The sequence below is a fragment of the Acidobacteriota bacterium genome, assembly GCA_035471785.1.
Classification (GTDB): domain Bacteria; phylum Acidobacteriota; class UBA6911; order RPQK01; family DATIPO01; genus JANQFM01.
In genome coordinates this window covers 1-57,671 of the sequence record DATIPQ010000131.1, presented here as the reverse complement: position 1 = coordinate 57,671, position 57,671 = coordinate 1, and the positions used below count along the sequence as shown (strand labels likewise).

The 57,671-nt window shown below is 62.2% G+C and carries 31 protein-coding genes, 1 tRNA gene and 1 riboswitch (1 of these 33 running past the window's edge); of the genes, 17 read left to right on the top strand and 15 right to left on the bottom strand.

From position 1 onward, the window contains the following. From cmdF to VLU25_18430, 8 genes are all read left to right on the top strand, one after another. A protein-coding gene (cmdF, locus tag VLU25_18465) for a tyrosine 2,3-aminomutase (protein HSR69918.1) crosses the window boundary here: on the top strand, positions 1-1,077 show its 3' portion. The gene continues 531 nt to the left of window position 1, outside the view; the window shows 1,077 of its 1,608 coding nt (coding positions 532-1,608); the start codon falls outside the window, past its left edge; its stop codon occupies positions 1,075-1,077. Between the two features lie 4 nt (positions 1,078-1,081). Next, positions 1,082-12,391, top strand: a complete 11,310-nt coding sequence (locus VLU25_18460; GenBank protein HSR69917.1) for an amino acid adenylation domain-containing protein — start codon at positions 1,082-1,084, stop codon at positions 12,389-12,391. 13 nt (positions 12,392-12,404) lie between these two features. Then, on the top strand, positions 12,405-15,653 hold the full coding sequence (locus tag VLU25_18455) for an amino acid adenylation domain-containing protein (protein HSR69916.1): 3,249 nt from the start codon (positions 12,405-12,407) through the stop codon (positions 15,651-15,653). Positions 15,654-15,662: 9 nt separating this feature from the next. Further along, positions 15,663-23,204, top strand: a complete 7,542-nt coding sequence (locus VLU25_18450; GenBank protein ID HSR69915.1) for an amino acid adenylation domain-containing protein — start codon at positions 15,663-15,665, stop codon at positions 23,202-23,204. Further along, on the top strand, positions 23,204-24,541 hold the full coding sequence (locus tag VLU25_18445; GenBank protein HSR69914.1) for an MFS transporter: 1,338 nt from the start codon (positions 23,204-23,206) through the stop codon (positions 24,539-24,541). Before VLU25_18450 ends, VLU25_18445 begins: the two co-directional genes overlap by 1 nt. Positions 24,542-24,611: 70 nt before the next feature. Further along, entirely contained in the window at positions 24,612-24,914 is a 303-nt protein-coding gene (locus tag VLU25_18440; GenBank protein HSR69913.1) for a hypothetical protein, read from the top strand. Between the two features lie 4 nt (positions 24,915-24,918). Continuing rightward, the gene (locus VLU25_18435) at positions 24,919-25,236 is read left to right on the top strand and encodes an MbtH domain protein (GenBank protein ID HSR69912.1); all 318 of its coding nucleotides are present in this window, start codon (positions 24,919-24,921) and stop codon (positions 25,234-25,236) included. A gap of 305 nt (positions 25,237-25,541) precedes the next feature. Then, positions 25,542-28,037 (top strand): ABC transporter permease, encoded by a 2,496-nt coding sequence (locus VLU25_18430; protein ID HSR69911.1) that lies wholly within the window; start codon positions 25,542-25,544, stop codon positions 28,035-28,037. A 44-nt stretch (positions 28,038-28,081) separates the two neighbouring features. Here the strand turns inward: VLU25_18430 and VLU25_18425 are convergent, their stop codons facing one another. The 4 genes from VLU25_18425 to ccsA are packed head-to-tail and all read right to left on the bottom strand — an operon-like array spanning position 28,082 to position 31,924. Next, entirely contained in the window at positions 28,082-28,864 is a 783-nt protein-coding gene (locus VLU25_18425; protein HSR69910.1) for a uroporphyrinogen-III synthase, read from the bottom strand. Then, positions 28,861-29,799 carry a hydroxymethylbilane synthase gene (hemC, locus tag VLU25_18420; GenBank protein ID HSR69909.1) on the bottom strand — a complete coding sequence of 313 codons (939 nt, stop codon included), beginning with the start codon at positions 29,797-29,799 and terminating at the stop codon, positions 28,861-28,863. Before hemC ends, VLU25_18425 begins: the two co-directional genes overlap by 4 nt. Further along, complete coding sequence (gene hemA, locus VLU25_18415; protein ID HSR69908.1) at positions 29,796-31,082, bottom strand: glutamyl-tRNA reductase; 1,287 nt, start codon at positions 31,080-31,082, stop codon at positions 29,796-29,798. Before hemA ends, hemC begins: the two co-directional genes overlap by 4 nt. A gap of 29 nt (positions 31,083-31,111) precedes the next feature. Next, complete coding sequence (gene ccsA / locus VLU25_18410) at positions 31,112-31,924, bottom strand: cytochrome c biogenesis protein CcsA (protein ID HSR69907.1); 813 nt, start codon at positions 31,922-31,924, stop codon at positions 31,112-31,114. A gap of 98 nt (positions 31,925-32,022) precedes the next feature. Between ccsA and VLU25_18405 the strand changes: the two genes are divergently transcribed. Continuing rightward, positions 32,023-32,868: a segregation/condensation protein A gene (locus VLU25_18405; GenBank protein ID HSR69906.1), complete on the top strand. Its 846-nt coding sequence runs from the start codon at positions 32,023-32,025 to the stop codon at positions 32,866-32,868. Beyond that, the gene (gene scpB, locus VLU25_18400; GenBank protein ID HSR69905.1) at positions 32,862-33,428 is read left to right on the top strand and encodes an SMC-Scp complex subunit ScpB; all 567 of its coding nucleotides are present in this window, start codon (positions 32,862-32,864) and stop codon (positions 33,426-33,428) included. The genes VLU25_18405 and scpB overlap by 7 nt, the downstream gene beginning before the upstream one ends. A gap of 37 nt (positions 33,429-33,465) precedes the next feature. On the opposite strand, the gene VLU25_18395 is transcribed toward scpB, so the two are convergent. The 4 genes from VLU25_18395 to VLU25_18380 are packed head-to-tail and all read right to left on the bottom strand — an operon-like array spanning position 33,466 to position 37,258. After that, on the bottom strand, positions 33,466-33,864 hold the full coding sequence (locus VLU25_18395) for a DUF4345 domain-containing protein (protein HSR69904.1): 399 nt from the start codon (positions 33,862-33,864) through the stop codon (positions 33,466-33,468). Between the two features lie 40 nt (positions 33,865-33,904). Next, positions 33,905-35,095, bottom strand: a complete 1,191-nt coding sequence (locus VLU25_18390; protein ID HSR69903.1) for a PLP-dependent aspartate aminotransferase family protein — start codon at positions 35,093-35,095, stop codon at positions 33,905-33,907. Positions 35,096-35,139: 44 nt separating this feature from the next. Then, positions 35,140-35,919: a hypothetical protein gene (locus VLU25_18385; protein HSR69902.1), complete on the bottom strand. Its 780-nt coding sequence runs from the start codon at positions 35,917-35,919 to the stop codon at positions 35,140-35,142. After that, a complete protein-coding gene (locus VLU25_18380; protein ID HSR69901.1) occupies positions 35,912-37,258 on the bottom strand; it encodes a homoserine dehydrogenase in 1,347 nt (448 codons plus the stop codon). Before VLU25_18380 ends, VLU25_18385 begins: the two co-directional genes overlap by 8 nt. 207 nt (positions 37,259-37,465) lie before the next feature. After that, positions 37,466-37,565: riboswitch (SAM riboswitch) on the bottom strand. A 179-nt stretch (positions 37,566-37,744) separates the two neighbouring features. On the opposite strand from VLU25_18380, the gene VLU25_18375 reads away from it, so the two are divergent. From VLU25_18375 to VLU25_18360, 4 genes are all read left to right on the top strand, one after another. Continuing rightward, on the top strand, positions 37,745-40,645 hold the full coding sequence (locus tag VLU25_18375) for a carboxypeptidase-like regulatory domain-containing protein (protein ID HSR69900.1): 2,901 nt from the start codon (positions 37,745-37,747) through the stop codon (positions 40,643-40,645). A gap of 275 nt (positions 40,646-40,920) precedes the next feature. Beyond that, positions 40,921-42,684, top strand: a complete 1,764-nt coding sequence (locus VLU25_18370; GenBank protein ID HSR69899.1) for a hypothetical protein — start codon at positions 40,921-40,923, stop codon at positions 42,682-42,684. After that, entirely contained in the window at positions 42,647-44,116 is a 1,470-nt protein-coding gene (locus VLU25_18365) for a carotenoid oxygenase family protein (protein HSR69898.1), read from the top strand. Before VLU25_18370 ends, VLU25_18365 begins: the two co-directional genes overlap by 38 nt. A 6-nt stretch (positions 44,117-44,122) precedes the next feature. After that, positions 44,123-45,283 carry a DUF819 family protein gene (locus VLU25_18360; GenBank protein ID HSR69897.1) on the top strand — a complete coding sequence of 387 codons (1,161 nt, stop codon included), beginning with the start codon at positions 44,123-44,125 and terminating at the stop codon, positions 45,281-45,283. Positions 45,284-45,793: 510 nt separating this feature from the next. On the opposite strand, the gene VLU25_18355 is transcribed toward VLU25_18360, so the two are convergent. The 3 genes from VLU25_18355 to VLU25_18345 all read right to left on the bottom strand — a co-directional run bounded on the left by VLU25_18355 (position 45,794) and on the right by VLU25_18345 (position 51,058). Next, complete coding sequence (locus tag VLU25_18355; GenBank protein ID HSR69896.1) at positions 45,794-48,238, bottom strand: ADOP family duplicated permease; 2,445 nt, start codon at positions 48,236-48,238, stop codon at positions 45,794-45,796. A 181-nt stretch (positions 48,239-48,419) separates the two neighbouring features. Then, positions 48,420-49,808, bottom strand: a complete 1,389-nt coding sequence (hemG, locus tag VLU25_18350; protein ID HSR69895.1) for a protoporphyrinogen oxidase — start codon at positions 49,806-49,808, stop codon at positions 48,420-48,422. Positions 49,809-49,828: 20 nt separating this feature from the next. After that, the gene (locus VLU25_18345) at positions 49,829-51,058 is read right to left on the bottom strand and encodes a TIGR04053 family radical SAM/SPASM domain-containing protein (protein ID HSR69894.1); all 1,230 of its coding nucleotides are present in this window, start codon (positions 51,056-51,058) and stop codon (positions 49,829-49,831) included. A gap of 185 nt (positions 51,059-51,243) precedes the next feature. On the opposite strand from VLU25_18345, the gene treS reads away from it, so the two are divergent. Both treS and VLU25_18335 read left to right on the top strand, forming a co-directional pair. Next, positions 51,244-52,893: a maltose alpha-D-glucosyltransferase gene (gene treS / locus VLU25_18340; GenBank protein ID HSR69893.1), complete on the top strand. Its 1,650-nt coding sequence runs from the start codon at positions 51,244-51,246 to the stop codon at positions 52,891-52,893. Positions 52,894-52,911: 18 nt separating this feature from the next. Next, positions 52,912-53,265 (top strand): VOC family protein, encoded by a 354-nt coding sequence (locus VLU25_18335; protein HSR69892.1) that lies wholly within the window; start codon positions 52,912-52,914, stop codon positions 53,263-53,265. A 165-nt stretch (positions 53,266-53,430) separates the two neighbouring features. Here the strand turns inward: VLU25_18335 and VLU25_18330 are convergent, their stop codons facing one another. The 3 genes from VLU25_18330 to VLU25_18320 form a co-directional block, all read right to left on the bottom strand. Next, a complete protein-coding gene (locus VLU25_18330) occupies positions 53,431-53,859 on the bottom strand; it encodes a nuclear transport factor 2 family protein (GenBank protein ID HSR69891.1) in 429 nt (142 codons plus the stop codon). Between the two features lie 29 nt (positions 53,860-53,888). Then, the gene (amrB, locus tag VLU25_18325; GenBank protein HSR69890.1) at positions 53,889-55,118 is read right to left on the bottom strand and encodes an AmmeMemoRadiSam system protein B; all 1,230 of its coding nucleotides are present in this window, start codon (positions 55,116-55,118) and stop codon (positions 53,889-53,891) included. A gap of 221 nt (positions 55,119-55,339) precedes the next feature. Continuing rightward, the gene (locus VLU25_18320) at positions 55,340-56,299 is read right to left on the bottom strand and encodes an NAD(P)-dependent oxidoreductase (protein ID HSR69889.1); all 960 of its coding nucleotides are present in this window, start codon (positions 56,297-56,299) and stop codon (positions 55,340-55,342) included. Positions 56,300-56,385: 86 nt separating this feature from the next. On the opposite strand from VLU25_18320, the gene VLU25_18315 reads away from it, so the two are divergent. Next, positions 56,386-56,463 (top strand) — tRNA-Glu (locus VLU25_18315). A gap of 234 nt (positions 56,464-56,697) precedes the next feature. Here VLU25_18315 and VLU25_18310 read toward each other — a convergent pair. Beyond that, positions 56,698-57,555, bottom strand: a complete 858-nt coding sequence (locus VLU25_18310) for a hypothetical protein (GenBank protein ID HSR69888.1) — start codon at positions 57,553-57,555, stop codon at positions 56,698-56,700. Positions 57,556-57,671 lie beyond the last annotated feature (116 nt).

The following is a 57,671-nucleotide window of genomic DNA, read 5'->3' as shown; positions in this document are numbered from 1 at the left end:
CTTCGCCCCCTCGATCCGGGATTTAAAGAAGGCTTGGCCCTCATCAACGGAACGTCGGCCATGACCGGCGTGGCCTCTCTGGCGCTGGTGAAGGCCTACAGCCTGCTTAAGCAGGCGCTCCTGGCCTCTGCCCATTTCGTCCAGTGTTTGCGAGGGTCCACGCGGCCTTTCGAGTCCCGCGGGCATGAGTTGAAGAATCACTACGGTCAAATAGCCGTGGCGGAACACTTGCGCCAGCTTTTGACGGGGAGCGCTCTGACCCAGGAGCACGGCCAACTCATGGAGTCGATTTCGCGCGAGACGGCTGGCCGCGATGACGTAGTCGATACCGAGATTTACCTTCAGAACGCCTATACTCTTCGCTGCATTCCGCAGGTTTACGGCTGCGTGCTGGATACTTTCGACTACTGCCGACGCCTCATCGAAGAAGAAATCAACTCCTGCAACGACAACCCCCTCTTCTTCGAAGTGCCTGAAGACACCTTCCACGGGGGCAATTTTCACGGACAGTACATCGCAATGTGTTGCGACCAGCTCAACATCGCCGTCAGCGAAATCGGGGTCATGGCCGAGAGGCAACTGAACCGCCTCTTGGACCCCCACATCAACGGCAGCTTGCCGGCTTTCCTGGCTCATGATGATTCGGGTCTTTACTGCGGCTTCGAAGGGGGGCAGTACCTGGCTACCAGCGTAGCTTCCGAAAACCTCGACTTGGCCGCGCCGGCTTCCATCAAGACGATTCCCTCCAACGGCCAGAACCAGGACGTGGTCAGCATGGGCCTCAACAGTGCCCGCAAGACGCTGCAGATCTGCGCCAATGTACAGACCATCCTGGCCGTACTTATGGCGGCCTGCAATCAAGCCTCCTACTTCGTCGAGGCGGAGAAGTTCAGCCGTCCCGTCAAGCAGCTCAACGATGCCCTCTCGCAGGTAGTAGATCAATACCGCGATTCCGAGCCCCTGGCTGAGCACTTCGCCCGAATCAGAGAGTTCCTGGAAAGCGAGAGCGCCGACCGGATTTTGGGTTCGGCGGTCGACTTCGAGCAGAGCCGCGCCAACAACAGAGCATGGGTATGAAGCAATGAAACCGGAGGACGCCAATCTCAACCGCGCTTTGGGGGAACTGACCCCCACACAACGGGAATACCTGGAGCTGCTGCTCCGCCGCAAAGGCGAACCCCAAGAGGACCTCGAAGAGGATCTCGTCGAGCTTTCCCGCCAGAGCGGGGAGTCGGACCGTTCGCCGCTCTCCTTCGCCCAGCAGCGGCTGTGGTTCATGGACCGCGTTGAACCCGGCAATGCCTCCTACAACATCCCCACCGGACTGAGACTGCAAGGCCAACTCGAGGCTGGGGCTCTCAGGCGGAGCCTGCGAGAGATCGCCCGCCGCCACAGCGTCATGAAAAGCGTCTTCCAGGAAGACGACGGACGAGTCAGCCAGGTGGTCCAAACGGAGTTCCTGCCCAGGCTCCCCATCGTCGACCTGTCGTCCCTGGATAACACATCCCGAGAGAGCGAAACTCTTCGTGCCAGTCGCGACTGGTTCAAGATTCCTTTCGACTTGGAGCGGGGCCCCCTCTGGCGTCCCCTCTTGTTGCGCCTGGCCGATGATGAACACATTCTGATGCTGACCATCCATCACATCGTCTTCGACGCCTGGTCGGTGGGCATCTTCTATCGCGAGCTGGCCTCACTCTATTCGGCCTTCAGGACTGGAAAACAAGCCGATCTTCCCGAGCCCGCCATCCAGTACTCCGATTTTGCCCGTTGGCAACGCAAGCGTCTCAGGGGACGGTTCCTGGAATCGCAGCTCGACTACTGGAAAAGATGCCTGCAAGATCTGCCCGCAAGCTTGAATCTGCCCTTCGATTTTCCCCGGCCTCCCCAACAGACCTTCGCGGGCGCCGAGGTTTCTTTCCGGCTCGACGAGGCCACCACGGCAAAGCTAAAGGAACTGAGCCGTCATCGCGGCTGCAGTTTGTTCATGACCCTCCTGGCCGCCTTCAAGGCCCTTCTTTTTCGTTATACCCAACAAAGCGACATCGTGGTCGGGTCCCCGATAGCCAATCGCAACCGCCAAGAACTGGAAGGTCTCATCGGCTTTTTCGTCAACAACTTGGTGCTGAGGACCGATCTATCGGGCGATCCTGGCTTCAACGAACTCCTGGGCCGCGTGCGGGACACCACGCTGGAGGCCTACGATCATCAAGACCTGCCTTTCGAGAAGCTCGTTGAAGAGCTTCAGCCTAAGCGGGACCTCAGCCGCCCGCCCCTCTTCCAGGTTATGTTCCAGTTGCAGAATGCGTCCCCCAAGGCGTACCCGCTGGCGGACCTGAAGAGCCGCTTCTTGCGCATCGATACCGGCAGGGTCACTTTCGACCTGGTGGTCAACCTCGTGGAAAGCGCCGGCAGCCTGTCCGGCTCGTTTGATTACTGCAGCGATCTCTTCGAGAAAGCCACCGTCGAGCGCTTGGCCCAACACTACGGAAACCTGCTCAAAGACGCGGCCAAGTTTCCCCACCGGAGGATATCCCGCCTGTGCCTGCTTTCCCACGAGGAACGCAAGCTTCTGCTCGAAGACTGGAATGACACCGAGTCTGAATGGTCGACGACGCCCTCATTCCTGGCCGCTCTGGAGAAGGGCGTCGAGCGCTTCCCCGACCGCATTGCGGTTTACGCGGGAGGCAAGCAGGTCAGTTACCGCGAGTTGTATCGTCGCGTCCGCCTACTGGCCGCCCATTTGACCGAGCTGGGTCTCGGGCCTGGCAAGCTGGCGGCCGTCTGCCTGCAACGCTCCCTCGAGATGTTGATCGCACTGTTGTCGATACTCAAGGCAGGCGCCGCCTACGTGCCCCTGGATCCCACCTACCCCAAGAGAAGACTGGCCTACATGCTGGAAGACTCGCAACCCTTGGTGCTGGTCAGTTCTTCAGGCCTCTCCAACCAGCTCTTTGACTTCTCGGGCATTCTGGTCGAACTCGACGAAGGCTGGGAATCACGGCTCAGACCCGCCTCTGATCAGCGCGGGAGAGAAGCCGGGGGCGAGGAGATCGCATATGTCATTTACACTTCCGGGTCGACCGGAAATCCAAAGGGAGTCGAGATCACTCACCGTTCCTTGGTCAATCTCCTGAACTCGGCCCTCGATCCCCCGCTATTGAGTTCGTCTGACGTATTCCTGGCGGTTTCGACACCGTCTTTCGACATCTCGGCCTTGGAGCTTTTCGCTCCCTTGCTGGCCGGAAGCCGGCTCCTGATCGCCGACAACGACGAGGTGACCGATCCAGCCCTGTTGGCGCGACGAATCGTCCTGGGCGAAGTTACGGTCTTGCAGGCCACCCCTTCCCGCTGGCGGATGCTATGCCGCGAGTCTGGCTGGGAAGGGCGACTCAGAGCTCTGGCTGGAGGGGAGACTCTGCCCCGGGAACTGGCCGAGAAAGTCCTTCACCGATGCCCGACGTTGTGGAACCTTTACGGACCCACCGAAACCACCATCTGGTCGATCATCGGCGAGGTTGTCCGCGGCCAGGAGGGCCCCGTCCCCTTGGGGCGTCCCATCGCCAACACGCGGGTCTATATTTTGGATGCAGGCTTGCAGCCCGTTCCCACGGGTGTAGCAGGGGAGCTCTTTCTCGGGGGCGCCGGAGTCTCGCCCTGCTACCATAACAGTCCCGCTTTGACCGCCGAACGGTTCATTCCCGATCCCTTCAGCCCCGAGAGGGGCGCCCGCTTTTACCGCACCGGGGACTTGGTGCGCTATCGCAAGAATGGCGACATCGTCTTTCTGGGACGGGTCGACGACCAAGTCAAAGTGCGAGGCTACCGCATCGAGCTAGGGGAGATCGAGGCCAACTTGAATCGACATCCCGAGGTGAGCGAAGCTGCCGTCGTCGCCAGGCGGGACCAGGCGGGCGGTACCTTCTTGGCGGGCTACGTCGTCGCCAGCGCGTCCAAGCCCCCGGCCGGCGAAGACTTGAGGGCCTTTCTCCTGCAACGCCTTCCTGAATACATGGTGCCGACCCTCTTCCGCAACCTGGAGAGCATGCCCCGCACCTCCAACGGCAAGATCGACCGGCGCGCCCTGCCCGAGCCTGAGGGCCACCGCCCCGACCTGAACGCTTCTTTTCTGGAGCCCCGGGACGAGATCGAAAAGCAGATTGCCGCCATCTGGCAGAACGTGCTGCAAATCGAAAAGGCGGGTGTCAACGACAACTTCTTCGACCTCGGAGGCCATTCCATGCGCCTGGTCGAAGTTCGCAGCAGGCTGAGCAAGGCTTTGGGCACTGACCTCTCCCTGATCGAGCTGTTTCAATACCCCACCATTTCCTCTCTGGCCAGGCACATCGGGAAAGAGGTTGCCGCCCGCCCAGCCCCACGGCCAGCGGCGAGCGCCCAAGCCGACGGTCGATTAGAGGACACTTCTCACATTGCCGTCATCGGCATGGCTGGCCGCTTTCCGGGTGCTCCGACACTGGAACAGTTCTGGTGCAACCTGCACGATGGAATCGAATCGCTGACCCGCTTCAGCGAGCGGGAACTTCAAGCCTCCGGCGTGGACCCCTCCCATTTCCGGCACCCGGACTACGTCCAGTGGGGCGGAATCCTGGATCAAATCGAGGCTTTCGACGCTCCTTTCTTCGGCATTTCTCCAGGTGAGGCCCGGATCATCGATCCCCAGCACCGCATCTTCCTGGAATGTTGCTGGGAGGCTTTCGAGAACGCCGGCCGCGTGCCCGGCGATGACAATGGGGCAGTGGGCGTCTTCGCCGGATGCAGCCAAAGCGCCTACTGGAGCAACAACCTCAATACCCGCCCGGAAGTTCTCGAGAAAGTGGGAGATTTCTCGGCTTACGTGGGGAACGAGAAAGACTTCCTGCCCACGCGCATTTCTTACCTGCTCAATCTGCGGGGACCCAGCGTCAACGTGCAAACCGCTTGCTCGACCTCGCTAGTCGCCATCCACTTGGCTTGTCGGAGTCTTCGCGACGGTGAATGCGACCTGGCTCTGGCCGGGGGCGTCACCGTCAACGTCCCCCAGAAGGTCGGATACCTCTACCAGGAGGGAGGCATCCGCTCTCCCGACGGGCATTGCCGCGCCTTTGACGCCCAAGCCCGGGGAACCGTCTTCGGAAGCGGGGCCGGTGTCGTGCTGCTCAAGCCGCTTGACAAGGCGCTGTCGGACGGAGATCCCATACAGGCCGTCATCCGGGGCTCGGCCATCAACAACGACGGCTCACTCAAGGTCGGGTTCACGGCTCCCGGCGTAGAGGGGCAGGCCGAGGTCCTTCGGGAAGCCTTTCGGCGATCCGGCGTCGACCCCCGCTCCCTCTCCCTGATCGAAGCTCACGGGACGGGGACCGAGTTGGGCGATCCCATCGAGTTGACGGCGCTGGAAAAAGCCTTCGGCGACGTCGAAGGCCAAAGAAACTTCTGCGCCATCGGATCGGTCAAGAGCAATATTGGGCATCTGGACTGCGCTGCCGGGGTGGCCGGCTTTCTCAAGGCCGTGTTGGCCCTGCAGAACCGCATGCTTCCGCCCAGCCTTCATTTCCGGCAGCCCAATCCCCAGTTCGACCTCGAAAAGAGCCCCTTCTTCGTCAATTCACGCCTTAAGCCCTGGGATAGCGAAGCCGGTCCGCGCCGCGCCGGTGTCAGCGCTTTTGGCATCGGCGGAACCAATGCTCACGTCATCCTTGAGGAGGCCCCCCAAGCCAAAGAGCCGGGCCCTTCACGACCCCTGCAACTTCTGCTGCTCTCAGCACGCAGCCTCCAAGGGCTCGACGCCGCGACGGCTCGCCTTAAAACCCATCTGCAGTCTAGTCCCGATCTCGACTTGGCCGACCTTTGCTACACCCTCAAGGTGGGACGCAAGGCTTTGGGCCACCGGCGCTTTTTCGTCTGCCGGGACAAAAGCGACGCTCTGCAAGCTTTGGCTGATCCGGCCCGCGGCCGCAGCTACGAGGTCGATCGGGAAAGCGCTCCCGTCCCGGTCGTCTTTCTTTTTCCGGGACAAGGGGCGGCTTGGCACGGTCTGGGTAAGGAACTCTACCGAGTCGAGAAGGTCTTCCGCGAGCAGGTCGAGGAGTGCTGCAGCCTGCTCGAACCGCAGCTTGAGAGAGATCTGCGGGAAGTACTCTTTCCTGCTCGCGAAGAGAGAGAAGAAGCCGCCAGGCTGCTGCGAAGGACGGCCTGGAACCAACCGGCCCTCTTCACCTTGGAGTACTCCCTCGCCCGTCTGCTGATGGCCTGGGGAATTCACCCCCAGGCCATGATCGGCCATAGCCTGGGTGAATATGTAGCCGCCTGCCTGAGCGGCGTCTTTCCGTTGCCGGACGTCTTAGAGCTGGTGGTCCACCGGGGCCGATTAATGGAGAGCGTTTCCGGTGGCGCCATGCTGGCGGTGCCGCTTGAGGAGGAAGAGTTGGCCGCCTTCCTGAAACCGCCTCTCTCGCTGGCTGCCGTCAACGAACCGGGCCGCGCCGTGGTGTCGGGACCCAAGGAATCGATCGAGGCCTTGAGGCGGCAGCTCAAGGACAAAGGCGTCGCATCTCAGCCCCTGGAGACGACCTGCGCCTTCCACTCCTCGATGATGGAGCCCATTCTGGACGATTTCCGCAAACGCGTTTCCCAGGTTCAACGCCATGCTCCGCAGATTCCCTTTATCTCCAATCTGAGCGGCGACTGGATCAGCCGCCGGGAAGCCCGCGATCCCGACTATTGGACCCGCCATCTGCGCCGGACGGTCCGCTTTTCGCAAGGTGTAGCGAAACTGCTGGAAGGACCGGGACGAATCTTGCTGGAGGTTGGACCCGGGTCGGCGCTGACCGGCGTTTTGCGGCGAAGACAACACAAGCCGACCGGAGTGCATTGCTTCCCCTCCATGAGCCGCCGCGCCGCAGACCCGTCGGACCTGGAAGCTCTCCTGACGCTGATGGGGTCGCTCTGGTCCTGCGGCGCGGTCGTCGATTGGAGCGGTTTTTACGCTGATCAGCAGCGACGCCGGGTTTGCTTGCCCACTTATCCCTTCCAGCGGGAGGTCCACTGGGTGGAAGCCAAGTCCAGGCACAGCGGCCCCGTCCCCCGCGCGGATGGGGAAGCCGAGCCGCCGGTGGCCGCTTCCCAAGTTCCGGGGCAGGCCTCCCCCGAGCCCCGGCCGGAAGGATCTCAGGCCGTTTCTCAAGACCTGGCCGAAATCCTCTCGGGGCTGCTGGGCGTCGAGGCCGGCTCCTTGCCGCAGGACGCGACTTTCCTGGAAATGGGTGCCGATTCGCTGCTGCTTCTTCAGTTCAGCCAGGGAATCGAGAAGCACTTCGGCGTCAAGCTGCCCTTCCGGCGCATCATGGAGGAATTCACGACCCTTGAGACCCTCTCCCAACACCTTCAGGAAGAGCTCCCCGAATGGAAAGTGCCCGACCCGCCCTCAAAGGAAGCTAGAGCCGGCCAAGGCCAATCGATGGCCGCCAGGCAGCAGACCGCCGCCATCCAGGCCGAAGGCGACCTGGAAGAGATCGTGCGCCAGCAGCTCAGCATCATGTCGCGGCAAATCGAACTGCTGCGCGAAGGCGCAGCGGCGGCAACGGCCTCCTCCCTCTCATCTCAGCACAGCGTGCGCTCCACTGCGGAAAGCGGCTCCTCGCGATCGGCACGCCCGTCATCGGCGAGAGAAACCCCAAAGCGTCCCGCTCCTTTCGTTCCCTACCAGCCCATTCAACCCGGCCAAAAGGATCTGACTCCTGAGCAGCAAAAGCACCTCTCCTCGCTCTTCTCCCGCCTGGAAGGGCGCAGCAAACGTTCCAAGGCCCTGGCCCGCGACTACCGCCGCTCCATGGCCGACAGCCGAGGCTCGGCAGACTTCCGCCTGCTCTGGAAAGAAGTCCTTTATCCCATCGCCGTAGAGCGCGCCGAGGGGGCGCGGGTCTGGGACGTGGACGGAAATGAATACGTCGACATCACCATGGGATTCGGCAGCCTCCTCTTCGGGCATTCGCCGAAATGGATCATCGAAGCCCTTCAGGAACAAATCGGCGATGGATTGCAGATCGGCCTGCAGTCCCCCCTGGCCGGACAGGCGGCTGAGCTGATCTGCCGCATGACGGGAATGGAACGGGCCGCCTTCTTCAACTCGGGGACCGAAGCCGTCTTAACGGCCCTGCGGCTGGCCCGCACGGTCACAGGGAGAAGCAAGATCGCCCTCTTCAAGGGGTCTTACCATGGTTTCTCTGACGAAGTCCTGGTGCGCTCTCTCAAGAATGCTCAGGGAAGGCCTGTGACTATGCCCATGGCCCCGGGCATCTCTCCTCACGTGTCCGACCAAGTGCTGGTCCTCGACTACTGCAGCCCGGAATCGCTGCAGATTTTGGAAGAGAGAGGGCAGGAGCTGGCGGCCATCCTGGTGGAGCCCCAGCAGAGTCGCCTGCCGGGATATTTCGACGTGGCCGATTACCTGCCGAAACTCAGGGACGTCTCCAAGCGCACCGGCGCCACCCTCATCTTCGACGAAGTGGTTACGGGCTTTCGCGTCCACCCCGGCGGCGTGCAGGGGCTCTACGGCATCCAGGCCGACCTGGCCACCTACGGAAAGTCCATGGGAGGAGGCGTTCCGGTGGGGGCGGTAGCCGGCCAGGCCCGCTACCTCGACGCCATCGACGGAGGCGATTGGAACTACGGAGATGCCTCCTATCCGCAAGCCGAAACCACCTTCGTGGCCGGAACCTACTTCAAACATCCCTTGACTATGGCCGCTGTTTGGGCCTCCCTGAACCACTTGCAAGAGCAGGGCCCCCAATTGCAGAGGGACTTGAATCAAAGCACTCGCCACCTGGTTGAAGGGCTGCAAGAGGTCTTCCGCCAAGAAAACGTTGCCATGGAGATGCTGTCGTTCGGCTCCTTGTTCCGTTTTCGTTTTGCGGAAGAGGTCAAATATCCCAGCATTTTCTATTATCACCTGCTCGATAACGGCATTCATGTGTGGGAAGGACGCGCCTTCTACCTGTCGACGGCCCATCAGGAGCGCGACCTGGAGGAACTCGTCGAGGCCGTACGCAAGAGCGTAGAGGCCATGCGCGGGGTGGGCTTGCTGCCCGAAGCCGAGCCCTCGGACAAAAGCAGGCCGGGGAGCATCGGTCCCTCCCACGACTCGCCCAAGCAGGTGCGGGCCAGCGAGGCTCAGAAAGCGCTGTGGGCCTTGGGGCACCTGAATGAAAACGCCTCACGCGCCTATAACGAGTCCTTGACCGCGCGGCTTCGCGAAAAGGTCGATTACGGCGCCCTGCGATCAGCCCTGCAAGAAGTCGTCAACCGGCATCAAGCCCTGCGGTCCTCCTTCGACCGCCTGGGAGAGAAACTGACCATCGCCTCCAGGTTGCGGATCGAAGTGCCCCTGGTGGCGCTGGACGGTCTGGAAAAGAAAGAGCAGCAACATCAGGCGGCTCAATGGGCCTGGACCGAGGCCCGCCAGGTCTTCGACCTGGAAAGAGGCCCCCTCTTCCGCTTTCGTCTTCTGAGCATGGGAGAAGAGGATGCCCTGCTCATCGTCACTTTTCACCACTCGGTCACCGATGGCCTCTCCAACGGCATCTTGTTGAAGGAGATCCGGGATCTCTATGGCGCCGCCTGCCGCGATCAGTCCCTCGGCTTGCCCCAGGTCTCTCAGTTCAGCGACTTCATCGAGTGGCAGTTCCAGAAACAACAAGGTCCAAAACTCGAGCAGGCCGGGAGATTTTGGTCGCAACAATTTGCCGATGGCGTGCCGGTGCTCGAACTTCCCGCTGATGCTCCGCGGCCGCCGCTGATGTCCTTCCAGGGGTCTCGTCAATACCTTTGCATGAGAGGCGATGTGTGCCATAAGCTGCGCGACACGGCGACTCGGCGGGGCGGCACCCTTTTCTCCTTGCTGCTGGCGGCCATTTGTACGCTCCTTCACCGGCTCTCGGGCCAGGACGACCTGGTAGTCGGTACAACCAGCGCGGGCCAAGTCTCGATGGGACAGCCGGGCTTGGTCGGATACTGCGTCAACCTCCTGCCCATCCGCAGCCGCATCGCTCACGACCCCACCTTCGAAGAGTACTTTTCCTGGCTCCAAAAACTGCTGCTCGATGCCTATGAACACCAGGACTATCCTTTTCATCGCCTGGTCAAGAAACTGGACCTGCCCCTGGACGCCAGCCGTCCTCCCTTGGCCTCGGTGGTCGTCAACGTCGACCAAGTCGGCGGCAGCGGAGAAGGGGACAGCCTCGGATGGGAAGTGGCCTCCAATCCCAACGGGACCACTAAGTTCGATCTTTACTTCGACATCGAGGTCCGAAAGGACAGCATTGAGTTCAAGTGTGACTTCAACGGCGACATCCTGCGGGACAAGACCGTCCGACGCTGGTTGGAACACCTTGAGCGCTTGCTTCGGGAGATCACTGTCAATTCCGGCCGACGCCTTTCCCGGCTGGCCCTCATGGACCCCAAGGAAAGACGCGGGATCCTCGAAATCTGGCAGTCGGCGCTCGACGACAGGGACGAGCAGGCCTTGTTGCCGGTGCTGCTGCAGGAGAGCGCTCAGGCCTGTCCCGACAAGGTGGCACTGGTCTGCCGGGGCAAGCATCTCACCTACCAGACCCTGGCTGACCGGTCCAACCAGCTTGCCCGCTATCTGCGGGAATCGGGGATTGGCGCCGAGACGTCCGTCGCGGTTCTCATGGAGCGGTCTTCCTGGCTGATTGTCGCCTTGACGGGCATCCTCAAGTCAGGCGGCGCTTATCTTCCGCTGGATCCGCGCCATCCGGGGGAACGCTTGTCGCTTATCCTGGAGGCGGCGGGAGCCGAATGCGTCATCACCCAAGCCTCCCTTGCCCCGCGGTTCAAGGGAAATTCCATCAAGACCCTCATCATCGACGAGCAATGGGAGGAGATTTCCACCCATTCATCCAGCCCGCTCCGGCAGAGGTTCAGAGCCCACAATCTGGCCTATGTCATTTTCACCTCGGGCTCCACGGGACAGCCCAAAGGCGTGCAGATCTCACACCTGGCTCTGGCCAACTTCCTGGGCGCGCTGAGGGCCAGGCCCGGCTTGGGGAAGGGGGCCGTCTTTCTGGCGCTGACCACGGTTTCCTTCGACATCGCCGCGCTGGAGATCTTCCTGCCCCTGATCAGCGGGGCCCGTCTCATCCTGGCGGGCGGCGAGGAGACCACCGACCCCACGCGACTCGGCCATCTGATGGCCAAATCGCGTCCCCATGTCATGCAGGCCACTCCCAGCGGCTGGCAACTGCTGCTCAAGGGAGGGTGGCAAGGAGATCCCCGCCTTCAAGCCTGGTGCGGAGGTGAAGCCCTTTCCAGCGCCCTGGCGAAATCCCTGCGCGAACGCTGCGCTTCACTGTGGAATCTCTATGGTCCCACCGAGGCCACGATCTGGTCGAATATGGAAGAGGTCGGAGACCCGGACCGGATTACAATCGGAACCCCCATCGCGGGCATGGCGGCCTACGTCCTCGACCGCTGGCTGGAACCCCCGCCACAGGGAGTGGTCGGGTCTCTGTATCTGGCCGGCCGAGGGCTGGCCCGGGGCTATCTTTCCCAGCCCGGCCTGACGGCCTCTAAGTTCCTGCCCCATCCCTTCAGACGCGCTGGTGGAGAACGGATCTATGAAACGGGCGATTTAGCCCGCTACCTGCCGGACGGCCGCATCCAAGTGCTGGGACGCTTGGATGACCAGGTCAAAATCAGGGGCATGCGCATCGAGCTGGGCGAGATCGAAGCCGCTCTCAAGAAACACCCGGCAATCGAGGATGCCATCGTCTCCGCTCAAACGGTCTCCCCCGAGGAGAGCCGGCTGACGGCCCACTTCATAGCCACCCGCCAGGAATCGCCGGATGTCGGAAACCTGAGGTCCTTCATGGCGCGCAGTCTTCCCGACTATATGATTCCCGGCCACTTCACGGAGATGCAGTCGTTTCCCTTGACGCCCAACGGCAAAATCGACCGCAAGGCTCTTCCAGCGCCCGATGCAACCCGCCCCCGTCTGGCCGAGCGATACCGCCCCCCAATCAGCGCGATAGAAAAGAAGCTGGCCGGCATCTGGGCCGAAACGCTGCGGGTCGACAAGGTGGGCGTCGACGACAACTTCATCGAATTGGGCGGGGATTCGATATTGGCCGTGCAAACCGTGGCTCGGGCCAGACAAGAGGGCATCGAGATGACACCGCTGCAGCTCTTTCGGAACCAGAGCATTTCGGAACTGGCCGACGCCCTGGGGCGCAAGTCTTCCGCGGAGGCAGGCCAGATCCCGCTGGAGAGCGAGGAAAAAAAATCATCCACGACTGACGCGGCCGTGTCGGCTTCCGACTTTCCTGCAGCCAAGCTCAGTCAGGAGAGGCTGGAAAAGTTGCTTTCAGAACTGGAGTGAACGGAAGTAGCAGATGAAGAACCTGGAAGACATCTACCAACTCTCGCCTCTGCAGCAGGGGATGCTCTTTCACTGCCTCTCGCGGCCCGAGTCCGGGCTCTACTGGGAACAGTTCAGTTTCATCCTGCGGGGACCTCTCGACCCCCACCTTCTGCACCGGGCCTGGGGCCAGGTAATGCAACGGCACTCCGCGCTGCGCACCACCATTCACTGGAAGGGCATCGACCAGCCCATGCAGGTGGTTCGCAAAGAAGTGGAGACGCCTTGGGCGGTCAAGGACTGGAGGGCTGACCCGGAAGAGCATCGCCGAGTGCGTTTGGATCAGCTTCTTGAAGAGGATGCGTCGCTGCCTCTCGACTTCTCGCGGGCGCCGCTGATGCGACTCTACCTCATCCAGGCGAGGCCGAATTTGCACTACCTGATCTGGAGTTTTCACCACCTGCTGCTGGACGGATGGTCGGTTGCGACTGTCTTGGGCGAAGTCTTCCATATCTATCAGGCGCTGGAAGAAGGTCAAACGCCCCGACTGGCGCCCCCACGGCCATTCCGGGACTACATCCTATGGTTGCAGAATCAGGATCAGAATCAGGCTCAGGAGTTCTGGACCCGGACGCTAGCGGGTTTCAGCGAGCCCACTCGCATTGCCTCCCAGGCGGGAAAAGAGGCTGGAGGGAGGCAGGCGCTGACTTCATCGGAATGCCGGAGTCGCTGGTCAGCGGGCGACAGCTCCGGTCTGCGCTCCTTCGCCAAGAAACACCGTCTTACTTTAAACACCTTGATCCAGGGCGCTTGGGCGCTGCTCTTGAGCCGCTACTCAGGAGACGACGACATCCTCTTCGGAGCCACCGTCTCGGGCCGGCCATCCGGGCTGGATGGCATTGAGCAGATGGTGGGCCTGTTCATCAATACCATTCCCATACGGGTAGCGGTCGGCACCGAGGACCGCTTGGCTGCCTGGCTCGCCCGGTTGCAGTCGGCCCAGATCGAGGCGCGGCAGTTCGACTACGCCGCCCTCAGCGAGATACAGGCCTGGAGCCAAGTCAGTTCGGCCCAGCCTCTGTTCGAGAGCTTGATCGTCTTCGAGAACTATCCCTTCTCCTCTCCCGGCGATGGCGGCGGATCATCCCGGCTTGAGGTGCAACACCTGCGCACGCGGGAACGGCTCAACGATCCTTTGGTCCTGGCGGTAGAACCCGAGAGGGAATTGCTTTTCAAGATCGCTTTCGACGCGAGTCGCTTCGAGCGTCCGATGGTCGAGGGCATGCTCGATCACCTGAACCGTCTCCTCAAGGCGTTTCAAGAGCGGCCCGAGGGTCGCGTCACGCGGCTGCCCATGTTCTCCCCCGAGGATGAAGAGGCACTGCTGCGCCGCTGCAGCGGCCCCTTGCCACAAAGGGACGAGCAATCCATCCATGAAATGGTAGAGGCCCAGTGCTCGCGCACTCCAGACGCGATAGCTGTCGTATCCAGCGACACTCAAATGACTTACGCTAAGCTCAGCCGCCTTTCCGACGTCTTGGCGGCGCGTCTTCGCCAACTGGGCCTAGGCCCGGATTCCCCCGTCGCACTTTACCTGGAGCGATCGAGCCTGTTGCTGGTCGGCGTCCTGGCGGTCTTGAAAGCCGGCGGCTGCTACCTTCCCCTCGATCCGAGTTATCCGCCCCGCAGACTTGCACACATGTTGGAAGATTCAGGAGCTTCCCTGCTCATCACCCAACCCTCTCTGGCGGATCGGTGTCCAGACTCCCAGGTTCCTCAGCTCACGCTGCAAGAGGGATGGCATCAGCAACCTGGCGCCTCTTCATTCTCGCTCGCGGGCGGCGATAAAGAGCTGCTGGCCTACATCACCTATACCTCGGGTTCCACCGGCCGACCCAAGGGCGTCGAGGTCACTCACCGTTCCGTGGCCAACTTTCTGCTCTCGATGCTTTGCCAACCCGGGATCGAAGAAGAGGACATTCTCTTAGCGGTAACCACTCTGGCCTTCGATATTTCTGTTCTTGAGTTGTTGCTGCCTCTTCTCAAGGGAGCGCGCTTGGTGGTTGCCGGAGAGGCCGAAGCAACCGATGCCCAGCTCCTGGCCAGGAGGATGGATCTCTCTGGAATCTCAATGATGCAAGCGACCCCGAGCCACTGGCGGCTGCTTCTTGAATCGGGGTGGAAAGGACATAACCGATTAAAGATCCTAAGCGGAGGCGAGGCTTTGCCCAGAGACCTGGCTACCCGGCTCCTGGACCGCTGCGGGCAACTCTGGAACCTCTACGGACCCACCGAGACCACCGTGTGGTCGGCGGCCTGCCGCACACAGCCCTTCGATGAGGCAAGCGCCCCTATTGCCCAGCCGGTCGACCATACTCAAATCTACCTGCTCGACCGGCACCTGCGGCCCGTTCCCTTGGGGGTGCCGGGAGAGCTCTACATCGGCGGAACCGGACTCGCCAGGGGATATCGAAACAAGCCCGCCCTCACGGCCGAACGCTTCATTCCCGATCCCTTCGGCGCTTGCAGCGGCAGCCGACTTTATCGCACCGGAGACCTGGCTAGCCACCGCGGGGACGGGAGTCTGGCTTTTCTCGGACGCCTCGACCATCAAGTGAAAATCCGAGGGTTTCGCATCGAACTCGAGGAGATCGCCCAGGTGTTGAAGTCACACCCCGCCGTCCGCGAGAGCCTGGTGGTAACGCGACCTCTTGGGGACGACCAGGATGAACTTCGCCTGGTAGCCTATGTCGTTCCCCGATCCTCGGGGTCAGAGGGCTTTCCCGCCCAGCAGGTCAGCGGCTTTCTCAGGCAGAGGCTGCCCGACTATATGATGCCGGCCGCCATTGTCGACATGCCCGCCTTTCCCATGACTCCCAATGGAAAGCTCGACCGCCATGCGTTACCCGATCCCGCAGGCGAGCGCCCTTGCCACTTGAGCGACTTCCGTCCTCCCGAAAACCCTCTCCAAGAGGTACTGGCCGAAATCTGGGCCGAGGTTCTCGGTCAAGAAGCCCAGGTCGGAATTGACGACGACTTCGTCGAGTTGGGCGGACACTCGCTCCTGGCCACAAGAATCGTCTTCAGGATGCAAGAAATCCTGGGAGTGCAGCCCCGGCCCGCCCAGCTCTTCGAAACGCCCACCATCCGGAGTCTGGAGCAAGAGCTGCTGGCCAGCCCGCAAGGCGCCGGCCTGCTGAAGGTGGCCGAGTTGCTGCTGAGCGTGGAGGAACTGTCCGAAGACGAAGCCGAGGAGCAACTGAAGCAGGAAACGCTTCACTGAGAAAGAACAATGAGTACCCGGGCCAGGAAACGATTGCAGTTGTCGTCGAAAAAGCGCGACCTAGTCAAGGCTTTGCTTCAAAAAGAAGGCCTTTCCCCTTCGCATTCGGCCGAAATTCCGCGGCGCTCGCAAGAGGGACCTGCTCAACTCTCGCCGGCCCAACACCGGCTCTGGTTGGTCAGCCAAGTAGAAGACCGGGACGCCTCCTATAACGTTCCCGTCGCCATGACGATCGACGGCCCGCTGCGGGTCCGGACGCTGGGGCGCTGCCTAGCGCTCATCCTGCGCCGTCACCAGATCCTGCGCTCGGTCATCAGGTCCTTGGACGGCCGGCCCCATTTGGTTGTGCCGGAGCAAGCCGCGGGCAGCGGTCTCTCGCTGATCGATCTCAGCCGATTGCCGGAGCCGCAAGGCCGGAGATACGGCCGGTCAGTGCTTCATTCCATCGCCCGCGTCCCCTTCGACCTGGAGCGGGGTCCGCTTTTTCGCGCCGCGCTGGTGCGCTTCAGTGATGAGCGTCACGCCTTGCTCTTAAACGCGCACCACATCGTCATGGACGGGTGGTCGGTGGATGTGCTGCTGAGGGAGTTGACTCAGGCCTACAGGCTCAATTCGGCCCAGGAGTCCCCCCCGTTGCCCGAGTTGCCGATTCAGTACTCCGACTTTGCCCGATGGCAACGAGAACACCTGAGGGGGCAGGAACTGCAGCGGCAGAAAGACTACTGGAAACGTCACTTGTCAGCCCCTTTGCCCGAACTGGAATTACCCATTGATTTCTCTCGGCCTCCCCGGATGTTCCATCGGGGCGGGCGAGAGACGACGCGCCTGGCGGCAGACACCAGCCGCCTTCTGCGCCGCTTGAGCCGGGACGAGAAGGTCACCTTGTTCATGACCTTGCTGGCCCTTTGGAAGGTGCTGCTGCTGCGCTACAGCGGCCAAACCGATATCATCGTCGGAACTCCCATAGCCAACCGGGACCGCCGCGAATTGAAAGACCTCATCGGGTTTTTCGCCAATACCTTGGCTCTCAGGACCGACTTGAGCGGCGATCCAAGCTTCCGCACTCTGCTCTCGCGCGTCCGCGAAGTTACCACGGCAGCCTATCGCCACCCCGATCTGCCCTTCGAGAGCCTGGTCGAGGAAATCGGGGTGGCCCGCGATCCCAGCCGGCATCCGCTCTTTCAGGTCGCCTTCGTCCTCCAGAACTTCGAGACCTCGGAGATCGAAATACCCCATCTCGCTCTCGGGCCGCTGCAATTGGAGACCAAAACCGCCAAGTTCGACCTCACCTTGGAGATGGTTGACGACGGCGAGACCTTGGAGGGCTGCCTGGAGTACGATTCCGACCTCTTCAAAGCCTCTACGGCGGCGCGCATGCTGCGGCATTTTCGCTTTCTCGCCCAGCAGGCGGCCTCCCATCCCGACCGTCGCCTCTCCCGTTTGCGCCTGCTGCGGGCCGAGGAACGGCGGCAGGCCGTCGAAACCTGGAACCAAACCAGCACCAGTTTTCCCCATCGCCAATCGATCTGCGCCCTTTTTGAAGCTCAGGCGGCCCAGCGTCCCCAGGCCGTGGCCCTCTCTTTTCAGGGCTGCCAACTCAGTTACGGCGAATTGAATCGGCAAGCCAACAAGTTGGCCCGGCACATGACGACGCTGGGGGTCGATGACGAGTGTCCAGTGGCCGTCTACATGAACCGCTCTCCGCAACTGATCGTCTGCTTTCTGGCCATTCTCAAGGCGGGAGGAGCCTATCTGCCCCTCGATCCCGATTATCCTCCCGAAAGGCTGTCCTTCATGCTCAAGGACGGCGCAGCAAAGGTGTTGCTGACCAACTCGCGAATCGGCCGATCCCTGCCCGAGCATTCGGCTCGGACAGTCTGTCTCGAGCGGGACTGGGAAGAGATTTCTCGGTACTCCCCGCAAGACCTGTCGGCGGTCATCCCTTCAAGCCGGCTGGCCTACATCATGTACACCTCGGGATCGACCGGCCGCCCAAAAGGAATCGGCATCCCCCACCAAGCGGTCGTGCGGCTGGTGCTCAATACAAACTACATAGGGCTTGAGGCGGGGGACATCCTGGCCCAGGCCTCCAACTCGTCCTTCGACGCCGCTACTTTCGAGATTTGGGGCGCTCTTCTCGCGGGAGCCCGGCTGGTCGGCTTGCAAAGGGAAGTGACCCTCTCTCCCCAGCAATTGTCATCTTCAATCGCCCGCCACCAAATCGGGATCCTTTTTCTTACGACCGCTTTGTTTAATCAGATGTCCACGGTTTTGCCCGGCGGGTTCGGGAGCCTCAAGCATCTCCTCTTCGGGGGGGAAGCAGTCGATCCCGAGCGGGTGCGGAACATTCTGAGAAACGGCCCTCCGCGGCGGCTCCTTCACGTCTACGGGCCCACTGAGAGCACGACCTACGCTAGCTGGCACCTGGTTAAGGACGTTCCGCCGAGGTCGCTTACGGTACCGATCGGCAAGCCGCTTGCCAACACCCGCATCTACCTGCTGGACGAGAATCTGGAGCCGCTGCCGGCAGGCCTGGCGGGCGGACTCTTCATCGCCGGCCAGGGATTAGCGCGCGGCTACTGGAAGAGACCCTCGCTGACGGCCGAGCGCTTCATTCCCGATCCTTTTTCCCCGACACCCGGAGGACGCATGTACCGGACGGGAGATCTGGCCCGCTTCCAGGAAGACGGCAGCATCGAGTTCCTGGGACGCCGCGATCACCAGGTCAAAATACGGGGCTTCAGAATCGAGCTGCCCGAAATTGAAATCGCTTTGGGGCGACATCCTCAGATCGCTGAAGTGTGCGTGACCGCTCCCAGGCGCCAAAGCGGCGACCGATGCCTGGTGGCTTACTTTGCGGTCAAGGGAGAAAAGGCGCCCAGCGACGGCGAACTGCGGGACGGGCTGAGCCGGGAGCTGCCTTCCTACATGATTCCCGCGGCCTTCGTCAGGCTGGAGAGCCTTCCCTTGAACGCCAACGGAAAAGTCGACCACGAGGCGTTGCCCCAACCCGATCTCTCCAGACCCCGGATCGGGCAGACCTTCGTGGAGCCGACCAGCGAGGAGGAAAAAGCTCTGGCCGAAGTATGGCGCAGGACGCTGGCCCTCGAGAAAGTCGGCATCAACGACAGCTTTTATCAACTGGGAGGCGATTCGATCGTCGCCATCCAACTGGCGGCCCAGGCGGGCGAAGCCGGATTCCGAATCACTCCCAACCAGATTTTCCGTCATCCCACCATAGCCGGACTGCTGGCCCAGCCTTCGGTGACCGCGCCCGTTCGAAGCCAACAAGGGCCGGTGACCGGTTGTGTGGAAATGAATCCCGTTCAGCGCTGGTTCTTAGAGCAGGAGCCGGTCGACTTTCATCATTTCAACCAAGCCATGCTGCTCAAGGTTTCCCGCGGCCTCTGCCCCGCAAAGCTGCAGGGCGCCCTCAATGCCATCATGGCCCATCACGACGCCTTACGTCTGCGCCTCCGCCTCCGCCAGGGAGAGTGGGAGCAATCGATAGGGCCCGTAACAACAGCATCCTTGATTCGAATCGATCTCCAGGACCTTCCGTCGGCCGCCTCCCTTTCGGCATTGCAGACATGCGCCGCACAACTCCAAACCGGCCTTGACCCAGCCAGGGGGCTGCTGGTGAGGGCGGCCTTGTTTGAGTGGAATGGCGCCTCCCGTAACCGTCTGCTGATCGTTATTCATCACTGGGCGGTCGACGGCGTATCGTGGCGCGTCTTGCTGGAAGACCTCGAGAAGGGCTATCGCCAACTGGAAGCGGGCAGCGGAATCGAGTTGGGACGCAAGACCACCTCCTTTCAGGAATGGTGCGCCGGTCTGGCCGACTTGGCAGGGCGAAAGCGCCTGAAAAAAGATCTCGACTTCTGGAGGGAGCACCTGGATGGTCCCGTCGGCAGGCTTCCCCTGGATTTCCCGAAAGAGGAAAACAGGCGCGCCGACGAGCGCGCCTGTTCCGTGTCACTTGAGGTTGAGGCTACACGTCGGCTGCTGCAAATCGCCTCTCCCTCGGGTGCGGAGATCAACGCCCTGCTCTTGACCGCTCTCTATCAGGCTTTACGCCCGTGGATCAGCGGTTCGACCCTGCTTGTGGCGATGGAAGGGCACGGCCGGGAAGAGATTCTCGAGCAGGTCGACTTGGTGCGCACCGTGGGCTGGTTTACTTCCATCTTTCCGCTGAGAATCGATTTGAGCGGCTGCGGTGACCTGACACGTGAGCTGGAGGAGATGCAATCGCTCCTCGCAGAGGTTCCCAACCGTGGAATCGGCTATGGAATTCTTCGTTATCTCCATCCCGATGCCCAAGTGCGCGACAGGCTCCGCTCTTTTCCCACGCCCCAGGTCAGCTTCAATTACCTGGGCCAGTTTGATCAAAGCTTTTCCAGCTCCGCCCTCTTTCGTCCCGCCCCCGAGTCCATCGCTCCCTTTCACAGCCCCCGCGGCAAGCGGCCCTTTTTGCTCGAGATCAACAGCCTGATCATCGAAGGCAAGCTGACGCTGCACTGGGGTTACAGCAGCAAGCAGCATCGGCGGGCCACCGTCGCTGTCCTGGCCGACCGCTTCATGACAACCTTGAGTCGTTTGCTCTCTCAAGTTGCCGGACGGCCTGCAGGTCCCCAAACAGGGGCTTTTCCGCTGGCCCGGATCGAGCCCTCGGCGATGGAACGCCTGATGGCAGGTAGAGGCCCCATCCACGACCTCTACCCGCTGTCGCCGATGCAGAAGGAAATGTTGTGGCACACCCTGGCTCTTCCCCACTCAGACTTGCCAGTGGTTCAGTACTGCTGGCAATTCGAGGAACTCGACCCCCATCACTTCAAGAAGGCCTGGGCGGCCTTGATCGAACGCCACGCCGTCCTGCGTACCTCTTTCTTTTGGGACCATGCAGAGGAGCCGTTGCAGGCAGTGCATGAAAGAGTCGATTTTGACTGGAAGGAGCGCGACTGGAGCCCCATGGAGGAGCAAGCAGCGAGGGAAGGCCTGGAAACGCTGCTGGAGGAGGAGCGCCGCCGCGGATTCCGCCTGGATGCCCCCCCCTTGATGCACTTTGTCCTGGTGAAGATGCCGTCCCGTCTTCATGCCCTGGTGTGGAGCTTCCACCACATCATTCTCGATGGGTGGTGTCAATCTCTCATTCTCGATGAGGTTTCCAGCCACTATGAGGCCAGCCGGCAGGGCCGAGAGACTCGCTCGCAGCCAGCGCGCCCCTTCGCTGAATACATCGCCTGGATGGGCCGACAGGACCTTCAGCAGGCCGAGAGCTACTGGCGCAGCCTATTAAGGGAGTACCCGGAACCCACGCCGCTGTGGACCGACCAGTTTCCGGCTTCCGGCGACAGGAGGCGCCCAATCGGGATTGGCCGGATCGACCTATCGCGGCGCTTCACTTCCCGGATAAGGTCCCTGGCTGGCGACCTGGGCCTGACCTTGAACACACTCATTCAGGGCGCTTGGGCCGTCTTGCTCGCCCAAAGCAGCCAGAGAGATGACGTCGTTTTCGGGCTGACCGTGTCGGGACGTCCCGCCGACCTGCGGGGGGTCGAGAGCATGCTCGGCCTCTTCATCAACAACATACCGGTGCGGGTCAAACTGGTGCCCGAGTCTGAGCTTCTCGACTGGTTGAGAGAGCTTCAGGAACAATTGCTTGAAAGCCGCCGCTTCGAGTATGTGTCCCAATCCCAGATCTTGGAATGGAGCGGCATATCCCCCCAGGACGCGCTCTTCGAGAGCATCATCGTCTACGAAAACTATCCACGGGAAGCAACGCGGGCCGGCGCCCAAGATCCGATTCAGTTCCAGCAGACCCATCACCTGGGGACCCAGACCGGTCGTCCGCTCACCCTGCTGATCGAGCCTGCCGAGCGGCTCCCCTTGAGGCTGCTTTATCAGCGCGAACGTTTCAGCGGCCGCGCCGCCGACATCCTTCTTCAGCATCTCAAGAGCTTGCTTGAGGCCTTCCTCGCCGACCCCGTGCAGTCCCTGGGCGCCTTGCCGCCCTTTTCGCCAAAGCCGCCGGACAGGATCCCGGTGCAAGAGCGGCCCCGTTGGCGAGGGTTCCCGCTCGACAAAGACCAGATCGAGGCCGAGATGCGAAAGCATCCCGCCCTGAACGAGGCTTTCGTCGTTGTGCGGAAAACAGCGTCGGGCCGCAAGCGGCTGGTAGCTTACCTGACGGAGAGGAAAGGAGAAACCTGTTCCATTCGGCAACTGCGCCGCTCGCTGGAGAAGCGCCTGGGGCCGGCAATGCTGCCCTCCGATTTCGTGCTCTTGCCGCAATTGCCCAAGACCTCCCAGGGACAAGTCAAGGCGGACCTTCTTCCCGATCCAGAACGTTCCCGCAGTTGGCGGCGGCGTTACAGCGTCGAAGGCGAACTGAAAGGGGGGGGCGATGTTTTCGAGCTGCGGTTAAGGCAATTGTGGGAAGAGGTCTTCGACTTGCGCCCGCTCGACGGCCAGGACAACTTCTTCGACCTGGGAGGCGATTCCTTTCTGGCCGTGCGCCTGATGACCAAGATTCAGGAGCAGTTCGGGAAGGATCTCCCTCTCTCGGCTCTCTTCGGCGGCGCCACCATCCGCGAGTTGGCCCAACAGCTTCGCCGTCACCGGTCAGGTGGCTGGTCCTCGTTGGTGCCCATCAAGCCCGGCGGCTCGCGGCCTCCCCTCTTTTGCGTTCATCCCGCGGGAGGCAACGTCGTCGGCCTCAGCGAACTGGTCGCACACCTGGACAAGGATCTGCCTTTCTACGGAATTCAGGCCCTCGGCCTCAAGGGCGACCGAGAGCCGCTGAGACGGGTCGAAGAAATGGCCGGGAGCTATTTGAAGGAAGTCCTCTCGGTGCAGGATTGCCCGCCCTACTTCCTGGCGGGTCAGTCCTTCGGGGGTTTCGTGGCCTACGAGATGGCCAGGCGCCTGATGCAGCGAGGCCGCGAGGTGGCCTTTCTGGGACTGATCGACACTTGGTCGCCCGTCTTCCGGGGAGCGCCCATTCTGGACCGGGCGGCTCCGGACGAAGCCGTTCTCCTCAGCGATTTGGCGGCCACCGCCGCCGGCCTTTACGGCAAAAACTTCTCTCTCCCCGTCGAGGAGCTTCGGTCGGTCGCGCCCCAGGAGCAAATCGACTATGCGCTTAAACGGCTCGAAGAGGCCGAGGCCGTTCCTCCCATCGGCCTGGAGCAGACCCGACGCATCCTCAGGGTCCACCATGCCTCCGTGGAAGCGCTCCGCCACTACAGAGCCGGACCCTATGCGGGCCGGATCACCCTCTTTCGGGCCGAAGAGGAAGAGAAATGGATGTATGAAATGAATCCTCACCCGGCCATCGGCGATCCCGAATTGTACCTTGGCTGGGCATCTCTCACGCCTCATCCGCTGGATGTGGTGGAAGTGCCGGGCGGACACAGCAGCATGATGGTGGAACCCCATGTTCGCGCACTGGCGCAAGCCGTCAGCGCGGCCGTCCAGCAGTCGGCGCCCGCAATCGCCAACCCTACCGCAGACACAAACTCGAACCTCCCGAAGGATTGGAAATCGGACTGATGTTCTCATTACTGACTCAACGAAACTACGGTTTGTTCTGGTTCGGTGACCTTATCTCGGGGATCGGCGACTGGGTGCGAATAGCTGCTTTGCCTTTTTTCATTTACGAGATAACCGGTTCGGCGCTGGCGACAGGATCGATGTTCGTCGCCCAAGCGTTGCCCACCCTTCTTTTCGGGTCTTTGGCGGGAGTCTTCGTAGATCGATGGGACCGCAAGCGAACCATGATCATCTCCGCCATCGCCCGGGCCCTGATTCTGCTGCCATTGCTGTTGGTGACCTCAGCCGAGTACGTCTGGATCATCTACGCAGTGGCCTTTGCAGGCGCCATTGTTTCTCTTTTCGCCAGTCCGGCCTATTCGGCCATTATTCCGGCACTGGTCAAAGAAGACGATCTCATCGGCGCCAATTCCCTAGGGCACCTCAACGACAACTTCGCCCGCCTGATCGGCCCTTCGCTGGGCGGTGCGCTGCTGGCCATGACCGGGCTGGTCGGAGTCGTGTTGATCGATGCGTTTTCCTTTCTCCTCTCGGCCGCCCTGATCGGCCTTATCCGGCTCGACACCAAGAGCAAACGGCAGGAAGCGGAGGAAGAAACTGCGGCGGAACCGGCCCAAGCCGTTGCCAAGAGCCGGTCAGCGGCCTGGGTCAAGGTGTGGCGCGACTGGGTGGAGGGATTGAAGATGGTGGCGCGGAGAGGCCCCTTGGCCAGCGTCTTCCTGGTCCAGACCATCGCCCTTCTGGGCGACAATATCCTGACCGTGTTGTTTGTCGTCTTCATCAGCGACACCCTCAAGGCGGGTTCTCTTGAATTCGGATGGGCATTGACCGCACGGGGATTGGGAGGACTGATCGGCGGCTTGGTCGTAGGCCAGTTCGGCAAAAAACTTAAGGCTTCCAGGGTTTTCTCGCTGGGGTTGACGGGCTCGGGCCTGTTCTTTCTGGCGGTTGTCAACAGCCGCTCGCTGTGGTTAGTGCTGGTGCTGGTCACGCTGGCCGGAATCACTGCGGTGGCATGGCTGTCGGGAGGCTACACCCAATTGCAGAGGAGCACGCCGGACGCCTATCGCGGCCGCATTTTCGGGACCTTCGGCACCACCGCTTCGCTGATGACGTTGACCGGGATGGCGGCGGGAGGCTTCTTGGCCGACCTGATAGGCCACCTCACGATGTTGAATGTGGCTGCCGCCCTCTACCTGGTGGCCGGCCTCCTCGCATTCGCTCTCTTCCGGGGTTCCGCCGGAGGGGAAGTGAAGTACGAGGCCCCCTCAGAGGAGGAGGCCTTGCAGCCCGAGGGCGACAAGGAATCGACTTCCAAGCTGGAAAAAGCGTTATGAAAATCCCACTTCTCACGAACTCAAGGAGGAATAAATGCCGACTATGGGCAAGTATTGCAAAGCTTATCTCTTGAAAAGCTTTCAACAATATGAAGGCTGGAGCGTCAACGAAGGCAACCTCAGCACGGAGACACGGGAGGTAGACGGCGAAGAGGTCGAGGTCCGCAAGACCTTGAACGACGACAGCGTTCTCTACTTGCAGGAAAACTATGTCGTCACCGACGGCATTTTCAAGGACGAGAACATCGTGTTTGAAGAAGTCACCCCTGAATGGACCCGGTTTTGCAGCGACATACTCCATTTTGAAATCCCCGCCGATCTTTCGACTGAGGACGACGTGGAGAGGGGTGACAACGGAGAAGGAAAGGATTAGTACGATGTCGCAGTTGGTCAAGCGGCTGGCCGAAGGCAGGCACCCCGTGACGGCGAGTCGCGCGGAAGGTTCGGTCAGCAAGTTCAAAGAAAGCCTGGACCGCAACTATGTCCACATCGAGTTCACCGGCACCCGCGGAGGTACCGAACTGGAATTCGAACTCGATCAGGATTGCTGCAAGCTGGAAGCTGACTTTGAGAAAGGACAGGGAACCGTTCATCTGGAAGGTCTTCTCAACCTCGACGATATCGACGTCCGCTGCCGGGCCGACATCCAGCTTGAGACGCTTTCAGGCACTGGACATCTGGTGGTCACCGATTAGTGTCTGCGCTCCCCAAGAGTGGAGGAGCCCCCTAACAGCGGCGGGGAAAACCCAGGCGAGGAAGGAGCTGGAGAGCAGTGTGCCTGAATGCAGCCGCCTCCTTCGATTAAACAATTTTCCTTCTTTTTCTTTTTTTCTGAACCTTTTGGCGAACGACTCCGTACGACGTGAAGAGTTTGTCATTCTTGCAGGTTCTACGGCGGAGGGATTGTCGGCTATCCGACCGTCTACGATAATCCGATGGGCGGCGGTTGTGTTCACTGACCTTCAAGCATCTGCGCCTAATCAGGCTGAGGTTTAAGGAAATGAGCGAGATTCTTCAGGACGTGCGAGTCGCCTATCGAGGATTGATCAAACGCCCGGGCTTCGCATTAATCGTGGTGTTGAGCCTGGCTTTCAGCATAGGAGCAACCACGGCCATCTTCGGCGTCGTCAACGCGGTGGCCCTGCGCCCCTTGCCCTATGCGGACTCCGAACGTCTTGTGCTGCTTTTGCAGAGCCTGCCGCAGGCCGGCATGGACGAGATACCGGTGTCGGCTCCCGACTTTCTGGACTTCCGAGAGCAGCAGCAGGTGTTTGAATCGATGGCGGCTTATCGTACTGAGAGCTTCGAACTGTCCGGCTCGGGGGAACCGGAACGTGTGGTTGGGGCGCGAGTTTCTCCCTCCCTTTTCCCCCTGCTGGGGTCTTCCCCAGTCCTGGGGCGGGGCTTCAACGCCTCCGAGGAACAGCCGGGACGAGACAATGTCCTCGTCCTGAGCCATGGGTTCTGGCAGCGCCGCTTTGCGGGAGACAGCGGCGTCTTGGGTCAGAGAATTACCTTGAACCGTACGCCTCACACCGTGGTCGGCGTGATGCCGGCCAACTTTTCCTTCCCTCCTGCCGGACCGCGCTGGAACAACCAACCAGCCGATTTGTGGGTTCCCATGGCCTTTACCGCTGCTGACCTCGAGAATCGGGGCGGCGGCTTCAACAAGAGCGTCTTGGCCCGATTGAAGGAGGGCGTCTCGGTAACCCAGGCCAGCAGTCGGGCCGACGAGCTGGTTCGCCGTATCTTCGATGAGAAGTATCCTGCGGCCCTGCGCAATTCACCCACTTTCGAACTGAGAGCCATGGTAGTGCCTTTCCACCAGGAAGTGGTGGGCCGCGTGACCAGGCCGCTTTTGCTCCTCTTAGGCGCCGTGGGCCTGGTCCTCCTGGTCACCTACGCCGATGTGGGCAACCTCATCCTGAGCCGCGCTTCGTCGCGCAGCCGCGAATTTGCCGTGCGCGTGTCGCTGGGGGCCCGTCCCCTGCGCCTGTTCAAGATGTTTTTAGCCGAAAGCGCGCTGCTGGCGTTGCTTGGGGGCGGACTGGGACTCTTGCTGGCCTGGGCCGCCTCACGCGTTCTTCCCTTGCTGGTGTCCTCCGATCTCCCGCGGGTCGGGGAAATCGGCCTGGATCCCACGGTAACGGCCTTCGTTCTGCTCTTGTGCATCTTCACCACCGTGTTCTTCTCAATGTTTCCGCTGCTGGGTGCTGTCCGCCGCAACCTGCACGAATCGCTTAAGGAGCGGAGCAGCAGCCAGCTGCCAGGTGGGGGCCGCCGCAACTGGACTCAAAAGGCCCTGGTGATCTCGACGGTGGCTCTGGCTTTTGTCCTGCTCATCGGCGCGGGCCTGCTGATCCGCAGCTTCACGCATCTGATCGAGACCGACCCCGGCTTTCGCCCTCAACAACTCCTGACGCTGAGCGTCCCCCTGGCCGCAGAAGCCTACCCCGAAGCCGATCAGATCCGCGCCTTTTACCAGCGCCTGCTGGGCAAAATCGAGAACCTGCCCGGAGTACGAGCGGTGGGCGCATCCAACGACTTGCCTCTTCAAGGAACGGAAGTCCTGAGCTTCTGGCCGGAAGGGCGTGCCGCCGAAAACCTCTCATCACCGCCCTTGGCTTCACACAGTTGGGTGCTTCAAGACTATTTCGAAGCGGTGGGCATCGAACTCAAGCAAGGCCGCTACTTCGGCCCCCAGGACCGGCAGGACAGCGACAAGGTGGTCATCGTCAGCGAGACTCTGGCCGAGCGCATTTGGCCAGGGCAGAATCCCATCGGCCAACGAATCAAGTGGGGAGTCGCCGAATCGGGCTGGCCCTGGATGAGCGTGGTCGGCGTCGTGAAAGACGTCAAGGAAGGTCCTTTGCACGACGATGCCAGTCCACACACCTATCAACCATTCCTGCAAGTCCCTGACTTTCTGGTTGCTGATACTGCCAGCGGACAACTTCGATCCCTGAATTTCGCCATCCGAACGGAAGGAGATCCCACGAGCCTGATCGCGGCGGTGCGAGGCCAAATCCGCAAGCTGGATCCCAACCTGGCCGTCACCGACGTCAACACCATGGAACAGAAGCTCAGCGAATCGCTGGCCGCCCGGCGCCTCATGCTTCGCCTGGTGGGAGGCTTCGCCGTGATCGCTTTGCTGCTGGCCGCTTTCGGACTCTACGGCGTACTGGCCTACTCGGTGGCCCGACGAACCTATGAGATCGGCATCCGCAAGGCCCTGGGGGCTCAGAGAGGCGACCTGCTCAAGTTGGTCATCCGGCAGGGGATGTCCCTGGTGGTGGTGGGAATCGGTATTGGCCTCATCGTCGCGCTGGCCTCCAATCCTCTTCTGAGCGGCCAACTCTATCGGGTCAAATCGACCGACCCCCTCACCTTCGCCGCGGTCTTGCTGGTGTTGCTCACGGTAGCCCTGCTGGCTTGCTACCTTCCCGGCCGGCGAGCCGCCAAGGTTGACTCGATCATCGCCCTCAAGTCTGACTAGAATTAGAAACGCTGATTCTTCTATTTCTCCTGCAGCCGTAGGTTTTATCTGTCATTCCTGACCAAAGACCGATAGCGAGACTGCAGGAAGTCGCGGATGGCGCCGGCCAGGGCGGGGAAGGAGGACTCGGCAGGGAGAATCTTGACGCTCAGGCCTAAGTTTCGGGCGGTGTCGGCGGTGACGGGGCCGATGGCGGCGATGGCGCAGGGTTTGAGGAGGTGGAGGGAATCGGTGAGGGCTACAAGGTTTTCGGCCGCCGAGGAGGAGGCCAGGGCGATGACGTCGGGGGGATTGCTGCGAAGCAGCTCGTTGAGGGCGGCGCGGTTGGACTCAGCGGGGACGGTATCGTAAACAGCCGGCGCCGAGAGGCGGGCGCCGGCTTCTTCCAGAGCTTCCCGCAGCCAGGGACGGGCGATTCGAGCCAGAGGCAGCAGGATCTTGCGTCCCCGCAGCGAGCCCTCGCGGGCTTGCAGGCCGGCCAACAGTCCCTCGGCTCGATGATCAGAGGCGATCAAGTCGGCCTGGGCGCCCTCCCTTTCCAGGGCTTTGGCCGTACCCGGTCCGACCACGCCCACTTTCACCCGCTGAGGAGGCCACTTGCCCAGAAGCCGGGCCCGCCCGGCCATGATGGCGACCGAGTTGGAACTGGTGAAGAGCAGCCAGTCGAAGGACGGGAGCTCACGCAAGGAGGCTTCCAACTCGGCGCACTCCAGTTCCTTAATCTCGATGAGCGGAATTGCATGGACAGCGATTCCGACCGACTCCAGCGGCTGGCGCAAGCGCCGCGCTTTGCTCTCGCCCTGGGTGATGAGAACGGAGGGCGTCAATCGGCTCTCTCCTCTTCAAATTCGGCCAGGATGGCCTCGGCTCCGGCGTCGAGAAGAGTCTGTGCGGCGGCCAAGGCCATGGACCCGAGGTCGCCGGGCCGTCCTCGGCGGTGCTCCTCGAGTTTCTCGCGTCCCAAGGGACTGGCCAGGAAGCAGTCGAAGGAAGCTTGGTCGCCAGCGATGCGGGCGTGGCCGCCCATGGGCACCTGACAGCCTCCGCCCATGCGCCGCAGAAAAGCCCGTTCCGCCCTGACGCAGTGCGCCGTGTCGGAGTGGTGAAGGGGCCGAAGCAGTTCGGCCGTTCGCCCATCGTCTTGGCGGATCTCCACCGCCAGGGCACCCTGTCCCACGGCGGGAACCATTTCTTCCACCGGAAACAGGTAGGAGATGTGTCTGTCCAGTTCGAGCCGCTTGAGTCCGGCGGCGGCCAGGATAAGACCGTCCAGTCCCTGCTCGCGCATCTTTCGCAGGCGGGTGTCGACATTGCCGCGGATGTCCTCGACCCGCAGGTCCGGACGCAGGGACAGCAACTGCACCCGACGGCGCAGCGAACTGGTGAAGAGGCGGGCCTTTTGCGGCAGGCGGCGCCAATCGTCGAGTCCCTCCCGGGCCACCAGCGCATCGCGGGGATCGGCCCGGCGGGGGATGCAGGCCAGCTTCAGCCCCTGGGGCAATTCGGTCGGCATGTCCTTGAGGCTGTGCACGGCCAGATGAACGCGCCTTTCCAGCAGCGCCTCTTCGATTTCCTTGACGAAAAGCCCTTTGCTGTCCGTTGACGCCTGCAAAGCCTGTTCGCTGAGGTGGTCGCCGGTCGTCTTGATGACCTCGATTTCGACATCGAGTCCGCTGTGAGCTTCTTGCAGCCGGCCGCGCACCCAGCGCGCCTGCCAGAGCGCCAGTTGGCTGCCTCTGGAACCGATAATGACTTGCTTCATTCCTCTTCCAGGTCGAAGGCGCGCCTGATCAGGTCCACTTCGTCGAGCCGGTCGGGGTCGTGGGCGGCGACGCGCTTGATTTCGGTGATGAGGGGATGGGCCAGGCGGTGAGCGCTTTGGCGCAGGTGTTTTTCCAGGCGCTGGCGGTCCTGCTCGCTCATCCCGTTGGCCAGGGAGGAGAATCCTTGCAGGCACACGTCCTCGAAGGTATCGATCAGTTCGCGCACCATGGGACCGACTTGTTCGCTGGAACGGCGCCGGAAGTACTTCTCCACCTCCTGCTCGATGATCTCCTCGGCTTCGCGGGCGTTTTCCATCCGCTCCGACATGTTGGCCTCCACCACCTGCTGAAGGTCGTCGATGTCGTAGAGAAAGAGGTTCTCGACTTCGTCGCAGGCGGGGTCGATGTTGCGGGGCACGGCGATGTCGATGAGAAAGAGAGGACGGTACTTGCGCTGCTTGAGCACCTCTTCCATGCGGCTGCGCATGAGGATGTAGTGGGGCGCCCCCGTCGATACCAGCACTACGTCGCTGTGCACCAGGTGCTGGTGAATGTCGTCGAAGGGAATGGCCTTGCCGTCCAGGCGCGCCGCCATGTCCTGGGCGGTATCCTGGGTGCGGTTGGCCACCAGGATAGAAGTCACTCCCGAGCGCCGGAAGTTCTGGGCCGCCAACTCGGCCATTTGTCCGGCTCCGATGAGCATGGCCGAGCGTCCTTTGAGGCGTCCGAAGATGCTCTCCGCCAGCTCCACGGCCACCGAGGAGATGGAAACGGGCGACATGCCCACCCGAGTTTCCCGGCGCACCCGCTTGGCCACGAAGAAGGCCTGCGGCACAAGCCGTTCCAAACGTCCCAGGCTGCCCAGTTCGCGGGCCGCCTGGTAAGCCTGCTTCATCTGTCCCAGGATCTGGGCCTCGCCGATGACCAGCGAGTCGAGGCTGGCGGCGACGCGGAAAACATGGCGCACGGCGGAGGGCCCCTGCAACCTGTAAAGAAAGCGCTCAAGAAAATCGGGTTTGAGTCCGTGATGGCTGTGCAGGAAGTCTGCGATGCTGTGGACCGATTGCCGAGGCTGATCGCTGTGAGCTACCACCTCGACGCGGTTGCAGGTTGAGATTATGAGGCTCTCGGGCAAGCCGCATTGTTGGCGCAGACGACCCGTCACCTCCTCCAGCAGAGGCTCCGGAATGGACACTTTTTCCCGCACTTCGATGGGAGCCGTCTTGTGGCTAAGACCCACCAAGATCAGATCAGAATCGTCGCTGGTTTGCGGCAAGTCCATGGGCTACGAGTCCGTCTCGCTTGCGGTTCTCAGTAAAAGGTATGCCATCCTTCAAAGAACAAACGCGCCCCGAAGAAGGTGAAGAGCACCGACAGGAATCCCACCAGGCTTCCCATGGCAGCCTTCTTGCCCCGCCACCCCGCCGAGAGGCGCAAGTAGATCAGTCCCAGATAGATCAACCAGGTGACGAAGGCCGAGATGACCTTGGGATCGGTATACCATCCCTCGGCCCATTGCTCCTCGGCCCAGATGACGCCCGCCAACAGCCCTAAAGTCATGAAGCAGAAACCGGCGATGAGCGAGCGTTGGAAGGTTCGGTCCATCGACAGAAGGGGGGGAAGTCGGTCATAAAAAACATTGAAGCGCTTGCTCTTCAAGCGCCGTTGCTGGGCCAGGTAGAGGATGCTGGCGATGAAGGTCAGGAAAAACAGCCCGTAAGCCAGGATCAGGCAGGTAATGTGCAGGTAGACCCAGGAACTCCGCAGCATCTCGGGTGCCGGATTGGCGGCCTTGATCCAAGCCGTGCCCAGCATCAGCGTGGTGACCAGGGGCAGGGAAAAGGTCCCGATCATCTGGGAGCGGTAGCGCCAGAACGAGAGCAGGAAGCAGAGCGTGACCGTCCAGGCGAAGAAAATCAGCACTTCACGCAGATTGGTGAGCGGAAAATGGCCCAACTCGATGCCGATCGCCACCAGAAAGGCGGTGTGCAGAACGAAAGCTACCAGTTCGGCGTAGATGGCGATGCGAAAAGACAGGTCGCGCTTGGAAAAGTAAGCCACGACGCTGTGAAAAAGCCCCACGGCATAGAATGCGAAGGCAGCGTTGAAGATAATTCCGCTCACGAACCGCATTATATAGCCTCGACTCCCGGCAAGGGAGCGGCCCGCATGAGCGCGGCGCAGGTCAGAGCGGAGGAGTATAGTTGAAGGCTGTGGAAACGATGCAAGACCAACAAGGATTGCCCCTGCAGGAGGAGCCTGAGGCAGGAGGGCCGGCGGAGGGTGTCTCCAGGCGGCAAAGCGATCTGAATCCGGGGGAGGACGGCAGTTTTCCCAGACCGGTGCCACCGGGGCGGCCCGAGGTGCAGGCGCTCAACATCCGCCTGGAAATCTTCGAGGGGCCGCTGGATCTGCTCCTGCATCTGATCCGCACCCAGGAATTGGACATTTACGACATCCCCATCGCCCAGGTGACCGATCAGTACCTGGCTTTTCTGGATGTCATGAAAGACCTCAACATCAATATTGCCGGAGAATTCCTGGTAATGGCCGCCCAGCTCATCCTCATCAAGTCGCGCATGCTGCTGCCGCCCGACCCCTCCCAGGCCGAGGACGAAGAATTCATCGATCCGCGGGCGGAACTGGTCGACCAGTTGCTGGAATACGAGAAGTTCAAAAACGCAGCCGACCTGCTTTACGAGCGGGAGACGGTGGAGCTGGGCGTCCATGGGCGGGGCTGGGAAGAGTTCGCCGAAGACGAGAAAGAGATCGTCGACGTCAACGTCTTCGACCTGGTCAAGGCCTTCCACCAGATCGTGGAACGCTACAAGGAACAGGTGGTCATCGAGGTCGAGCATGAACCGGCCACCATCGAGGAGAAGATGACGGAACTTCGGCGCCTGCTCTCCCTCAAGCGTGAGATCTTTTTCTCCATGTTCTTCCAGTCCCAAATCAGCAAGTTCCACATCGTGCTGACCTTCTTCGCCCTGCTCGAGCTGGTGCGCATGGAAGAAGTCCGCCTCTACCAGAAGGGCGTCTTCGAGGACATCCGGATCAAGGCATGTTAGAGATTCACAACCAGATTCTCTCGATCCTCTTCGCCTCCCGCGCTCCCGTCACCATCGCCGAACTGCAGGAGGTCTTTCCCGAGATTGAGTCCTCCGAAATCCGGGAAGCGGTGGAGGAGGTGCGTGAAGAGTTCAACTCCATGCAGAATGCGGTGGAGTTGCGCCGGGTGGCCGGAGGCTTCCGCATCACCACCCTGCCCGAACACCACGAAACGATCCGCGTCTACCTCAAGAACAAGCCCTCCTCCAAGCTGACCATGGCGGCCCTGGAAACCCTGGCCGTGATCGCTTACAAACAGCCCATCACCATTCCCGAGATCTGCGACATCCGCGGCGTCAAGGGCAGTTCCACCATCAAGACCTTGCTGGAAAAGAAGCTCATCGAGACGCGGGGACGCAAGAAAACCGCCGGGCGTCCCATGCTTTACGCCACCACCCGGGAATTCCTGATCCACTTCGGGCTCAACGACCTCTCCGAACTGCCCACCCTCAAGGAACTGGAAGAAATCCTGGCCCAGGACGACGATGCTCTGGAGCCGGTCGAGAAGGAAGAAGAGTGACACCGCCAACCGCGTCGTCGAGGGAGGCCTCAACGCCTCAGGGCTGGGTTGGGGGCGCGTCGGAGGGACGCAGGGCTTCGGCGCCGTAGAGCAGCAATCCGGCGAAGAGGAGTTCCACCGTGAGCACCGCCAAGGTATAGGTTTCAAGCCCGTCCAACAGGGCGCTGACGAGGCGTCCGCAGCAGAGGCCTAAGAAGAGGATCCCCAGGCAGCGCAGCCACTCGCGTCCCGGCTGGGGACGGCGCAATGCATGCAGGATGACGGCTCCTATGGCCAGCACAAAGGCTCCGTAAAAAGCCCTGATTTCGCCCACTCCGGCCTGGTTGAGAGCCTGCAGGTGGGCCAACTCGGCCACGCTGCGGGGCGCCACCAAGGCCGTGGCGCCCAGGAGAATATTGATCAAGGCCCCCGCGCCCAGCACTATCCTGACCCACATAGACCAAGAGTAGCACGGGCGCGGGGCGTTCGCCCGGTCTTTACAAGGCTGCCGTCTTCAGCCTGTCGGGTTGACCGTCGGACGATTCCAGGTCGGCCAATCCCGCCAGCAGGTCCTCAACCAGGTCTTGACTGTTCTCGCAGCCCGGACTGAGGCGCACCAAGTTGTCTTTGAGACCCAGGGCGGCCCGGTCTTGAGCTGGAATGGAGGCGTGAGTCATGGTCGCTGGATGGCAGATTAAAGCCTTGACGCCGCCCAGGCTTTCCCCCAGCGCGAAGAATCGGCGGTTGGAGACGAAATCGACGACCCGCTCGGGACCGGCGCGCAATTCCAGGCTGACCATGCCGCCGAATCCGCTCATCTGACGGCGGGCGATCTCGTGTCCGGGATGATCGGGGAGGCCCGGAAAATAAACCCGTTCGACGGCGGGATGATCCCTCAGCGACTCAGCGATGGCCTGGGCGGTCTCAGCGTGCCGCTGGACACGTAATTCCAGGGTCTTGAGCCCGCGCAAGGTGAGCCAGCAGTCAAAAGGAGAGGGCGTGCCCCCGGTTGCGTTCTGGAGAAAACGTATGGGTTCGAAAACTTCGGCGTCCTTGGCCAAGACCGCTCCCTGAATCAAGTCGGAATGCCCCGAGAGGTACTTGGTGACGCTATGAACCACGATGTCGGCTCCCAGCTCGAAAGGGCGCTGAAAGAGGGGCGTGGCAAAGGTGTTGTCGACACCCACCAGGGCCCCGTGGCGGTGGGCCAGCGAGGCGATGGCCTGGATGTCGTAGATGAGCAGGCGGGGATTGGTGGGAGTTTCCACCCACACCAGCCGGACACCTTCCAGCAAGGCCTCCTCAAGGGACGCAAGGTCGCTATAGTCGGCGGTCCGGGTGTCGATCTGAAAGGGCTCATAAACCTGATGCAAGAGCCGATGGGTTCCACCGTAAACGTCCGGCGGCACGACGATTTTGTCGCCCGGCCTCAGTGTTCCTTGAAAGACGGCGTTCTCGGCACAGAGGCCGGAGCTGAAGAGGGCGCAATGTTCGCTTCCTTCCAGCTCGGCCAGGACTTGCTCCAGCCTTTGACGGGTGGGGTTGTTGGTTCGGGTGTAGTCGAATCCCTTGTTGACCGCCGGAGCCCGCTGCTCATAGGTGGAGGTCTGGAATATGGGTGCCGCCAGCGCTCCCGTCGAGGGGTCGGAGGGTTGATGGGCGTGGATGGTCTTAGTGGCGAAATGCATGAGAAAAATATCCTTTCTTCGATCCAGGTAAGGGATTTATCCGGTCAGTTTCTGATCAGAGTTGAGGCGGCCTCGTGGTGGAGGCTGCGCACCAGCAGATCGAGCCCGAAGCGACGGGCGCTTTCCAGCGCTTGCCGCTGAACCAGATCGCATCCCTCGTCGGCCATCTGCAGAGCCTTGTCGAAGGTCAGCCGGGCTAATGGAAGGGCCTCGGGGAAGCGCTTGGGATCGCGGTCGAAATAGCCGGGCACATCCTTGACCAGTTCGCAGGCGTCGGCTTTCAAGGCGGCCGCCAGAAGCAAGGCGCTCCAGTCTGAGCCGCCGCGTCCTAGAGTCCGCAGCCCCTGTCCGGGAGCGACCGCCAGAAAGCCTGGGACGATGACCAGCGGGTGCCGCCGCAGCCAGCGCAGCAGGGAGAGGCGGCGCAGGGTCACCTGGGGCGATGGGGCTTGCTGGGGACCTCCGGCCGGGCGTCCGGGATCGGCCGCGCACTCCACCTGCAAGCCGCATTGGTGCACGTTGAGTCCGCATACATCCTGGCGACGCGCCCTCAAAGCCAGGGTCAGGAGCGCGACCGAACGCAGTTCTCCTGTCGCCCAAAGAAGATCGAGAGCGTCGGCGTCGGGTGCGGACTGAAGGCGGCTGGCTTGGCGCAACAGGCGGTCGGTGTGCCCCTGCTGAGCCGAAACCACGACCAGAAGCCTTCGTTGAGGATCGTTCTTGCGGCGGGCAGCCAGATGGTCGGCAGCGGCCTGATAATCATCGTGCCCGCGCAACACCGATCCACCCAGCTTGAGGACGCTGAGGGAAAGGCCTTCAGACATGAGTCACCTCCAGGGCCCGCAGGGGCAGGCAAGCAGCCGAGGCCGCTTCAGCCAAGGCTTGACAGGCTTCTTCAATGTGAGGTTTGGAGGCGGTGCTGGTCAATATCCAGAGGTATTGGGCCTTCTCGACACTGCCTCGGCAATGGATGCCGTGGTCGGCCAGCAGGGCCAGGACATCGTCCAGTCCGGCATCGGCGCAGGAGTCCTGGCGTTCGATGCGCACAAACCAGGGCGTACGGGGAGGACGCAGGACCGTCTCCCGGGGCTGGCGGCTTGAGGCATGACCGAGCCTCCCCGCCGAAGAAGAGTGGACCGCCTGCCACAGGTCGTCGAGCAGGGTTGCAGCCGTCACTTTGGGACCCGCGCCTGCTCCCCGGTAAAACAGCCTGCCGCTGCCGTCCGGCGTGGAGACCGACTCGCAATGCGGTTCCAGCAGCAGTCCGTTGTCGACTCCTCCGACGGCTGACAGCAGGTGACTGGAGGGCAGGAAGGCAGGTCCCGTAAAGGCTTCCACCGAGTCCTCCAGCAGGCGCGCCCAAACCAGCGGACGCAGCACGCCTCCCAGGTCTCGGGCCGCCTCCAGGTCGAGGGGCGAAAGATCGCGCAGGGTGCGCTTTTCCAGTCCCGTCACCTCGATGCGCCGTCCCACCAGGTGCTGACACAGCAAAGCCAGCTTTTCGGCACCGTCCTGGCCGTCGATATCGTTGGCGGGGTCGGGCTCGGCCAAGCCAAGCCGCTGGGCCTCGGCCAGCGCCTGGGGCAGTGTTTCACCCCGTTGCAATTCGGTGATGAGGAAGTTGCAGGTGCCATTGAGGATTCCTTGCAGGAGGCGGAAGCGTCCCGCCAGAGGACGCTCTTGCAGGGTGGCGATGAAGGGAACGCCGGCCAGAGCGGCGGCTTCCACTCGCAGTTCTGTCGCCGCTTGACGGGCCAAGCCGGCCAGTTCGCTGCCGTGATCCGCCAGCAGCGACTTGTTGGCCGTGACCACAGGGATCCCCGCCTTGAGGCAGTAGGCCACCAGCGAACGCGCCGGCTCGAGGCCGCCCAGGGCTTCCACCACCACGTCGCAGCGAACCGCCAGGAAGCGCAGCGGATCGGAGGTGAGAAGCGCTCGAGGCGGTAGTCCGCGGCGGGGGAGGGAAGCATCGCGGACTAAAGCCGCTACCGGATCGAGTTGCAGTCCGCGGGACAAGAAATAGTCCCTTTCCCGGCGGCACAGCTCGAGAAAGGCCTGTCCCACCTTCCCGGCTCCCAGCAGTCCGATGCGGAGCGTCCGGGCCCGCTGGCCCGGCAGTGGACGCGGACCCGTTTCTCGAAGAGGAAATTGTAGTGTACTCATGGATGTCTCTTGTGTCCTTTCCGTGCAGATTAGCGCACAACAAGGGACGCAAAGTGCATGTCCTGTTCGACGCAGTCTGGCGGACGGTTGCCGCGGCCATCCTCGTGCACGGATGTCCAGCGGCGCAGCCGAGCCGCACTTCTGACGCCGATCATTCTCTGCGGGGACAAATGCGAAGCCGGCGCTTCGGGCGAAACAGCCAGCCGCTGTTCATCTCCCCCAAAGGGCAGGAGTTAGCACCTTGGTCCGGGCGACCAGGTTGCTGTGGTGTCATAGGGCCTGTTCCCTCGACCACTCTTGATAAACGAGCTATCGCATTCAAAAAAAATGGACAGCGCTGAAGAGATTAGCCTGAAGGCGCCAAGGCTGTCAATAGAAAAAACCCGCGCCAACCGGGGAACCGAAATCTCCTCTGTGGTGTCCAACCAATGTTATAGAGCCTGTCATTGGGCAACTCGCTGCTGAATTCGATAGGATAAGAAAGGCATGCCGCGTCGTCGAACTTTGCTCATCCTGTTGGCGATTCTCGCCGCGGCCCTCCTGTGGCTCTACGACCAAGGGGGCGGGCCGCTGTTGCGTCCGCCCGGTGCTGCTGAGAGCGCTGCGGAGGAAGGCCGAGGAGAGCCCTCCTCGCGCTCCGAGGACGGGCAAGCTTCCGCCCAGAGAGGAAGCCTGGCTGACCGCTCCGGCTACAGGCGAGGCGCCTCAAGCGCCGGACGCCTGCGGGTGTTCGGTAGCGTACGCGGGCCTGAGGGCGAGCTCTTGGGCGGGCTTTCTCTCCTTTTGGTGCCGGTGTCGCCCCAGTTCGAATACCAGGTCCCGCGAGCACTGGATTTGCTGGCACAAGAGGGCGGCCAGGAGCTCCCCCTGCAACTGCGTCAACAACTCGACCGCCGTTTGCCGTTGCAGACCGCCGCGGACGGCTCTTATCAGTTTCAACTCCCCGCCGAGTTCCCCCTGGGGGTGCTGGTGGCCCAGCGGCCCGGCTTCGCTCCCGACTGGGGAAGCCTGGACAAAGAGCTCGCCAAGTGGCGTCGGCAGATGGGATTTGATGAACAGGCCTGGCCCCGCGAACTTCGATTCGACCTGCAACTGCAACCGGAGGGGCGCATCAGCGGACGCGTCACCGAGAGGTCCAGCGGATCACCGGCCCAGGGTGCCGCCGTGGAAATCTTCGAGGCTTCCTCGGCCCGGCGCATCGAAGCCGGAGGCAAGTGGGTGGTGTCCGGCGAGCCCCTCAAGGTGGCCTTGGCTGATGCCCGAGGACGCTACGGTTTTTCGGGACTGCCCCCGGGGGTCTATGCTCTCTCGGCAGCTCCGGGGCCCACCGCCTACGCCGTGGGCACCGCCGACAGCCGCCGAGTGCGCTTGGAGGCCGGTCAGTACTTGTCTGACGTCGACTTCTCCATTGAGGCAGGCGGAACCCTTGTGGTGCGCGTCACCGATCACTCCAGCCAACCCATCCGCGGCGCCACCTGCGCGGTGACCCCCACCACCGAGAGACTCGGCCCCCGCAGCCTCGAGACCCAGGCTTTAGGATTGGGCCGCTACGGACAGGACTCCTCGGATGCCGCCGGGCGCTGCTTCCTGAAAGGACTGTGGCTGGGACGCTCCTACAACCTGTTGGTCTTCCATAAAGACCTGTTCGCGCGGGCTCAGGAGGAGTTTGAAATCCCCTCCGACGTGGGCAGGACAGAGGTGGAAGTGAAGCTGTGGCGACGGTCCATGATTGCCGGCTGGACCGTGGTCGGATCGGGAGAACCGCTGGGCGATGTCATGGTTGGACTCAAGTCCCTGCATTCTTCGGGCGACGATGCCATAGCCGTGGGTCTGCGCTCCGATGAGGACGGCGCCTTCGCCTTTCAGGGCCTGCCGCCGGGACAGTATCGGCTGGAAAGCAACGCCGCGGGTACGGTCGCGCTGGAAATCTCCCTGGGGCCCGGCCAAGTTGAAGATGACCTGGAACTGGTAGTTGCCGATCAATGGACCTCGCTCTCGGGCTGGGTGTCCGACGACAGGGGCCGACCGCTGCCGGGAGCCAGCGTGGAGATCCGCGCACCTTACGGTCAGGGCAAGAAGATAGCGGTCGAGACCGACTCGCAGGGCAGATTCAGCGAGGACCGCCTGATCGGAGACACCTTCGATGTCACGGCAAGCCACCCCGAACATCAGCACGAGACCCTGCGCCGGGTGGATGCGGGCAGGTCGGACTTGAACCTGGTGCTGAAAAGGCAGGCCCTGGTCGAAGGACGCCTGGTCGATTCCCAGGGGCGCCCCATCACCAAGGAAGGCGTGCCCATCTTCGCGGCCCAGCCCTATGATCGTCCTAGCCAAGGAGTTAGTACTACCACCCGGGAAGTCGGAGTCAGCGACGATCGGGGACGCTTCACTCTACGACTGCTGCCGGGCAAGGGCTATCTGTTGGCCAGGACCTCCGGCTACGCGGCCGGGAGGAGCAGCGAGTTCCAACTGGCACCCGGAGAATCGGTCCGCGGCCTGGATATCGTCCTTCCCCAGGAAGCCCAAGTCAAGGGCCGCGTCGTGGACGCCCGCGGACAACCCGTGCAGGGAGCCGAGGCCGTGGCCTACGAGGTCTCCAAGCCGCAGGCGCACGGACGCCAGCTTCCCACCGCACGGTTGCTCCCCGGCGTCACCGGCTTTGCCAGCAGCGACTTGCAGGGGCGCTTCCGCATCGACGGCTTGCCCAAACAGAACTGCCGGATCACGGCCCGGCATCCCGATTGGGCTTCCTCCTCCACCTTGATCGTGGATTTGAGCGATGCAAAGGAAGATCCAGTCGACGTAGGCGACCTGCGCCTGCGGCAAGCAGGAGTTGTCGAGGGAGTGCTGATCGCCGAAGGGAAGCCGCTGGCCCACTGGCCGATCACCCTTGCAGCCCATGACTATCACCAGGAACGCTCGGCCACCGACGCCCAAGGGCGATTTCACTACCAAGAGGTGACCCCCGGGACGGTCATCCTCAGCGCCCAAAAAGGTTCCCTGGCGGGCGAACGCCGCTTGACCTTGGACGAAGGCGGCACCTTGGAGGTTCGTCTGCAACTCGAGCCCAAGGCGGTCATTCGAGTCAAAGCGTCCGACCTGGAAGCCGGCCAGGTCTATGGGGTGGAAGCCCTCCGCCAGCGGCAGCCGGGCGACCCTCTGCCCAGCGGTTTCTTCTTCAGGACCGATCACCAAGCTGCGCCGGACGGTACTTTGGATCTCCGCGTCGAGGCCGGGGTCCCCGGAGAATATCGGGTCAGCCTTTTTCAGATCCGCAGGCAAGGCGGAGCCCGCATCAGGGAAGAGTTGGGCCCCGTGATCTGCCGCGTCCGGACCACGCTGCACTCCGGCGAGCAAGAGCTTGTCCTCAAGCCCAATTCTCCATGAGGCCCTTCGCCGCAAGCGATGAGATTCCGTCCCCGCTCCCTTCGTTAATTCCTAGGGCCACGGAGTAGAAGTGGCCAACAACCACACCGACGCGTCAAGTTTCAGTAACCGCAGTGAAGGCCCAAGGCTCCCGGAGGTATGAGGTCGCTGGCTACGAGTAGCCCTGGGGTCGAAAGAGACGAGTCCTCAGGCTTTTGGCTTTGCGACCGGCTTTGGACGCCGACCGTGTGTCCCGTATAATTGGCCTCTGGTGCCGCTCTCAAGAGAAGGAATCTATGCCCGCTTCACGCCACTACGACGTTGTCATCCTCGGAGCCGGACTGGCTGGTCTGTCGCTGAGCCGCCATTTTCTTCTTTACAGCGACAAGAGCGTGCTGCTCTTGGACAAGCGCTCGACGATTCCCCCTAAGAAACAGAAGGTGGGGGAGTCGCTGGTGCAGGTCGGGGGCTACTACCTGGCCAAAGTGCTCGACCTTGAGGAATATCTCTTCTGCAATCACTTCATGAAGTACAACCTGCGCTTTTACTGGAAAAGCGAGCAACGGGCCAACGACCGCTTCGAGGACTACTCCCAGGCCTACATCCGCAATTTCTCCAACATCGGCTGCTATCAGCTCGACCGCAACGAGTTCGAAGGCGAGTTGCTGCGCCTCAACCGGCAGAGTGAACGCTTCAGCTTCCAGGCCCCGGTGCGTCTGGGCCGAGTCGACTTGGCCGAGGACGACGAGACTCCTCACCTCGTCCACTACCGCAGCCGGGAGGGCGAGTGCCAAGTCAGCGCCGATTGGGTCGTGGACGCCTCAGGACGCGCCAAGATCCTGGCCCGCCGCATGAAGCTGGAGCGCGACAACGAGATCCGCCACGGGGCATCCTTCGCCTGGGTGGAGGGTCTGGTCGACATCGACAAGCTCACCGATGCCTCCTGGAAGGAAGTGCTGGCCAGGAAATCGCGCCGCCAGACCGGCCATCTTCCTCTCTGGCTGGCCACCAACCACTTCATGGGCGAAGGATTCTGGTTCTGGGTCATCCCCCTGCAAAGAAAGACCAGCCTGGGACTGGTCTACGACCGGCGGGTGATTTCGCCGGATGAGGTTTCCAGTCCCGAGAAGCTTTTCGACTGGGTGTGCCGCGAGTTCCCGCTCTTCGCCCGCGATTTGCCCAACCGCAAGCTGCTCGATTTCGGGCGCTATCCCGATTATTCCTACGACTGCCAGAAGACCATCGACCCGCGCCGCTGGGCTCTGACCGGGGAGGCGGGACGCTTTACCGACCCCCTCTACAGTCCCGGCAGCGATTTCATCGCCATCCACAACACGCTTATTTTCAACGCCGTCCTCACCGGCGATCCCGTCCGCAGGGCCGTCCGCTGCAAGCTCTACGAGATGATGATGCGTTCGCTCTATTCGGCCTGGGTGCCGGCCTTCTCAATCAGCTACGATGCCCTGGGAGACCGCGAATGCTTCGTGCTCAAATACACCTGGGAGCTGTCGGTCTACTTCTCTTTCTTCGTCTTCCCCTTCATCAACGACTTTCTGGCGCGGGAAGACTTCACCATGCCCTATCTGAGGCGGATGGGACAACTCGGTCCCCTCAACGACGGCATACAGAAGCTGCTCAGCGACTACTTTCAGTGGAAGCAGAGCCAGGGCCGCCGCCAACAGCAGCCGGTCAATCACGAACTGACCAGCATCGAGACGCTGCGCAAGGCCGAGGAGACCTTCTATCGGGTGGACGCGACACTGCAAGAGGCAGAGCAAGTCCTCGACGAGCAACTGGGGAATCTGCGCGAACTGGCCCGCTTCATCGCCGCCCACGTGGCCTCCTCGGTGCTCGGCCAACCCCAAGCCGTCGACAACCGTGCCTTCGTGGAGAGCTTCGACTTGACAGAGCTGCGTTTCGATCCGCAGTCTTTTCGCCGGCGGTTGGACTCCGCCCGGTCCTGTCAGGACCGCTATCAATGGGCCTGGAGCGCTCGAATACTAGACCAGAAGGAGCCGGAACGTGCAGGATCACGCCCCTTGGCTGGAACGAGCCTTTGATTTCGTCCCCGAAGAACGCCGATACCCGATTACCAACATCGAGGGCCAGGTGCCGTCGTTCGTTCGGGGCGAGTATTTTCTCAACGGTCCGGCGCGTTTTCAGCGGGGCGACCTCAAGTACCGTCATTGGCTGGACGGCGATGGAATGGTGTGCCGCTTACGTTTCGGAACCGACGAAGTGCTCTTCAGCAACCGCTTCGTGCGCACTCCCAAGTGGAAGCGGGAAGAAGAAGCCGGGCAGGCTCTTTTCCGCACCTTCGGCACGGCCTTCCAAGGGGACCGTCTCAACCAGCGCGGCACGGGACTGGAATCCCCCGCCAACGTCAGCGTCTATGAGCACGGCGAGCACTTGCTGGCTTTCGGGGAGCAGGGGCTGCCCTATCTGCTCAACCGCGAAAGCCTCGACACGGAGAAGCTGCACACCTTTCAGGACCGGCTGAGCGAGGTGACCCCCTTTTCCGCTCACCCCAAGATCGATCCCCACAGCGGGGAGCTCTTCAACTTCGGTATCGCCTTTTCGGCCTTGCGTCCCAACCTCATCGTCTACCGTTTCGACGCCGAGGGAGAGCTGGTAATGCGCAAGCGTCATCCTCTCGACGCCCCCATCTCGCTGCACGATTTCGGGCTCAGCCGCAACTATACTTGCTTCTTTCTCAGTCCCTACCTACTCGACATGAAGGTCCTGATGGATGGCGGCTGCCTCCTCGATGCACTCACCTTCACGCACGAGGAATCCAGCCGCCTGGTCATCGCGGCCCGTGAATCAGGCGGCCAGCGCGCCGATCTCAAGGTAGGCCCAGGCTATTGCCTGCACGTGATCAACGCCTGGGAAGAGGACCAGCGGCTCCACGTCGACGTCGTTCAACTGGACGAACCCGCCTATCCCCACTATCAAGAGATTCCCCAGCTCTTTTGCGACGTGGGTCTGGGCCGTCCGCTGCGCTGCACGGTGGACACCGGCACCTGGGAGCTGGTCGAGAGGCGGCAACTGGGCTACGACCGGGCTCCCGACTTTCCCTCCACCGACCCGCGCCTGCAGACAGGGCCCTATGACGACTTCTGGATGCTGGGCATCTCCAAGGCCGGGACCTCGGGACGCAAGTTCTTCGACCAACTGGTCCATTGCCGTTGGAGCGAGCCTTCGCTCGACGACGTCTATCAAGCCCCGCCGGGGCATTACCTGGGGGGCGAACCGATCTTTCTCCCCGATCCGCAGAGCGAAAAGGGAGTGATCATTTGCCAGGTCTTCCAGGCCGAGGAGCGCGACGCCTCCTTCGCACTCTTCGACCCTGTCGACGTGGCCGCCGGCCCCGTTGCCCGGCTCCATCTCGAACACCCCGTTCCTCCTCTCTTTCACGCGTCCTGGAGCCCTGCAGAGGGCCCCGGCTACGACGAGTCCTACAAACCCGGAGACGACTGGTTCAAGAAGTAAGCGATTGTGAGTTATTTGACCGACCCGGCGGCCATTCTGGCGGTACTTTTCTTCAACGTGGTGTTGACCGAGTGGTTGTGTCGTAATACTTTCCTGCGCCATTTCGGCACGGCTCTGCTGGTCATCCTCATCACCGCCGTCGTCAGCAATCTTGGCATCATTCCCGCCCGCCCTTCTGAAACGCCGGTCTACGGGGGAATCTTCGCTTTCGTGGCTCCCCTGGCCATCTTTCTCCCCTTGCTGCAGGTCAACCTGAGGGACGTGCTGCGCGCCGGAGGGCCCATGTTGGCGGCCTTTGCGCTGGGCGCGACCGGCACCGTGCTAGGCGTCCTGGCCGGGCTCTGGACAGCCGACGCCGAGGCCGCCTTCGGCAACGACTACAGGGCCTTGGCGGGCATGTTCGCCGGAACCTATATCGGGGGAGGGGTCAACTTCAACGCCCTGGCCCTGGAGTACGGCATTGCCGAGGACGGCATACTTTTCGCCGGATCGACGGCCGTCGACAACATCCTCACGGCCTTGTGGATGATGGCCACCATCGCCGCGCCGCGCCTGCTCATCCGCTACTATCCCCGCCGCCGCCAGGAAAGCCAAGCCACCAGCGCTCCTCACCTGCAGGGAGACGCCGACCAGGAATCCCTCAACCCGGGCAATCTGGCCCTGCTGCTGGGAATGGGTGGAGCGGCCATCTGGCTCTCCAACCTGACGGCCGACTGGATGGCGGGGATGGGATATCCCCTGCCGTCCATCGTGGTCCTGACTACGCTGGCACTGATCCTGGGACAGTTGCAGGTCATCAACCGCCTCCCCGGCACCCGGGCCCTGGGCATGTTGGCCATCTACCTCTTCCTGGCCGTGATCGGCGCCTTCTGCGACCTGACGGCTTTCGATGAGATCGGCGAGCTGGGCTTTTCCCTTTTCATCTTCGCCGCCACCATCGTGCTGGTGCACGGACTCGTCATCTTTCTGCTGGGAGGCCTCTTCAAGATCGACTGGGAGGTCTTGGCCATCGCCTCCCAGGCCAACGTAGGCGGAGCCCCTTCGGCTCTGGCCCTGGCCCGCAGCCTGGGCCGCTCAGACATGGTCCTGGCCAGCGTCCTCATCGGAACCCTGGGCTACGGCGTAGGCACCTACATCGGCTTCCTGGTCGCCGGCTATCTGGTCTAAGAGCCCTCTTCTTCTGATTTTCCCTCAGACCCCAAACGCCTGCTTTTCAAACCTTTAGCCAAATCCTTGGCAAAGCGCAAAGATCTTTATAGCCCTCCCGGTTGGAGTGTAGAAATCGACATCCTGGGAACGAGTCTTGAAAAGCGAGATTTCGAGGAGATCGATGTCCGAGGCTTCGCCTGAGAGCAATTGAGAGGAATCGCCTGGGAGGGAAAAACGACTTTTCTGGCCAGACGGATGAACCGCGGCATTCGGCTCCCTCAAGGACATCGTTTTCCTTCCATGGCCACGATGGAGCTCCGCCCAAAACTCCCCACCTAATTCCCGAAGCGTTCCTTGACTTGAACCCTGCTCATTGTTGTTAATACCCACGGATCCTCCTCCAATGGGCCTCGTCTGCCACGCTCAGGCTCATAGTCTTGGCCGCCATATTGGAAAAGCCATTCTTCACACCGTCGAGCCGCCTGAAAGGCTGCCAGAGGTCTCGGCGGACGAATAGACGCCGCCCTTCTACTCTACCTTGAGGGTTGTGGCGGGGTTGGTGCGGGCTGTGCGCATGGTGGGGATCAGGCAGGCCAGCAGGGAGACGGACAGCAGCACCAGGGCGGCTTGCCCGTAGACGGAGGCCTGGTGGGGCGAGGTCATGAAGAAGAGGTCGGCCAGGTTGGGGGCCAGCAGGGCGGACAGCAGCAGGCCCAAAACGATCCCCGCCAGAGCCAGACGAAGGCAGCGCGAGAGCATGAGGGCGGCCAGGTGGCGAAGGGTGGCGCCCAGGGCGCTGCGGATGCTCATTTCGCGGCGGCGGCGGGCGGCCTCGAAGGCCAGCACGCTGTAAAGGCCCAGGCCTGAAACGGCCAGCGCCAGCACCCCGAAGACGCTGAAAAGCGTGGCGCCCAGGCGCCAGGCGCGCTTTTCGGGAGCCGTCAGGTGTTCGAAGGTCTGGGCTTCGACGTGGCGGAAGCGGCTGTCCATCTGCAGCAGGCGCCTCCGCAGATCCTCGGGTCCCGGACCGCGCGGAGGGGCTTCAGTGCGGACGTAGAAGGTGCGGGGAGGATAGCCTTCCCCGATCTGGTCCAAGTTGATGTAGAAGAGCAAGGTGGGACCCTCGCTGAAGCTGCGCCGGGTGACGTCCTCGGCCACGCCCACCACGCGGCTGCAGTAGTCGGTCCCCTGGAAGATCAGGCACTGCCCCAGCGGATCCTGCCCGGGCCAGACGATCTCGGCCATGGTGCGGCTTACGATAAGGGAGGGCGGGACCCCGGAACGATCCTCTTCGTTAAAGGCGCGTCCCCGCAGGATTTCCACGTCCATGGTCTTGAAGTAGTCGCCCATCACGCCCACCGACCAGGGACCTCCGGTGGGAAGGCGGGGCAGGGGAGTGCCGTCAGGATAGTTGACGCGGTAAGAGATGCCTCCCAGGAAAGGAACCGTCCAGGCGGCGGCCGCCGAGCGCACCCCGGGCTGGCGGGAGAGGAAGTCGAGCGCTTCTTGGTAGAGCGAAACGGATTTGTAGCGGTCGACGCCGGGTTCCAGGTCGGGCGTGAGCAGCACCACGTCTTCAGTGACGTATCCCAGATCGAGGGAGCCCGCCTGTTGCAGGCTGTGCAGGAACAGTCCGGCGCCCACCAGCAGGACCACCGAAAGAGCCGTTTGGGCCACCAGGAGCAGGCTGCGGGCATGGGAACGGGAGGGGGAGGCCGTTCCCCCCGAGGACTTGAGCGGTTCAACCAGATCGCGCCGCCGCGCCTGAAAAGAGGCGGGAAGGGAAGCCAGCAAGGCGGCCAGCAAAGCCAGTCCCAGGCTGAAGGCGGTCAAACGCGGGTTGAGCAAGCCGGTGCTCCAGTCGACCTGGGGAAAGAGGCCGGCACGAACCGCCTGTCCGCCCCAATAAGCCAGTCCCAGCGCCGCCGCGCATCCCAGCAAAGCCAGCAGCAGGCTCTCGCTGAGCAGGTGTCCCGCGAGCCGGAGGCGTCCCATGCCCAGCGTCAGCCGCAGTGCGATTTCGCGGCGGCGGCGCAGTCCGCGGACCAGGAAGAGATTGGCCACATTGGCGCAGGCGATGAGCAGAACCAGGAAGGAGACCGCCGTCAGCCAGAAGGCCACATCGGCTTCGGCCGGAGCGTCCACCCTTCGTCCGGGGACGAGCGGCTGCAAAGAGATGCGGCGGCGGGTGGAATCGGGGGGACGGGAGAGCCGCTCATCGGCCCGCTGCAAAATGGCCGTCGATTCCTCTTCAGCAGCTTCTATCGAGACACCGGGCTTGAGGCGCACAACCACCTGCGCCCAGCTCCAGGGAGCCCCGGGATCGAGCCAGCGGTCCGTGCGCAGATCGAGGCCGCGGATGGCGCGGTCAAAGGGCAACCAGACGTCCACGGGCGCCAGTTGGAAGCCGGTGAATCCGGCAGGCGCCACTCCCACTACGTCGAACTCCAGGCTGTCGACCTCGAGACGGCGGTTGAGGACCTCGGGGTCGCCGCCGAAGTGCTCCATCCAGAAGGCGTGGCTGAGCACCGCTACAGGATGGCTCTGGGGTTGGTCGTCTTCGGCCGTGAAGAAGCGTCCCCGGTAGGGCTGCACGCCCAGGGTGGGGAAGAAGGAGGCGCTGACCAGGCGGGCTTCCAGCCTTCGGGTGTCCTCGCCGTGGCCGGACAGCGGCTGCAGGGCCAGTTGCAGGCCGATGCTCTCGAAGGACGAATGATCGCGTTGAGCCAGGTAGTTGCCGTAAGTCAGTTCGTTTCCAGCCACGGCTTTTCCCTGGTGGATCTGGTGGCGATAGAGAATCTTGACTTGTTGCGGCTCGCTGACGTGCAGCGGGGGACGCATCAGCATGCGGTCGACAATGCCGAACATGACGGCGTTGACGCCGATTCCCAGGGACAGGGTCAAAGCCACGGCCAGGGCGAAGAAGGGATGACGACGCAGTTGGCGCAGGGTTTCCCGCAACATCTCGGCCACGATCAAGGCTCACCTCCTCTGTTACAAGCATCATGCCTTATCGATGCGACATTTGCCAATGGGGAGGGGAGACGTCTTTGGGAGGTCGTGGAGGCTGAGGTGGGGAGGTGTCTGGTAACGGTTTATGACAATCGCCGCAAGGATGCGCCTCCCACCCGCCGGCTATCGGGTCGATTAGCTGTTAGAGGGAGTCGAGGACTTGCTGGCTGATATCGTGGGAGGAGCGGATGCACTCGGGGATGCCTACGCCGCCGGCGAAGGCGCCGGTCAGGTAGAGTCCGGGGACGCGCCGGAGGGCCTGCCTGACCGCCTGCATGCGCTGCGAGTGACCGACCGTCAGTTGAGGCATGGCCCGGCTCACGCTGAAGACGCGCTGCAGCAGCGGCTGGCAGGAGTAGCCCATGATGCGCTGCAGATCGCGGTGCACGGCCTCAGCCAGTCCCTGGTCGGACTCGGGCAGACGGCGCAGGCGCCGCTGGTGGACCGCCACCCGCATCAGCACCGCGTCCTGCGGGCAGCGCCCCTCGAACTTGCGGTTGACCCAAGTGCAGGCGTCCACGGCCGCCCTCTGCTCGGGATGGACGATGAAGCCGAATCCGTCCTGGGGATGGTCAAAGTCCTGACGCCGGTAGGCCAGATAGACGAGACGGCTGGAGCCGTAGGGAATGTCTTGCAGGGGCGGCGCCGCCTCGGGCAGCAGGGGACGCAGGATGGAGGCTCCGGCGTAGGCCGGCGTGGTCAGGATCAAGCGGTCGAAGCTGTCCCGGTGGCTCCCGGCCTCGAGGTTGAGGCGCCCGTTCCAGGACGTCAGCCGAAGATTCCGCAGTCCCAGTCGGATATCGCTGTCTTGAAGGCGGCGCTGAAGTTCGTCCACCAAGGTCTGCATGCCCCCCTGGAAGGACAGATAGCAGGAGCGCTGTGGACGTCCCTTGCTGAGGCTGTTGAGCCAGCGCATGCCGCGGTAGAGGGACCCGAAGCGCTGTTCAAGGCGGTAGAAGTCTGCCATGGCCGAGGGGGCGCTGAGGCGCGCAGCGTCCCCGCCGTAGATGGCGGCCACCATGGGCTGGGCCAGCTTGTCGGTGAATTCCGCTCCCAGGCGGCGGCGCAGAAACTGCTGGATGCTGGGGTCTCCCTGGCTGTGGCTGATGAGCGGTTCCATCAGGGCCCGCAGGCGTCCGCGGCGGCTGAGGGGCGCGGTGCGCCAAAAGGGAAGCAGCCGCATGGGAGCCAGAAACATCATTCCGTCGGGGAATTCGCGCAGGCGGTCCTCGCTGTAAAGGTAGGTCTTGCGCAGGTGATCGTTGGAACCGACCACCTTGTCATCGAGGCCCAGTTCGGATACCAGCCGCAGGGCCGCCGGCTTGTGGGAGGCGAAGCCTTCCGGCCCGGCTTCCAGCAAAAAGTCGCCCTCTCGCTGAGAACGGATCACGCCGCCCAGCCGTTGGGATTGCTCCAGCAGAGTGATCTCCAGCGGCACTCCCCGCTTTGCGGAGCCTTGTTTCAGGTAGAAGGCGGTCACCAGCCCCGAGATGCCTCCTCCGACGATTCCGATGCGTGTCTTGCGGCTCATGAGATGGCTCCTGCGCTCTTCTAGGCCATGGCCGGACTCTGGGCCGCTGATGTTTCAGATGTCCGCGGCGGATCGTAGGCGCAGAAGGGCTCTTCGGCCAGATAGTCGCCTGTCATGGCATAGGCCCGCGCCCGCGATCCGCCGCAGATGCGTTTGAAGGAGCAGATTCCGCACTTGCCCTTAAGCAGGGAAGGAGTGCGGAGTTGGCGGAAGACCGCATGATTGCGGTAGATTTCGGCCAGCGGCCTGCTGCGGATGTTGCCGCACTTGCGGGGCAGGAATCCGCTGGGGAAGACGTCGCCGTTGTAGGCCACGAAAAGATGTCCGTTGCCCGAGTTGACGCCGCGGGGCGCCAGTCCGATGGCTCCGCCGTGCCCGAAGTCGCGCTTCATGCGCTCCGGGAGGTGGCGCGGGATGGTTCCGCCGGGCATGTGCATGACGCCTGTGCCCGGATGCCCGCCGGCATGTCCTCGGCGATGCCCGGTGGCCGCCCCGCCAGGACGGTGTTGCAGCAGGTAGCGGCGGTAGTGAGGCGCCTCGGTGATCTTGACCACGAAGTCGACCTGCGAAGCCAGCCGGGCCAGGCGGGCAAAGAGGTCTTCGTACTGCTGGGCGTTGAGCTGGTCGACGTCGCGTCCGCGTCCCATGGGCACCAGGAAGAAAACCTCCCAGAACACCACGCCCAATTGGCTGACCAAGTCGGCGATGGCGTCGAAGTGCTGGTAGTTGAAGGCGCTCAAGGTGGTGTTGATCTGCAAGGGAAGCCCCGCCTCGCGGGCCCAGCGGGCGCCTTGCAGGGTGCGGTGGAAAGTTCCGGGAGTATTGCGGAAGGAGTCGTGGACCTGAGCCGAGGGACCGTCCAGACTGAGGGCCATTTGAGCCAGTCCGGCCTCCTTCAGGTTTTCCACCAGCCCGCGCTCGAGACGGGCGGTTGCAGCAGGGATGGTGGCCATGCGCATGCCCGCCTTGCGGCCGTAGCGGATCAGTTCAAGCAAGTCGGGACGTTTGGCCGGATCGCCTCCCGAGAGGACGCAGATGGGCGTCCCCATCTCGGCCAAGTCATGCAGCAGTCCCAGCCCTTCTTGATGGTTCAGTTCTCCGGGAAGAGGATCGGGAATGGCTTCAGCCCGGCAATGGCGGCAGGCCAGGTCGCAGGACCGGGTAGTCTCCCAAATGGCAACGAATGGAGAGCGGTCGAAATCGACCATGGAGGGGTGAACGGCTCGGCCTTCAGCGCCTGTGGAAATCATTTCTCTGCTCCTTTCGCAAACGCACCTTCTTTTTATGCAAGCCGCGTGCAATTTCGGAAAGTCAGGATTGGCGGGCTTTGGAGGGCGCGAGGGTCCTTACTTGGGCCATTCTGCTCAGCTTTGCCTGAGCCATATCCCGCACTTCGACTTCACAATGAGGGAACCTATTTCCTACAATACGCTCGATGAATGAGAGCAAGATCGACCATAGCCAGCACGACTGGTATAAAGACGCCATTTTCTATGAAGTCCACGTGCGCGCTTTCTACGATTCCAACGCCGACGGCATAGGGGACTTTGCAGGACTCACCCAAAAGCTCGATTACATCGGGGACTTGGGGGTGACCTGCATCTGGCTGCTGCCCTTCTATGTTTCGCCTCTGGACGACGACGGATACGACATCGCCGACTATTACCGCATCCATCCCGACTACGGGACGATCAAGGACTTCGAGGTTTTCCTGCGCGAGGCTCATGCCCGAGGATTGCGCGTGATTGCCGATCTGGTCGTCAACCACACCAGCATCGAACACGAATGGTTCAAGCAGGCCCGCGATCCCCAGTCGCCCTACCACGACTACTACGTGTGGAGCGACGACCCCTCGACCTACTCCGACGCCCGCATCATTTTCGTCGATACCGAGCCCTCCAACTGGACCTACGACAACCAAGCCAAAAAGCATTACTGGCACCGCTTCTTCTCTCACCAGGCCGATCTCAACTACGACAATCCCAAGGTGCAGAAAGAGATGCTCGAAGTGGTCGATTTCTGGCTGGCCAAGGGGCTGGACGGATTCCGGGTGGACGCTGTCCCCTACCTCTTCGAACGCGAGGGCACCAACTGCGAGAACCTGCCTGAGACGCACGCATTCTGCAAAAAGCTGCGGGCCCATGTGGACGAGCACTTTCCCGGACGCGTGCTGCTGGCCGAGGCCAACCAGTGGCCCGACGACGTGGTGGAATACTTCGGCGACAACGACGAGTTTCACATGTGCTTCAACTTCCCCATCATGCCGCGCATGTTCATGGCTATCCGGCGCGAGGACCGCGAGCCCATCGAGAACATCATCGTCAACCTGCCCGAGATTCCGCGGGACTGCCAGTGGGCCACCTTTTTGCGCAACCACGACGAACTCTCGCTGGAGATGGTGACGGCGGACGAGCGCGACTACATGTGGCAGGAGTACGCTTCAGACCCGCGCATGAAGCTCAACCTGGGCATCCGCCGCCGCCTGTTTCCCTTGATGGAGAACAACCGCCGGGCGGTGGAATTGCTCCACAGCCTGCTGCTGACCTTGCCCGGCTCGCCCATCCTCTACTACGGAGACGAGATCGGGATGGGCGACAACATCTACCTCAGCGACCGCTTCGGATGCCGTACGCCCATGCAGTGGAACGACGACCGCAACGCCGGGTTCTCGCGGGCCGATCCCAGCAAGCTCTACTTCCCCGTCATCAGCGATCCGGGATACAGCTATCAGGGCGTCAACGTAGAGAGCGCCCAGCGCCATCGCTCCTCTTTCCTCAACTACGTCAAGCGGCTGATCCGGATCCGCCAGAGCTACCCAGCCTTCTCGCGGGGCGAGATCCACTTCCTGCATCCCGACAACAATCGCGTGGTCAGTTACCTGTGCGTCCAGGACGGGCAGGTCATGCTGGTGGTCAACAACCTCTCCCGCTACAGCCAGTTCGTGGAACTCGACCTGAGGCAGTTCAACGGCTATCAGCCCATCGATTGCTTCAGCGAGAATCCCTTCCCCCGCATCGGTGAACTCCCCTATCTGCTCACCATGGGTCCCTACGGGTTCTACTGGTTCGAGCTCACTAAGCCCTAACCCTGACGAGGAAAAGTCATGATCAAGTCGCTGAAATGGATGGGCGTGCGGACTGACCGCTATCAGGAAATGCGCGAGTTCTACAGCGACAAGCTGGGCCTGGAGCTCTTCGATGAAGAGTCCGACTACGTCGATTTCCTGCTGCCCAATGGAGACCGCGTCGAGCTCTTCGCCCCCGGCTCCATCCCCGACGAGCCTCTGGACACTCCGGTCATGGGCCTGGAAGTCGAAGACGTCGATCAGGCCCGCCGCCACTTCGAGTCCCGCGGCGTCGAGTTCATCGGACCTGTCCGTCAGGGCAAAACCCTGCGCTGGACCTATTTCCGGGCCCCCGACGGACACGTCTACGAACTGGTGGGACCGGCCAAGTGAGGTCATGGGGGGGCTTCGCGATGGGCGCAATGCTCCCCGAAATCAGAGAAGGCTGGAAGAAAGTCCCGTAGGAGGCGCATCCTTGCGGCGATGGAGGCAAGGCCACAACCCGGCGAGAGCCAACCGTCCCTAGAAGAAGTCCCGCAGCGATCGTGACAGGCAGCCCTAATCCGCCGAAGAGGTGTGGTCGTGGGTGACCTTCCAGCCGTCCTCGAAGCGGCGCAGGATGAGGGTGTAAAGTCCGCCGGGTTGGCTACCGTCCGAGAGGGTGAGCTGCCAGCGTCCTCTCACCAAGGCGGCATCCTCGCCCAGCATCTCCACCTTGAGGTCTGAGAAGACCAGGTGGCCCATCTCGCGTCCTTCGCTCTGGTAGCGGCGCTGGTAGCGTTCCACCGTGGCTTGCCAGCCCCTGGTGATGTTTCCTCCCGAGTAGAAGGTCAGGTCGGGAGAATTCCAGTACCCCTCCATAAAGCCCTCCAGGTCGCCCTGGTTCCAGGCCTCGGCCTGGTCCTGCAGCAGCTTGACGATATCGTCTTCAGCGCCCGGCGCCGCCAGCATCCAAAGAGCCATCAGCAAAGTAGTCATCGTAGCCATGCTTCCTTGTCCTCGCCTTCAGTGATGACCTATTCTCCATCAATTACCGCGCTGGTGAAAGTGACGAAGGAGCCGGTCTCGTCCATTTGCGCGTGGGAATGGTCGAGGATGCGGGTGGAACGGCCCTGCAGCAGCGTGTAGAGGGTGTAGAGAGGAGAGAACCCGCAGATGCGGCGGCGGTCTTCTTCTTCGGCCACGTAGCGGAAGAACTCGGCGGCATCGCCTTCAAGCAGGGGATCGAGCATCTCCAGGTCTTTCCGGCGCACCTCCTCGATGTGTTCCTCCCGAGGACGGTAGTCGTCTCCGTAGCGGGGTCCGATGTGAGCCAGGTCGACGCTGGCAATGTAGCAGATGCGCCGTCCCGACTGATCGGCCGTGCGGCGCAGCGCTTCCAGGAAGCGGTCGAAGAGGCGGCGGTGTTGGTCGGCCACCGAAGGATGCTGGAAGTTGAGGTAGGAGAAGCTCACCAGCACCGGAAGGATCTTGAAGGGCCGCGATCCCAACAGGTGCTGCAAAAAAACCACCTGGAATTCGATGGTGTGTTCGCTGCGGTGGGTGAGGTCTTCCTGAAACAGTCCGTCGCCGGCGTTTTCCAGCAGGCGGTCGGCGAACTCGCGGTCGGTGGCGGCGGTTCCTAGAGGAGTCTGGAAGTCCTTGCGGGAGACGGAGAAGAGTTCGGGCAGCCCGTGGTGTCCTGTCCCCAGGATCACGAAGAGATCAGGCCTTTCGCACTCGGCCAGGGCCCGGTAGGCGTGCGTGTAGCAGGGGCCTCCCAGGCGCGGGTCGATGTGGGGAGCGATGAGGGCCAGGGGAGGAGGAGCGGCGGCCTTGCCGGGAGCTCCGGCGCCTTGGGGGGCGGCGTAGAAGTCGGCGATCAGGCGCGACAGATCCTCCGCTTGGGCTGGATAGCTTTGTCCGGCGTGGGATGACTCGCGCAGGGAGCTGGAGCGGAAGTCCTCGAGGAGTTGGCGGTGGCGTTGGGCGAAGCGCTCGTTCTCCAGGAAAAGAGCTTCGTCGAATTGGTCGAGAATGCTCTGCAGGTCCTCGCTGCTGAAAGGTTGCTGGGTGACCCGCTCCACCTCCGCCCGCACCTGCTGGGGCGTACGGCGGCCGTCGAAGAGCATCATCAGCCCGTAGAGGGCCGGAGTGACGGCCAGCATCTGTTCGCTGATCTGCAACGGATCGCGCAACACCACCAATTGCTGTCCGTCCTCCCGAATCGGTATGGCCTCAAGGTAGCGCAGCTTCGGATTCGCCATCAGGGAAAGGTTACCATCATTGCCGCGCCAGACCTCCCTGCAGCATCAGCCCAGCCGCTCCCCTGTAAGTCGGCAAGCGAGCCGGCGCATGGGGGGTGGGAGGCGCATCCTTGCGGCGATGGAGGCAAGGCCCCATCCCGGCGAGGGCCCTCCGCCTGTAATGAAGGCCCGCAGCAACATTGGAGGGCTTCGCATGAGGCACAACGCCGCGGGAAGGCCGATCAACCCACCACGTTCCCCGGTCTGGGATGCCCCCCGGTGAGGACGGCCATCAGGTCGTCGAGGAGGGTTTCCACCATGATGCGCTGGGTGCGGGGGGTGCGGCTGGCCACATGGGCGGTAACGATGGCGCGGGGATGACGCATCAAAGGATCGCCGGCAGCGGGCGGCTCTTTTTCCAGGACGTCCAGCGCCACCGCCGACAGCCCACCTTCCTGCAGAGCCTTCATCAGAACCTGGTTGCTTTCGATCAGTCCCCCGCGGGCGCAATTCACCAGCACGGCCCCTTTGCGTGCCTGACGCAGGTTCTCGGCATTGATAAGACCCCGGGTAGACTCGTTGAGCGGACAATGCAAGGTGACGAAATCGCTCTCCCGCAACAGTTTCCTCAGCGTCACCGGACGTGCCCCGCAGCACTCCATTTCGGCTCCCCCGACATGCGGATCGCAAGCCAGCACCGTCATGCCCCAGGGTTTGAGCAACTCATGGACGCGCCGCCCGATGCGTCCATAGCCGACGATGCCGAGGGTACTGCCGTAGAGATCGCGGTTGAGGACGCGGTTGCGCTCGGTCCAGCGCCCCTCGCCCACCCGCCGCTGCCAGCCGGGCACATCCTTGGCGGCCGCCACCAGCAGCGACACGGTGTGCTCGGCCGTGGCCTGGGTCACGGCATCTGGGGTATAGAGCACCACGACATGTCGCCGCCTTGCCGCTTCCACATCGACCGAGTCGTATCCCACCCCGGTACGTCCGATGACGCGCAGATTGGGGGCGGCCTCAAAGACCCGCGCATCGATCCGCGTGGAGCTGCGGGCAATGATCGCCGCCACATCCGCCCCCAATTCCCCCACCAGCGAGCGGGGATCAGGATTGGAAGCGACAAACAGCCGAAACGCCCCCCCAATTCGCCCCTCCGCCCACTCAGGAAGCGGCCCCGTAGCCACGATCCGATCAACCTTCATCCCCGCCAGAATACCACCACCGCCAATCGCCCACGCCGACTAGACAAAGCCGGAATCTTTTTGCTAGGATACCGCCTTCACAGGGCGTCCCCATCGTCTAGCCCGGCCTAGGACACTGCCCTTTCACGGCAGCGACACGGGTTCAAATCCCGTTGGGGACGCCATCTTCGACTCTTCCTCTGCGACTTTCCCGAACCTGCTGAAAACAGGCGAGATAGAATAGTGGCTGCTTCATTCCTGGCATCTCGGCAACTGGGCTGATAGGTCGAGGGGAGAGGCTCAGGAAGGTACTGCTTTGAATGTCGGGAGTGTCGGGAGTCCGAAAAGCCCGTCTTTTCGCTTCCCGAGTCGCCGTTTTCGGCGCTGGGTGCAGGAACTTTGCGGAGGGAGAGTCGTCCTTACTCGCTGCTGAGGGTATAGAGCGGGTGGATGCCTTGGTCGAATAGCTGGCGGTAGACGACCTGGGGGTCGGTTTTTTGATCGGTGATGCGGTTTCTCAGGACTTCTCCGAAGTGACCGACCATCGTGAACAGGTCGATATCGATGTCGGCCCGCTTCCAGTCTTCGGTCAGGCTGACCTGCAGACTTCCTTCCGGCACTTTCTCCTTGAAGCTGACGGGAAATCCTTCGTGGAGCACTCGATTGGCCCATGCCGGGACCTTGCTGAAATCGGACTTGGCGTTTTCGATGTCCTCGGGATGCAGATTCACCTTGCAGATGATCCGGTCCCGGCGGGCCTCCTCGATTTGAGTGACCACGTCGTTGCGGCCGAAGAGGTGGTGGAGCTTGGCCTCGATGTTGAGGGCGCAACACAGGCGCGTCTGGTCGACTTTCGACATTCTTGTTGGGCGGGGAACCAGTTCAGGATGCACCTCGAAGAGCGAGGCGAGAAGCGGATTGTCGGCCGAGGTCAGGGGCAGGACCGCTTGAAGGCTTGAAAAAAGCGGTGTGTTCACTTCTTTAAGCATCATACAGACGCTTACGCTGTCCGATCTCAACGGATATTTCCACACGTCGCGGTAGCCGGAGCCTCTGGTCGGTTTGACCAGAAGCGACAGGGGATGGCCGTCGGCCCACTCGGGCAGGTCCTCAAGCTGAACACTGCCGCTTTCCTGGACAGCCTGCCACTTGTCCTCTCTCAGACGCACCTCGATGACCTTGCGGTTGGAGAAGAGATCACGAACCTCGACCCAAAGCTGCTCTACATCAGAGGGATGCCACTTCTTTCTCTCGCCATTGACTAATTTAATCAGCATATCTGATACTCCCACCGTTGCAGCCTACAGAAAGTGATTTATTCAGGACATCATATCACTTAAAACTGCCAAGAATCGATTGCCTGGCAGCTTTTTACCTCACGCCCCAGCCGACG

Bases quoted from the DNA above. Each gene is read 5' to 3' on its own strand.
- VLU25_18430 (HSR69911.1), top strand. From the start codon at position 25,542: ATGAGCGAGATTCTTCAGGACGTGCGAGTCGCCTATCGAGGATTGATC.
- VLU25_18460 (HSR69917.1), top strand. From the start codon at position 1,082: ATGAAACCGGAGGACGCCAATCTCAACCGCGCTTTGGGGGAACTGACC.
- VLU25_18380 (HSR69901.1), bottom strand. From the start codon at position 37,258: ATGAGTACACTACAATTTCCTCTTCGAGAAACGGGTCCGCGTCCACTG.
- VLU25_18395 (HSR69904.1), bottom strand. From the start codon at position 33,864: ATGTGGGTCAGGATAGTGCTGGGCGCGGGGGCCTTGATCAATATTCTC.
- hemG (HSR69895.1), bottom strand. From the start codon at position 49,808: ATGAGCCGCAAGACACGCATCGGAATCGTCGGAGGAGGCATCTCGGGG.
- VLU25_18455 (HSR69916.1), top strand. From the start codon at position 12,405: ATGAAGAACCTGGAAGACATCTACCAACTCTCGCCTCTGCAGCAGGGG.
- VLU25_18345 (HSR69894.1), bottom strand. From the start codon at position 51,058: ATGATTTCCACAGGCGCTGAAGGCCGAGCCGTTCACCCCTCCATGGTC.
- hemA (HSR69908.1), bottom strand. From the start codon at position 31,082: ATGGACTTGCCGCAAACCAGCGACGATTCTGATCTGATCTTGGTGGGT.
- VLU25_18330 (HSR69891.1), bottom strand. From the start codon at position 53,859: ATGGCTACGATGACTACTTTGCTGATGGCTCTTTGGATGCTGGCGGCG.
- VLU25_18390 (HSR69903.1), bottom strand. From the start codon at position 35,095: ATGCATTTCGCCACTAAGACCATCCACGCCCATCAACCCTCCGACCCC.
- VLU25_18335 (HSR69892.1), top strand. From the start codon at position 52,912: ATGATCAAGTCGCTGAAATGGATGGGCGTGCGGACTGACCGCTATCAG.
- VLU25_18445 (HSR69914.1), top strand. From the start codon at position 23,204: ATGTTCTCATTACTGACTCAACGAAACTACGGTTTGTTCTGGTTCGGT.
- VLU25_18450 (HSR69915.1), top strand. From the start codon at position 15,663: ATGAGTACCCGGGCCAGGAAACGATTGCAGTTGTCGTCGAAAAAGCGC.
- VLU25_18320 (HSR69889.1), bottom strand. From the start codon at position 56,299: ATGAAGGTTGATCGGATCGTGGCTACGGGGCCGCTTCCTGAGTGGGCG.
- VLU25_18405 (HSR69906.1), top strand. From the start codon at position 32,023: ATGCAAGACCAACAAGGATTGCCCCTGCAGGAGGAGCCTGAGGCAGGA.
- treS (HSR69893.1), top strand. From the start codon at position 51,244: ATGAATGAGAGCAAGATCGACCATAGCCAGCACGACTGGTATAAAGAC.
- hemC (HSR69909.1), bottom strand. From the start codon at position 29,799: ATGAAGCAAGTCATTATCGGTTCCAGAGGCAGCCAACTGGCGCTCTGG.
- VLU25_18385 (HSR69902.1), bottom strand. From the start codon at position 35,919: ATGTCTGAAGGCCTTTCCCTCAGCGTCCTCAAGCTGGGTGGATCGGTG.
- amrB (HSR69890.1), bottom strand. From the start codon at position 55,118: ATGGCGAATCCGAAGCTGCGCTACCTTGAGGCCATACCGATTCGGGAG.
- VLU25_18310 (HSR69888.1), bottom strand. From the start codon at position 57,555: ATGCTGATTAAATTAGTCAATGGCGAGAGAAAGAAGTGGCATCCCTCT.
- scpB (HSR69905.1), top strand. From the start codon at position 32,862: ATGTTAGAGATTCACAACCAGATTCTCTCGATCCTCTTCGCCTCCCGC.
- VLU25_18375 (HSR69900.1), top strand. From the start codon at position 37,745: ATGCCGCGTCGTCGAACTTTGCTCATCCTGTTGGCGATTCTCGCCGCG.
- VLU25_18370 (HSR69899.1), top strand. From the start codon at position 40,921: ATGCCCGCTTCACGCCACTACGACGTTGTCATCCTCGGAGCCGGACTG.
- VLU25_18435 (HSR69912.1), top strand. From the start codon at position 24,919: ATGTCGCAGTTGGTCAAGCGGCTGGCCGAAGGCAGGCACCCCGTGACG.